At 69.2% G+C, this 56,421-nt stretch carries 54 protein-coding genes (1 of these 54 cut by a window edge); 19 read left to right on the top strand and 35 right to left on the bottom strand.

The genetic code is table 11. The annotated features are described in order from the left end of the window. The 3 genes from AC0662_RS24140 to AC0662_RS24130 all read right to left on the bottom strand — a co-directional run. Positions 1 to 195, bottom strand: the 5' portion of a protein-coding gene (locus AC0662_RS24140) for a hypothetical protein (protein WP_452204165.1). 51 nt of this gene lie to the left of the window's left edge; 195 of the gene's 246 nt are visible here — the first part of the coding sequence; the start codon lies at positions 193 to 195; its stop codon lies off the left edge, out of view. A 117-nt stretch (positions 196 to 312) separates the two neighbouring features. Next, positions 313 to 1,149, bottom strand: a complete 837-nt coding sequence (locus tag AC0662_RS24135) for a DUF4097 family beta strand repeat-containing protein (protein ID WP_452204166.1) — start codon at positions 1,147 to 1,149, stop codon at positions 313 to 315. Then, positions 1,146 to 1,919, bottom strand: coding sequence for a hypothetical protein (locus AC0662_RS24130; protein ID WP_478303342.1), 774 nt, complete (start codon positions 1,917 to 1,919; stop codon positions 1,146 to 1,148). The genes AC0662_RS24135 and AC0662_RS24130 overlap by 4 nt, the downstream gene beginning before the upstream one ends. Before the next feature lie 111 nt (positions 1,920 to 2,030). On the opposite strand from AC0662_RS24130, the gene AC0662_RS24125 reads away from it, so the two are divergent. From AC0662_RS24125 to AC0662_RS24115, 3 genes are all read left to right on the top strand, one after another. Further along, positions 2,031 to 2,825, top strand: coding sequence for an SDR family NAD(P)-dependent oxidoreductase (locus tag AC0662_RS24125; protein ID WP_478303340.1), 795 nt, complete (start codon positions 2,031 to 2,033; stop codon positions 2,823 to 2,825). Between the two features lie 194 nt (positions 2,826 to 3,019). Next, positions 3,020 to 5,452 carry a DUF8094 domain-containing protein gene (locus tag AC0662_RS24120; RefSeq protein WP_478303338.1) on the top strand — a complete coding sequence of 811 codons (2,433 nt, stop codon included), beginning with the start codon at positions 3,020 to 3,022 and terminating at the stop codon, positions 5,450 to 5,452. Between the two features lie 128 nt (positions 5,453 to 5,580). After that, positions 5,581 to 8,067: a polysaccharide lyase family 8 super-sandwich domain-containing protein gene (locus AC0662_RS24115; RefSeq protein ID WP_478303336.1), complete on the top strand. Its 2,487-nt coding sequence runs from the start codon at positions 5,581 to 5,583 to the stop codon at positions 8,065 to 8,067. Here AC0662_RS24115 and AC0662_RS24110 read toward each other — a convergent pair. The 4 genes from AC0662_RS24110 to AC0662_RS24095 are packed head-to-tail and all read right to left on the bottom strand — an operon-like array spanning position 8,045 to position 9,805. Next, positions 8,045 to 8,536: a MarR family winged helix-turn-helix transcriptional regulator gene (locus AC0662_RS24110; protein ID WP_452204171.1), complete on the bottom strand. Its 492-nt coding sequence runs from the start codon at positions 8,534 to 8,536 to the stop codon at positions 8,045 to 8,047. The two genes, AC0662_RS24115 and AC0662_RS24110, sit on opposite strands and share 23 nt — an antisense overlap. Further along, the gene (locus AC0662_RS24105; protein WP_478303333.1) at positions 8,533 to 9,132 is read right to left on the bottom strand and encodes a DJ-1/PfpI family protein; all 600 of its coding nucleotides are present in this window, start codon (positions 9,130 to 9,132) and stop codon (positions 8,533 to 8,535) included. Before AC0662_RS24105 ends, AC0662_RS24110 begins: the two co-directional genes overlap by 4 nt. A gap of 50 nt (positions 9,133 to 9,182) precedes the next feature. Next, entirely contained in the window at positions 9,183 to 9,572 is a 390-nt protein-coding gene (locus AC0662_RS24100; protein ID WP_452204173.1) for a type II toxin-antitoxin system VapC family toxin, read from the bottom strand. Beyond that, a complete protein-coding gene (locus AC0662_RS24095; RefSeq protein ID WP_452204174.1) occupies positions 9,572 to 9,805 on the bottom strand; it encodes a hypothetical protein in 234 nt (77 codons plus the stop codon). The genes AC0662_RS24100 and AC0662_RS24095 overlap by 1 nt, the downstream gene beginning before the upstream one ends. A gap of 89 nt (positions 9,806 to 9,894) precedes the next feature. Between AC0662_RS24095 and AC0662_RS24090 the strand changes: the two genes are divergently transcribed. After that, the gene (locus AC0662_RS24090) at positions 9,895 to 10,215 is read left to right on the top strand and encodes an N-acetyltransferase family protein (RefSeq protein WP_478303331.1); all 321 of its coding nucleotides are present in this window, start codon (positions 9,895 to 9,897) and stop codon (positions 10,213 to 10,215) included. On the opposite strand, the gene AC0662_RS24085 is transcribed toward AC0662_RS24090, so the two are convergent. From AC0662_RS24085 to AC0662_RS24070, 4 genes are read right to left on the bottom strand one after another with little or no spacing between them, the layout of a single operon-like run. After that, complete coding sequence (locus tag AC0662_RS24085; protein ID WP_478303329.1) at positions 10,182 to 11,363, bottom strand: MFS transporter; 1,182 nt, start codon at positions 11,361 to 11,363, stop codon at positions 10,182 to 10,184. The genes AC0662_RS24090 and AC0662_RS24085 overlap by 34 nt on opposite strands. Next, positions 11,360 to 12,391 carry a DNA polymerase III subunit beta family protein gene (locus AC0662_RS24080; protein ID WP_478303327.1) on the bottom strand — a complete coding sequence of 344 codons (1,032 nt, stop codon included), beginning with the start codon at positions 12,389 to 12,391 and terminating at the stop codon, positions 11,360 to 11,362. The genes AC0662_RS24085 and AC0662_RS24080 overlap by 4 nt, the downstream gene beginning before the upstream one ends. Before the next feature lie 34 nt (positions 12,392 to 12,425). Then, entirely contained in the window at positions 12,426 to 12,944 is a 519-nt protein-coding gene (locus AC0662_RS24075; RefSeq protein ID WP_452204178.1) for an AAA family ATPase, read from the bottom strand. Positions 12,945 to 12,959: 15 nt separating this feature from the next. Next, positions 12,960 to 14,111, bottom strand: coding sequence for an anhydro-N-acetylmuramic acid kinase (locus AC0662_RS24070; protein ID WP_452204179.1), 1,152 nt, complete (start codon positions 14,109 to 14,111; stop codon positions 12,960 to 12,962). A gap of 253 nt (positions 14,112 to 14,364) precedes the next feature. On the opposite strand from AC0662_RS24070, the gene AC0662_RS24065 reads away from it, so the two are divergent. Further along, the gene (locus tag AC0662_RS24065; protein ID WP_478303324.1) at positions 14,365 to 15,297 is read left to right on the top strand and encodes an endo-beta-N-acetylglucosaminidase H; all 933 of its coding nucleotides are present in this window, start codon (positions 14,365 to 14,367) and stop codon (positions 15,295 to 15,297) included. Here the strand turns inward: AC0662_RS24065 and AC0662_RS24060 are convergent. Further along, positions 15,294 to 15,812, bottom strand: coding sequence for a histidine phosphatase family protein (locus AC0662_RS24060; RefSeq protein ID WP_478303322.1), 519 nt, complete (start codon positions 15,810 to 15,812; stop codon positions 15,294 to 15,296). The two genes, AC0662_RS24065 and AC0662_RS24060, sit on opposite strands and share 4 nt — an antisense overlap. A gap of 83 nt (positions 15,813 to 15,895) precedes the next feature. Between AC0662_RS24060 and AC0662_RS24055 the strand changes: the two genes are divergently transcribed. The 5 genes from AC0662_RS24055 to AC0662_RS24035 all read left to right on the top strand — a co-directional run bounded on the left by AC0662_RS24055 (position 15,896) and on the right by AC0662_RS24035 (position 22,023). After that, positions 15,896 to 17,764, top strand: a complete 1,869-nt coding sequence (locus AC0662_RS24055) for an acyl-CoA dehydrogenase (RefSeq protein WP_478303320.1) — start codon at positions 15,896 to 15,898, stop codon at positions 17,762 to 17,764. A 261-nt stretch (positions 17,765 to 18,025) separates the two neighbouring features. Further along, on the top strand, positions 18,026 to 19,270 hold the full coding sequence (locus AC0662_RS24050) for a hypothetical protein (protein WP_478303318.1): 1,245 nt from the start codon (positions 18,026 to 18,028) through the stop codon (positions 19,268 to 19,270). Then, positions 19,267 to 19,911, top strand: coding sequence for a hypothetical protein (locus AC0662_RS24045; protein ID WP_478303316.1), 645 nt, complete (start codon positions 19,267 to 19,269; stop codon positions 19,909 to 19,911). The genes AC0662_RS24050 and AC0662_RS24045 overlap by 4 nt, the downstream gene beginning before the upstream one ends. Beyond that, positions 19,908 to 21,131 (top strand): hypothetical protein, encoded by a 1,224-nt coding sequence (locus AC0662_RS24040; RefSeq protein WP_478303314.1) that lies wholly within the window; start codon positions 19,908 to 19,910, stop codon positions 21,129 to 21,131. The genes AC0662_RS24045 and AC0662_RS24040 overlap by 4 nt, the downstream gene beginning before the upstream one ends. 109 nt (positions 21,132 to 21,240) lie before the next feature. Next, a complete protein-coding gene (locus AC0662_RS24035) occupies positions 21,241 to 22,023 on the top strand; it encodes a DUF4097 family beta strand repeat-containing protein (protein ID WP_478303312.1) in 783 nt (260 codons plus the stop codon). Here the strand turns inward: AC0662_RS24035 and AC0662_RS24030 are convergent, their stop codons facing one another. Then, the gene (locus tag AC0662_RS24030; RefSeq protein WP_478303310.1) at positions 22,024 to 22,272 is read right to left on the bottom strand and encodes a DUF6458 family protein; all 249 of its coding nucleotides are present in this window, start codon (positions 22,270 to 22,272) and stop codon (positions 22,024 to 22,026) included. A 64-nt stretch (positions 22,273 to 22,336) separates the two neighbouring features. Next, a complete protein-coding gene (locus tag AC0662_RS24025) occupies positions 22,337 to 24,115 on the bottom strand; it encodes an NHL domain-containing thioredoxin family protein (protein ID WP_478303308.1) in 1,779 nt (592 codons plus the stop codon). 83 nt (positions 24,116 to 24,198) lie between these two features. Here AC0662_RS24025 and AC0662_RS24020 point away from each other — a divergent pair, with 83 nt between their 5' ends. After that, positions 24,199 to 25,017, top strand: a complete 819-nt coding sequence (locus tag AC0662_RS24020; RefSeq protein ID WP_452204189.1) for a hypothetical protein — start codon at positions 24,199 to 24,201, stop codon at positions 25,015 to 25,017. Here AC0662_RS24020 and AC0662_RS24015 read toward each other — a convergent pair whose 3' ends face one another. The 12 genes from AC0662_RS24015 to paaN all read right to left on the bottom strand — a co-directional run bounded on the left by AC0662_RS24015 (position 25,018) and on the right by paaN (position 37,379). Further along, complete coding sequence (locus AC0662_RS24015; protein ID WP_478303305.1) at positions 25,018 to 26,652, bottom strand: hypothetical protein; 1,635 nt, start codon at positions 26,650 to 26,652, stop codon at positions 25,018 to 25,020. It lies immediately after the preceding gene. A gap of 125 nt (positions 26,653 to 26,777) precedes the next feature. Further along, entirely contained in the window at positions 26,778 to 27,671 is an 894-nt protein-coding gene (locus AC0662_RS24010) for a carbohydrate ABC transporter permease (RefSeq protein WP_452204191.1), read from the bottom strand. Next, positions 27,668 to 28,570, bottom strand: a complete 903-nt coding sequence (locus AC0662_RS24005) for a carbohydrate ABC transporter permease (RefSeq protein WP_452204192.1) — start codon at positions 28,568 to 28,570, stop codon at positions 27,668 to 27,670. The genes AC0662_RS24010 and AC0662_RS24005 overlap by 4 nt, the downstream gene beginning before the upstream one ends. Before the next feature lie 43 nt (positions 28,571 to 28,613). Then, on the bottom strand, positions 28,614 to 29,900 hold the full coding sequence (locus tag AC0662_RS24000; protein ID WP_452204193.1) for an ABC transporter substrate-binding protein: 1,287 nt from the start codon (positions 29,898 to 29,900) through the stop codon (positions 28,614 to 28,616). Positions 29,901 to 30,100: 200 nt separating this feature from the next. Next, on the bottom strand, positions 30,101 to 31,132 hold the full coding sequence (locus tag AC0662_RS23995; protein ID WP_478303302.1) for a zinc-dependent alcohol dehydrogenase family protein: 1,032 nt from the start codon (positions 31,130 to 31,132) through the stop codon (positions 30,101 to 30,103). 14 nt (positions 31,133 to 31,146) lie between these two features. Beyond that, the gene (locus tag AC0662_RS23990; protein ID WP_478303300.1) at positions 31,147 to 31,701 is read right to left on the bottom strand and encodes a hypothetical protein; all 555 of its coding nucleotides are present in this window, start codon (positions 31,699 to 31,701) and stop codon (positions 31,147 to 31,149) included. After that, positions 31,698 to 32,261, bottom strand: coding sequence for a TetR/AcrR family transcriptional regulator (locus AC0662_RS23985; protein WP_452204196.1), 564 nt, complete (start codon positions 32,259 to 32,261; stop codon positions 31,698 to 31,700). Before AC0662_RS23985 ends, AC0662_RS23990 begins: the two co-directional genes overlap by 4 nt. Positions 32,262 to 32,303: 42 nt before the next feature. Beyond that, positions 32,304 to 32,822, bottom strand: a complete 519-nt coding sequence (locus AC0662_RS23980; protein ID WP_478303298.1) for a flavin reductase family protein — start codon at positions 32,820 to 32,822, stop codon at positions 32,304 to 32,306. Further along, positions 32,819 to 34,189, bottom strand: coding sequence for a serine hydrolase domain-containing protein (locus AC0662_RS23975; protein WP_478303296.1), 1,371 nt, complete (start codon positions 34,187 to 34,189; stop codon positions 32,819 to 32,821). Before AC0662_RS23975 ends, AC0662_RS23980 begins: the two co-directional genes overlap by 4 nt. A 97-nt stretch (positions 34,190 to 34,286) precedes the next feature. Beyond that, positions 34,287 to 34,433 carry an LPXTG cell wall anchor domain-containing protein gene (locus tag AC0662_RS23970; protein WP_452204199.1) on the bottom strand — a complete coding sequence of 49 codons (147 nt, stop codon included), beginning with the start codon at positions 34,431 to 34,433 and terminating at the stop codon, positions 34,287 to 34,289. A gap of 40 nt (positions 34,434 to 34,473) precedes the next feature. Next, entirely contained in the window at positions 34,474 to 35,565 is a 1,092-nt protein-coding gene (locus tag AC0662_RS23965; protein WP_452204200.1) for a glycosyltransferase family 2 protein, read from the bottom strand. A 140-nt stretch (positions 35,566 to 35,705) separates the two neighbouring features. Then, positions 35,706 to 37,379, bottom strand: a complete 1,674-nt coding sequence (paaN, locus tag AC0662_RS23960) for a phenylacetic acid degradation protein PaaN (protein WP_452204201.1) — start codon at positions 37,377 to 37,379, stop codon at positions 35,706 to 35,708. A 74-nt stretch (positions 37,380 to 37,453) separates the two neighbouring features. Between paaN and paaI the strand changes: the two genes are divergently transcribed. The 5 genes from paaI (at position 37,454) to AC0662_RS23935 (ending at position 41,889) form a co-directional block, all read left to right on the top strand. Beyond that, complete coding sequence (gene paaI / locus AC0662_RS23955; protein WP_387769211.1) at positions 37,454 to 37,879, top strand: hydroxyphenylacetyl-CoA thioesterase PaaI; 426 nt, start codon at positions 37,454 to 37,456, stop codon at positions 37,877 to 37,879. Continuing rightward, the gene (pcaF, locus tag AC0662_RS23950) at positions 37,876 to 39,078 is read left to right on the top strand and encodes a 3-oxoadipyl-CoA thiolase (RefSeq protein WP_452204202.1); all 1,203 of its coding nucleotides are present in this window, start codon (positions 37,876 to 37,878) and stop codon (positions 39,076 to 39,078) included. The genes paaI and pcaF overlap by 4 nt, the downstream gene beginning before the upstream one ends. A gap of 9 nt (positions 39,079 to 39,087) precedes the next feature. Beyond that, the gene (paaK, locus tag AC0662_RS23945) at positions 39,088 to 40,386 is read left to right on the top strand and encodes a phenylacetate--CoA ligase PaaK (protein ID WP_478303291.1); all 1,299 of its coding nucleotides are present in this window, start codon (positions 39,088 to 39,090) and stop codon (positions 40,384 to 40,386) included. Positions 40,387 to 40,590: 204 nt separating this feature from the next. After that, complete coding sequence (locus tag AC0662_RS23940) at positions 40,591 to 41,112, top strand: DinB family protein (RefSeq protein WP_452204204.1); 522 nt, start codon at positions 40,591 to 40,593, stop codon at positions 41,110 to 41,112. 150 nt (positions 41,113 to 41,262) lie between these two features. Beyond that, positions 41,263 to 41,889 (top strand): TetR/AcrR family transcriptional regulator, encoded by a 627-nt coding sequence (locus AC0662_RS23935; protein ID WP_452204205.1) that lies wholly within the window; start codon positions 41,263 to 41,265, stop codon positions 41,887 to 41,889. Between the two features lie 44 nt (positions 41,890 to 41,933). On the opposite strand, the gene AC0662_RS23930 is transcribed toward AC0662_RS23935, so the two are convergent. Next, positions 41,934 to 45,197: an AfsR/SARP family transcriptional regulator gene (locus AC0662_RS23930; RefSeq protein WP_478303289.1), complete on the bottom strand. Its 3,264-nt coding sequence runs from the start codon at positions 45,195 to 45,197 to the stop codon at positions 41,934 to 41,936. 72 nt (positions 45,198 to 45,269) lie between these two features. Here AC0662_RS23930 and AC0662_RS23925 point away from each other — a divergent pair, with 72 nt between their 5' ends. Beyond that, positions 45,270 to 46,622: a serine hydrolase domain-containing protein gene (locus tag AC0662_RS23925; protein ID WP_478303287.1), complete on the top strand. Its 1,353-nt coding sequence runs from the start codon at positions 45,270 to 45,272 to the stop codon at positions 46,620 to 46,622. Between the two features lie 4 nt (positions 46,623 to 46,626). On the opposite strand, the gene AC0662_RS23920 is transcribed toward AC0662_RS23925, so the two are convergent. The 5 genes from AC0662_RS23920 to AC0662_RS23900 all read right to left on the bottom strand — a co-directional run bounded on the left by AC0662_RS23920 (position 46,627) and on the right by AC0662_RS23900 (position 51,104). Continuing rightward, entirely contained in the window at positions 46,627 to 47,070 is a 444-nt protein-coding gene (locus AC0662_RS23920) for a VOC family protein (protein WP_452204208.1), read from the bottom strand. Positions 47,071 to 47,108: 38 nt separating this feature from the next. Next, complete coding sequence (locus AC0662_RS23915) at positions 47,109 to 47,927, bottom strand: ABC transporter permease (RefSeq protein WP_452204209.1); 819 nt, start codon at positions 47,925 to 47,927, stop codon at positions 47,109 to 47,111. Continuing rightward, the gene (locus AC0662_RS23910) at positions 47,924 to 48,913 is read right to left on the bottom strand and encodes an ATP-binding cassette domain-containing protein (protein ID WP_478303284.1); all 990 of its coding nucleotides are present in this window, start codon (positions 48,911 to 48,913) and stop codon (positions 47,924 to 47,926) included. Before AC0662_RS23910 ends, AC0662_RS23915 begins: the two co-directional genes overlap by 4 nt. A gap of 113 nt (positions 48,914 to 49,026) precedes the next feature. Beyond that, entirely contained in the window at positions 49,027 to 50,355 is a 1,329-nt protein-coding gene (locus tag AC0662_RS23905) for an MFS transporter (protein ID WP_478303282.1), read from the bottom strand. Continuing rightward, entirely contained in the window at positions 50,352 to 51,104 is a 753-nt protein-coding gene (locus AC0662_RS23900) for a GntR family transcriptional regulator (protein WP_452204212.1), read from the bottom strand. The genes AC0662_RS23905 and AC0662_RS23900 overlap by 4 nt, the downstream gene beginning before the upstream one ends. Before the next feature lie 278 nt (positions 51,105 to 51,382). On the opposite strand from AC0662_RS23900, the gene AC0662_RS23895 reads away from it, so the two are divergent. Then, positions 51,383 to 52,786, top strand: coding sequence for a S8 family peptidase (locus AC0662_RS23895; RefSeq protein WP_478303280.1), 1,404 nt, complete (start codon positions 51,383 to 51,385; stop codon positions 52,784 to 52,786). Positions 52,787 to 53,191: 405 nt separating this feature from the next. Next, positions 53,192 to 54,025 (top strand): carbon-nitrogen hydrolase family protein, encoded by an 834-nt coding sequence (locus AC0662_RS23890; RefSeq protein WP_478303278.1) that lies wholly within the window; start codon positions 53,192 to 53,194, stop codon positions 54,023 to 54,025. 2 nt (positions 54,026 to 54,027) lie between these two features. Here AC0662_RS23890 and AC0662_RS23885 read toward each other — a convergent pair whose 3' ends face one another. From AC0662_RS23885 to AC0662_RS23875, 3 genes are all read right to left on the bottom strand, one after another. Then, the gene (locus AC0662_RS23885; protein ID WP_452204215.1) at positions 54,028 to 54,858 is read right to left on the bottom strand and encodes an EamA family transporter; all 831 of its coding nucleotides are present in this window, start codon (positions 54,856 to 54,858) and stop codon (positions 54,028 to 54,030) included. A 103-nt stretch (positions 54,859 to 54,961) separates the two neighbouring features. Continuing rightward, the gene (locus tag AC0662_RS23880; protein ID WP_478303276.1) at positions 54,962 to 55,912 is read right to left on the bottom strand and encodes an NAD-dependent epimerase/dehydratase family protein; all 951 of its coding nucleotides are present in this window, start codon (positions 55,910 to 55,912) and stop codon (positions 54,962 to 54,964) included. Then, complete coding sequence (locus tag AC0662_RS23875; RefSeq protein WP_452204217.1) at positions 55,909 to 56,346, bottom strand: MerR family transcriptional regulator; 438 nt, start codon at positions 56,344 to 56,346, stop codon at positions 55,909 to 55,911. The genes AC0662_RS23880 and AC0662_RS23875 overlap by 4 nt, the downstream gene beginning before the upstream one ends. Positions 56,347 to 56,421 lie beyond the last annotated feature (75 nt).

Below are 56,421 nucleotides of genomic sequence, written 5' to 3'. Positions count from 1 at the left end.
CAAGGCCCGGGTGGCGGGCTCGGCCAGCCGGCGGGAGGCCGGCTCCAGCCGGTCGGCCAGCCGGCGCAGCGCGCTCGCCAGCCCCTCGCGCGGACTGTTCCGGGTAGAGCGGTCGTGCCGCTGGGCCCTGGCCTCGGCGGCGCGCAGCTGCTCGGCGACGCGGTAGCGGGCGATTTCCTGGTGTTCGGTGATCATGGTCGTTTCCCCTCGCGTAATCCCCGTGGTGTGGTGGTTTTCGGCAATGCTTCGCCCAGGTCCCGCCCGCCAGTGGCGGGACCTTGGTGCAGGTCGTGCGTGGTGTGGGTTGTTGCGTCAGACCTTGACGACGGTGATGTCGCCGGACACGGTCCGGGCCCGCAGCATCAGGGCGCGCTCACCCTCGTCCGGCTTCTGCCCGGGCTCGAGGTCGCACCGGATCCGCCCGGTGACCGTCTTCAGGTCGAGGTACGTCGGCAGTCCGTCGGGCACCCCGACCTGGACGTCACCGCGGGCCGTCTCGGCCTGGACGCTCGGTCCGTCGGCGATCTCGACCTTGACGTCGCCGGAACCGGAGGTGGCGACCGAGTGGTCGCGGATCCGCTCGATGGTGATGTCCCCCGAGCCGACTTTGACCGAGGTGGGACCGGCGGCGTCGCCGATCGTGACGTCACCCGAGCCGGTGCTCAGGCCGAGCGCGTCGCCGGCCTCCTCGATGTCGATCGAGCCGGAGCCGGTGCTGGCCCGGACCGCGCCCTCGGCCGCCTCCACCTTGACGTCCCCGCTGCCGGTGTTGACGCCGAGCTCGCGCTCGACCCGGGACAGCCGGACGTCGCCGGAACCGGTGGACAGCCGGGCCGCCCCCAGCGGTACGTCGGAGGTGATGTCGCCGGACCCGGTCTTGATCCGGGCGTCGAGCACCGCGGAGGTCGCGATCCGCACCTGGATCTCCGGGCCGCGGCGGACGTTCCGCGGGCTCTCGATGACGAGCTCGCCGTCGACGACCTCGAAGATCACGCCCTCGTCGTCGCCCTCGACCTCCATGGCGACCGCCGTGCCCTCGTGATCGGGGCTCGGCCCGATCACGACCAGGCCCGACCCGATCTCGATCCGGACCCGGTCGATCCGCTCGTTCTCGTCGTCGTTGAACTGGGTCGCGCTGCGCTCGCTCATTCCGCCCATCCCGTCACTCGCTGGCCCGGCCCGTGGCCGCCCCGTCGCCGGTCCTTGTCTTCGCGCTTGCGGTCCTTGTCCTCGCGGCGGCGGTCCTTGTCCTCACGGCGCCGGTCGCGCTCCCAGCGGCCGCGGTCCGGCCCGAAGACGCCCTCCTCGCCGAACGGGCCGTTCGGACCGAACACGCCGTTCGGGCCGAAGACGCCGTCGGGGCCGAGCGGGCCGTTCGGACCCAGCGGGCCCTCCGGACCGAACACCGGTCCGCGCGGTGGGCGCGGCGGCCGCGGCGGGCGCGGGCCACCCCGGCGGCCGCGCTCGCTGAGCTCGGTCATCACGGTGCGCATCAGCCATGCGTTCGACGAGATGCCCTCGGCGTTCGCGGCCTCGTCCACCTTGTTCTTGATCGACATCGGCAGCCGGAGCGTGATCCGGGCGGTCGGCTCGTCGGCGTCCAGCACGAACTCCGCGGCCACCTCCGCCTCGTCCTCGTCGTCGACGTCGTCGTCGTCCGGACCGGTCAGCTGGCTGGGGGCCGGCGTGACCACGAACTCCGGGCGGCCGCCGGCCATCCGGAGCTCGACCGAGCCCGGGGACAGCTCGCGGCTGATCTCCCCGGCGGCGTCGGACAGGGCTGAGATGAGGGCCAGGCGGCCCGCGTCATCCAGCGTGGCCCCGAGGCGCTGGGCCACGGAGCGAGTTTGCTCGTCGGCCAGGGCGGTGGCGTTCTCGACGCTCCGCCGCACCGACTCGAGGTAGTGGTCAAGTTCCATGACAGCAAGGATGACGTCATGGAGACGTCACTGTCAACCCCTGCTGATGTCATGGTGGCGGCAAGGGCACAATGAGGTGCAGTCACGCCAGGCAGATCGACAGGAGGAACGATGTCCCGAGGAGTACTTGTCACCGGCGCGTCCCGTGGAGTCGGGGCGGCCGCGGCGCGGGCGTTCGCGCGGGCCGGCGACCGGGTCGTACTGCACTGCCGCGGAGCCGTCGACCGCGCCGAACAGATCCGCGCCGAGCTACCCGGTGACGGTCACGCAGTGGTCACGGCGGACCTCGGCGATCCGGCCGCGATCCCTGCCCTGGTTGACGAATCGGCCGCCGTTCTCGGTCGCATCGACGTCCTGGTGAACAACGCCGCGATGTTCGTCGACGAGCCCGTCGCGGGTTCCCGCCGCGTCGGTCACCCGCTGGCGGAGACGTCGTACGACGAGTGGGTCGCGACGTGGCGCCGTACGCTGGCCGTCAATCTCGAAGGGGCCGCACACGTCACCTGGTGTGTGGCGCGGCAGATGCTCGACCGGGAGCCCGCGGACGGCGTACGGCGGGGCGCGATCGTCAACGTGGGGTCGCGGGGAGCGTTCCGTGGTGAGCCCGACGTCCCGGCGTACGGCGCCTCGAAGGCGGGGCTGCACTCGCTCGGGCAGTCGCTGGCGGCATCGCTGGCGCCTCATGACATCACGGTGACGTCAATCGCTCCCGGGTTCATCGCCACCGACATGACCGAAGCGTTCCTCGACGGCCCCGACGGCGACGCGATCCGCGCCCAGAGCCCGTTCGACCGGGTCGCCACCGCCGAGGAGGTCGGAAACGCGATCTACTGGCTGGCCTCACCCGAGGCGAACTGGGCGAGCGGCGCCGTCCTCGACTTCAACGGCGCGTCGTACCTCCACTGAGCCGCACCGCAGTCGCTCCTGGGTGAGGTAAGGGGCGACGGGGCCGTAACAGATCCTTGTTGGGTCAGTTATTCAGTGACAACGGGTAAGCATCCGGACACCGTTTCGGCACTGAAGAGGGGTCCGGACTGCAGCGCCCGCCTGTCCGGTGCACCCGTCCGTCGCCGGGCTCGTCGTACAACGGGAGCCTCTTCATGCGTTTCGCCCGCATCACCCTGGGCCTGCTGCTCGCCCTGGCCGGCCTGGTGGCCACCGTGGCCGGAGCAGTCGCCGCCTTCTGGATCGTCGGCCCGGACAACACCGTCACGACCCCCAGCCGTGAGCTCGCGAGCGACGGTCTCGCGGTCGTCACCGCCCCGACGCTGCTCGACCGGCACGGCCCGACGCTGCACGTCACCGCGTCCGGCGACAAGCCGCTGTTCATCGGCGTCGGGCAGGACCTGGACGTCCGCGACTACCTCTCGGGAGCCGCGCACACCCGCGTGATCCGTTTCGATCCGCCGGACGCGTTCGGCACCCAGGACATGCGCGGCGGCAACCGCAAGCTGACGCCGCCCGGCCAGCTCGACTGGTGGGTCGCGCAGTCCGCGCCTGGCTCGCAGTCGATCAGCTGGCCGCTGCAGGACGGGCCGTACTCCGTCGTCGTGATGAACGCCGACGGTACGCCGGCCGTCGGCGCGCAGGTCAGTTTCGGGATCCAGGTCCACCGCCTGTTCGGCATCTGCCTGCTGGTGCTGGGCGCCGGCGTGCTGATCCTCGCCCTCGGCCTCGCGCTGATGTTCCGCCGCCGCACTCGAGCGACCGCCACCGCCGACGAGCCCGACACCCTCGAGATCCCGGTCGCCGCGACCTCCCGCATCCCGGTCCTGGTCGCCGCCGAGGACCGCGCACCGGCGTACGACGCCTCCGCCTTCGCCCCGGACCGCGTGAGCCCGTTCGCCCCCGACCGCGTCAGCCCCTTCGCCCCGGACCGGGTCGGCGCGTTCGCCCCGGAGCGCGCCGAGCCGACGCCGGCTGAGACCGCGCCCGAGTCCACGCCGGCTGCAGCAATCGCAACCGAGCCTGCGCAGGCGGCAGCCGCGACCGAGTCCACGTCGGCTGCGGCAGCCGCGCCCGAGCTCACGCCGGCTACGGCGGCCGCGACCGAGCCGACGCCTGCCGAATCGACGCCTGCCGAATCGACGCCTGCCCAAGCTGCTCAGGTCGAGCCCGCCCGGCCCGCCACCGCCCAGCCCACAACAGCCCGTCCCGGCACCGCCCGCCCGGCGACGGCCCGGCCCACGCCTCTCGTCCGGCCGACGCCGACGGCTCTCCCCGCGGCGCCGATGTTCATGTCGGCCGCCGCCGTCGCCCGGGCCAAGTCCAAGTCCCGGGTCCTCATCGGCGCCGGCGCCGCCCACCACCACGACGAACCCACCCGCCCGGCCCTGCTGCACGACCGCGCCGCCACCCCCCGGCCGACCCGCAACGAACCGACCACCCAGAAGCCCACGCGGACGCCGACCCCCCAGAACCCCACGCCGACCGCCCAGAACCCCACGCCCGCCGCCGAGAACCCCGCGCCGGCCGTCAACAAGCCCGCCGACGAGGCGACTGTCCCGCTCGCGGCCTCGCCGGAGTTCGAGAAGAGCGACGAGGCCGTACGCCGGACCGCCGCCCTGCTCGCCAGTGGCGCACTGTTGCTGACGGCCACGAGCTGCGGACTGGTCCCGCCGAAGAACACCCTGACCGCAGCGGACAGCCGCCCGGCGGTGACCTTGGCAGACGCCCAGTCCGTCGTCCAGCGGTACAACCAGGTCAACAACCAGGCGAACAAAACCCGCGACGGCAACCTCGCGCAGACGGTCGAGGGCAACCCGACCCTCGCGCAGACCCAGGCCGGTTTCGCGATCGGGCGGAAGCTCGACGCCGCCGGCAAGGACGTCTCGAAGCCGTTCACCTACACCGACCCGGAGATCGGTGCGCCGCAGTTCGCGTCGTACCCGATGCGGTTCGTGGTCAGCTCGGGCATCTCGAACGCGCCGGGCAGCCGTCAGCTCGGCGTCTGGCAGCGCGAGAACGCGGGCAGCCCGTGGCTGCTGACGCACTCGGTCTACCCGTCGAAGTCGGTCCAGCTCCCGTCCGTGGACGGCCTGCGTACGCCCGACGCCGCCGACCTGGACAACCTCCAGCTGCGGCCCGAGGCGGTCGCGAAGGACCTGGCGACGTACCTGAGCGGAGGTGCGCAGGCGGCGCAGGCGAAGCTGTTCACGCCGTCCCCCAGCGTGTCGAAGCTGCTCCAGGTGCGCGCCGCGTCGAAGGCGAACGACACCGCGGAGCCGTACATCGCGAGCGTGACCGACACCTTCACCACGAGCGGCGCCCCGCTGATCTTCATCACGTCGAACGGCGACGCGCTGGTCTTCCTGTCGCTCACCGAGCAGTACCTGCAGCGCGTCGAGCCGGGCTCGAACGCATTCTGGACGAGCGGCGAGGCGACCGCGTTCAGCAACATGGTCAAGTACACCCAGACCCTGCACCAGGACTACCTCCACCAGGCCGCCGTGGTCATCCCGGCGAAGTCGAGCAGCGGCCCGGTCCGCGTCCTCTCGATCGACCCCCAGCTCGTGGGCGCCGGCGGCGCCTGAACGGCCCGCGGGACCGGAGCCGCCCGGCCACCGGGCGGCTCAGAAGTCGGCGGTAAGCGCTTGTCGAAGGATAGTTCCGGCTGATTGACTTCCACAGTTAGGTTTTCCCATCCGCCCGGGAGCCCGCTGTGGAACTGTCACGTCGCCGTCTGCTGTCCTTCGTCCCCGCCACCGCCCTGCTGACCGCGGTCAACCCGGCCCCCGCTGCACGCGCCGCCTCAGGTGCCGCCTCAGTCGCCACGGCCGCAGGCCCCGGTCAGCTACTCGCCAACACGATCGCGATCTACGCCGGTACGGCGGAGTCGAACGCGCGCCCCGAAGTCGCCGCGAAGGTCACCGCGATCGACAACACGGCCCGCACCTGGCTGGCCGCACTCGACCGCGCGGGCACCGGCGAACTCTTCGCCGGCCTGCCGCTCGGAACCAGCGATCCGAATCTGAGCTCGTCGTACCAGCACCTCTACGAGATCGCCCTGGCCTACCGCCGGCCGGGGCCCGCGTCCGACTTGCAGGGCAACGAGCAGGTGCGAACGCGGATCGCCGAGAAGCTCGTCTGGTTGCACGACAACTACTACGGCGACCAGTCCAAGGGGTACTACGGCAACTGGTTCACCTGGGAGATCGGCATCTCGACGTACGTGTCGAAGACGCTCGCCCTGATCACCCCTGACACTCACACTGACACCGACCTGATCACGCGGTACGTCGCCTCGATGGACGCGTACCTGCGCAACGGGAAGGACGGTGACGTCGACCTCGACTCGCGCTTCCACACCGGCGCGAACCTGGTCGACATCACCGCGAACCGGGTCCTGCAGGGCGCACTGCTGAACGACGACGCGCGGATCCGCAAGGCGCTGCAGGACCAGTTCACCGTCTTCGCGACCGTCGACCCGTACAACCTGCAACACGGCGTCACCGACGGGTACTACGCCGACGGCTCGTTCATCCAGCACGCGTCGGTCGCGTACACCGGCTCCTACGGCAAAGGCCTGCTCAGTCGGGTCGTCCAGACCATCAAGGTGCTCGACGGGACGGAGTACGCGCAGAGCGACGATCTGGTCGGCGTGGTGCGGGGCTGGGTCGAGCACGGGTTCGCGCCGCTGATCTTCGAGGGCTGGATGATGGAGATCGTCAAGGGCCGCGCGGTCTCCCGGACGGCCACCGGGTACGACGATGTCGCGGTGATCGTGGAGGCGGTCGTCGACCTCGCCGACTACGCGACCGGCGCGGACGCGACGCGGTTGAAGGCGTTCGCGAAGTTCACCGCCCGGCCGACGATCAACGTGAACAGCTTCGCGTCGCCGGTCAGCATCGGTAGGTTCGCGGACCTGAAGGCCGACGCCTCGATCGTCCCGGCCGACCTGAACCCGGCCGCTGCCAGTACGGCGTTCAACGCGATGGACCGCACCGTGCACCGACGGCCCGGCTACGCGTTCGCACTCGCGCGGAACTCGTCGCGGATCAGCAAATACGAGTACATGAGCGGCGAGAACCTGATGCCGTGGTTCCAGGGCGACGGCGCGCACTACCTCTACCTCGCCGGCCAGGACCAGACGCAGTCGTTCGGCGTCGACTACTTCACCACGGTCTCGCCGTACGCGCTGGCCGGGGTGACGGCGCCGGTCGAGACGCGCAAGTCGATCCCGGAGCTGTACGGGACGCAGTACTACGACAACGCGGCGCTGGGCTTCACGGCCTCGTCGGAGTCGCAGAACACGTACGTCTACTTCCCGACCGGGACGAATGCGTACTCCGGTGGCGCGACGCTGGACGCGTACGGCGCGGTCGGGTGGGTGCAGTCGGACGACTTCGCCTACGCGTCGCGCGCCGAACTGCCGGACAACTTCGTGGTCTACAAGAACGCGTCGTCCACCAAGTCCTGGTTCCTGCTCGACGACGAGATCGTGGTCATGGCGGCCGGTGTCGGCGATGCGACGCGGGCCGTGACGACGACGCTCGATACGCGGATCGCCGCGGCTTCGGATGCGGTCGACGTACAGCAGGACAAGCGGTGGGTTCGGTACACCAACGGCGCACTGTCGATGGGGTACTACCTCCTGCAGCCGACACAGGTCTCGGCCGATCTGCAGACGGTCACCCGGAGCCGACGGGTGATCCGCGCGTCCAACCCGGACACCGCGGTGACCAAGCAGGTCTTCGGCCTGACCGTCACCCAACCAGCGGGTACGACGGGGTCACTGGCCTACACCTTGGTGCCCAACGCAACGGAATCTGCGCTGCGCTCCTACGCGCACGGACGGATCAAACTGCTCTCGAACACCGTGAAAATGCAGGCGATCCAGCATCTCGGCCTGCGTCTGACGGCGGCGAACACGTTCACCGCAGGCACGCACCACCTGCCCAGTCTCGCGATCGACGGACCGGCTTCGGTGCTCGTCCGGCGCGAGAAGTCGAGTGTGCAGGTCGCGGTCTCCGATCCCACCACGAGTCGGGACACGGTCACGGTCAACCTGTGGGCGCAGTACCTGAAGCCGGCGACGCCGACACCTGGCGTGCAGGTGACGCGGACGGCGACCGGTACGCGGCTGGAGTTCAGCACGCGGCACACCTACGGGAGGAGTCTGGCGATCACGCTTCTTCCAGCGTGGTGATCAGGGTCTGCATCGTCGCGAGCGTCGTCTGAAGGTCGTCGAGGTCGACCGACGTGGCGAGCTCGGAGGTCCACGGGTGCTGGGCGACCGCGATCTTGCGGATCGCCCAGTAACCGGCCTCGGTACAGGCGAGCAGCTTCGCGCGCCGGTGCGCCGGGTTCGGCCGGTACTCCGCGAGGCCGCGCTCCACCAGCAGGTCCGCGATCCGCTGCACCCCCTGCCGGCTGACGCCCATGATCCGGCCGACGTCGGCGACCGACCGCGGTTCGTCCAGTACGCCGCCGAGCACCTGCCACCACGCCGCGGTGATTCCACCGTTCGCCGCCAAACCCTGCGCGGCCTCCATCAGCCGCGCGTTCAGCCGGAAGGTGGCGAGCACGACGTCCGTCAGCAGCGCGCCCCCCTCCGACTGCTTGCCAGGCTTCGGCCAGTCCTCCCGCGGCGGTACGGGCTCAGCGGGATCAGTCATCCGACCAGCGTGGCGTAAGCGGCCGGGTCAGCGCGATGGAACACGCCCTCGTACGCCTCCAGCTTCGCCTCGTCCGCGAGCTCGAGCCGCTGCAGCACCGCCCGCGCGAACTGCACCGGCGAGTCCGGACCGGCCGTGATCAGATCGCCGCCGACGACCGCGCGCTCCTCGACGTACCGGCCGGAGCCCTGGTACCCGGTCGCCTGCAGGTACTCCTTGGCCGCACTCGTGTGGTCCCGATCGTCCAGCAGTCCGGCCTGCGCCAGCCCCGCCGTTGCGCCACAGATCGCCGCGACCGGCACGCCCGCGTCCAGGAACTGCCCCGCCAGCTTCGCGAACACCTCGCTGCCACCGTTGTCCCATTGCCCCGACCCCGCGAGCACCAGCAGATCCCCCGCATCCGGCGCGACATCCGCGACCGTGACGTCCGGCACGATCCGCATCCCACCCATGCTCACCACCGACTCGAGCGACTCCCCCACCGTCACCACAGTCCACGGCACCCCGGTGAACCGCCCGGTCCGCAACTCCACCAGAAGATGCCCGATCTCCCAGTCCGCCCACGTCTCGTACACCGCCACATACGCTGTCCTCATAGACAACATACTGTCATCCCGACAACATACTGTCAATAACCCAGGGGGGGTCAGGCGGGCGCGTCGACAGCCAGTCCGGCCGTTCGGGCGGCATCCGCGAGGCGCTTGTCGTAGGTGACGAACGAGGTCAGCGGCTGGATCCGCAGAGCGGTCGCCAGGTGGATGGCGTCGAGGCTTCGCACGGTCGCCGGCCGCACAGTCTGCGCGAGAATCCGAGTCCCCGAGTCCAGCTCCAGCAGGTCAGTCAGGTCCAGGACTCTCGCCAGCCGCGTCACCGCTTGCGGAGCATGCCGTGCGAGCGCCCGCGTGGACTCGATCTCCGCAAGAACCGAACTCACCCAATCGATCTCCGCCCGCTCATCGAGCCAGTGGCGCAAGGCGTCCGACTCGGCCTCGGCGTGCACCAGCTTCACGATCGCCGCCGAGTCGAGGTAGATCATCAGCGCTCGCCGTCGCGATCCCGGGAGAGCTCGGCCGCGACGTCGACGCCGTCCGGCTCCCCGAGCGGCATCCGAAGGACCGCGCGCCGCAACTCGGCGGCACGCTCGCGGCGCATGGCGGCCTCGAGCACCGCCCGCCTGATGACCGCCGACCGCGAGCCACCGCCATGGGTCAGCACCGCCAGCGCATGCTCTGTCTCCGCATCCGAGCGGATCGTGATCGTGTCTGCCATGGAACCATCGTAAGACACTTTGTCTTACACCCCAAGGCTCCACCGAAAATCACCTGCGCGCGTGGGCGGTCCGCTGGGAAGGTGGCGAGATGGGTGTGCGTGAGCTGACGTTGGGTGACTGGGGGCGGTTGTGGCCGTTGTTGGAGGGGTTTGGGACTGAGTTCGGAGAGGGCGAGTCGCGGGGGTACTTCGAGGAGTTGGTGGGTGATCCGCGGTGGGTGGCCCTCGGGTACGACGACGGTGGCGAGCTGATCGGGTACGCCGCTGTGCAGGACTACGGGACGCACCTGCGCGCGGGTCGACGGCATCAAGGTCGGTTGCACGATTTGTACGTGCTGCCCGAGCGACGGCGTACCGGGGTGGGGCGGGCACCCGACTACCCCACCTTCGACATCGAGTTCCCCAGGTAGTTCCTGTCCAGACGGAGCAGGGAGACGCCGGCGAGGGCGGTCGCGCCGGCGGCGAGGGTCAGGGCGTGGTGGATGTCGAGGGTCGCGAGCAGGTTGGTGGAGGCGATCAGGGGGACGGTTTGCGCGAGGGACAGGAGGGACTGCAGGCGGGTGAGGTGTGATCGCGGCGTACCGCGGACGAACACCGGCGCGAGGTGTGAGGTGAAGAGGCCGACGCCGAGGCCTTGGACGACAGTTGCGGTGACTGCGAACGGGATCGATGGGGCGAGCGTGAGGGCGCCGATGCCTGCCGCGGCGAGGACGCAGCCGAGACCGCCCGCGACACCAGGACGGTCGAACGTCCCGAAGCGAGCGACGAGAACCGTCACGAGCAACCCGCCGCACACGTTGCCGGCGACAACGAACCCCGCCTGACCGGCCGTCCAGTCGTGCGACCGAGCCAGCAGCGGGACGCACAACGACGTGACCGGGAGGACGAAGGCGGCGACGAGTGCGACGACCGCGAGGATCACTCGGAGCACAGGATCGCCAACGGCGAGGCGCAGTCCGTCCAGGGCGGAACGCAGTACCGGGGCGGCAGGTTGCGGAGTCAGGTCGTACGGCGGTTTGAGCATGAGCAGCACGACGAACTGGACGGCGAAGGTCAGGCCGTCGAGTGTGAGCGCGCCGACCAGCCCCACCGTCGCGACGAGCAGCCCGCTGAGCGGTCCGCCGGCGAGCGTGATGACCTGAGTGGCCGACGTACGGATAGCCATTGCCCGGGGCAACTGATCGTCCGTGACGAACAGGCGCGGCAGGACCCCGGCGGCGGGCAGGGCGAACGCGTCGACGGTCCCGACCACGACCGACGTCGTCAGCAACAGACCGGCCGAGACGCCGCGGACACCGACGGCCGCGGCGAGCATGAAGCAGCAGGTGCCGACGATCGCGGTACAGGCAAGGAGTAGACGGCGCGGCCCGATGCGGTCGCCCAGGACGCCGCCGAGCACCAGGAGTACGGCGCGCGGCAGGGTGAACCCGGTCAGTACCAGCGCGGCGACGTGCGGGCCGATGCCCGTCGCCGCCCAACCGAGCGCGAAGAACAGCGCGGTGTCGCCGAGTACCGAGAGTGTGGAGCCTGCGAGCCAGCCGTAGTACGACCGGTTCACCCGTCCAGCCGGACAGGCATGACGAGCGTGGTGAACGTACCTTGGTCGGCCGACCGCACCACGACCGGACGGTCCTGCGCGCAGATCTCGAGCAGCACGTCCGGACCGACACTCGCCTCCAGCGCGGCGGCGAGCAGACTCGCGGTGAACCCGATCCGCACCGGCGCCGACCCGACCGCGTCGAGCTTCACCTCGTCACCGATCCGCAGCGCGTCGGTGTCGATGTCGAAGGCAACGACGTCCCGCCCGGCCAGCGCGTCCAGCAACCCCGCGCGATCCACTGCGACCCGGCACGCCGGCGGCGTCAACCCGTCGAGGATCTGCTGGTACGCCGGAAACTCCGCCTCGACCACCGCCAACTCGCGCGCGTCGTCACCCCGCACGAGCCTGAGCGGAGCACCAGGCTCCACCTCGACCCGCACGACGTCCCCCGCCGCGGCCCACCGGCTCACGCCCGCCAACTCCTCCGCGCGAACCAGCACGCGCCCCGGCGCCCCGCCGAACTCCTGCGGCCGCACCGTTCGCACCGCCAGCCGGTACCGGTCCGTGGCGACGAACGTGATCTCCTCGGGCGCGACCTCGAGCAACACGCACCCCAGCACGACCTGGAGCTCGTCCTCAGTACTGGCCGAGGAGGCGGCCGGCGCCACCTGCCGGATCGCGCTGGCGAACTCGGGACCGCCGAGAACCGTCGTGGTTCGGTGGGCTACGAGCTGAGTGAGCAGACGGGTCGCGGCGGCGCGGGTGGCGGTGGACTTGGCTTCGAGGGTGCGCAGATGCGCTCGGACCAGCTCGGCGACGTCGGCGGGATCGGCGTCGAGGGCCAGGCGGACGTCGGGGAGGGGCAGGTCGATCTCGCGGAGGTCCCGGAGCAGGCGGGCGCGGGGTTGCTGCGACTTGTCGTAGTACCGGTAGCCGTTCGTCGCGTCGACTTCCGCCGGCGGCAGCAGACCGCAGTCGTCGTAGAACCGCAGGGCACTCGGCGCGAGCCCAACCAGGCGCGCGAACTCACTGATCGTCAACCTCATGGGCCAGACCCTCACCCCTGTACCAACTCGAAGGTCAACTCCGGAGCCGGCCCCACAGGTTGAGGGTCTTGCCGAAGCGTTCGCCGCGGATCCAGTCCAGGATGCTCTTCGCGGACCGCTCGGGCGCCACGTCGCCGCGCACCGACCGCGGTACGTGCTTGCGGATCTCCGCCGCGTCGGCGAGCGCCTCCTCGATCTGCGCCTCGGGCCAACCACGCCCGGCCAGGCGCTTGCGGCGTACCGCGTCCGGGCAGTCCAGGTGCAGCCACCGGCCCTCCGGCAGCTCGGTCGGCAGCAGCGGCGACAGCAGCAGCACCGGGATCCCGGACCGCCTGATCAGCTCGGTGATCCGCAACCACAGCGCGTTGTACGCCGGCCAGATCGGCGCCGCCGTCGGACTCGCGATGGAGATCCCGAGCAGCCGGCCGTTGTCGTCCAGCAGCTCGTCCATGTCCATCACCACCAGGTTTCCCGGACTGAGCCGCACCAGCTCCGGCACAACCGTGGACTTCCCCGCCCCGGGCGCCCCCGTCACCACGAACAACCTCGTCACAGCTCTAGTGTGCGGTCATTGGACTGAGAGACGTCTGGGAGGCCGGGCTTCGCCGGAAATTGTCGGGAGGCCGCTGGGGCCGGGGGTGACTGAACCGAGGACGCTGGAGTGCCGCGCGCCGGTACAGCTCGGGACCGTTCCGCCGAGGCCGTGCACGGTGAGGAACCCGAGAACGGCGAACGCGTACGCCTCCTTCGCAGCCGACGGCACCCCGAGCTCGTCCGTAGTCCGGACCGGAATCTCCAGTTCGTCCGCGAGCAGATGCATCAGCACCGGGTTCTGGATCCCGCCGCCCGACGCGACCACCTCGGTCCCGCCGTACCGGCGGACCGCGTCCGCGACCGTCCGGGCCGTCAGCGTGGTCACCGTCGCGACCAGGTCCTCGGCCGGGATCTCCGGTAGCCCCTCCATCGCCCGCGCCACGTACGCGAGGTTGAAGAGCTCCTTCCCCGTCGACTTCGGCGCCGGCCGCCCGTAGTACGGCTCGGCCAGCAGCCGGGCGAGCAGCTCCTCGTGGACCTGACCGCGGGCCGCCATCACCCCGTCCGCGTCGAACGGCTGCCCGGTCAGCTCCGTCACCACCGCGTCGATCAGCGCGTTCGCCGGACCGGTGTCGAAGGCAACCGGCTCACCCTGGACGACGGTGATGTTCGCGATCCCACCCAGGTTCAGCGCCACCGGTACGCCGGGCAGCCCGCGCAACCACAGCACGTCGATGATGCTCACCAGCGGCGCCCCCTGACCACCCGCCGCCACGTCCCGCGACCGCAGGTCCGACACCACCGGTACGCCGGTCGCCTCCGCGATCCAGGCGGGCTGCCCGAGCTGCAGTGTCCCGCGGACCGAGTCACCGTCGACCCAGTGGAACATCGTCTGACCGTGCGACACGATCAGGTCGGCGTACCCACCGCAGAGCTGCTCGACCGCCTGCCGGGCGACCGCGGCGAACGCCTGCCCGATCCCGGTGTCCAGCCGGCAGACCTGCTCCATCGTCGTCGGTGCCGGCGGCAACGCACCCGCGACGGCCGTCCGCAGCTCGTCCGGGTACGGCTGGCTGAGCATCCCGAGCGGCGTCAGGACCAACTCGTCCCCGTCCAGCCGCAGGTCCGCGGCAGCGGCGTCGATCGCGTCGTACGACGTCCCGGACATCAGCCCGATCACTCGCATGTCACTCCCGCAGTTCCCGTCTCGGCCCGTCGGAGCGTCCATCTTCTTCCATCCACCGCTCCCGCGTGCAACCTTCCGCGCGGCGCCGGAGTCTGTACCGCTGGGGCGAACCCTTGACACCCGATTTCCGCCGGTCGATGATCGATCTCGCTATACCGGTTTATCTCTCCTCGTCTCCGAGTTGATCGGTCAGGCGGGGGAGAGCTACTTAACCGATATAGACACCGCCCATCTTTGACGAGGAGTCGATCGGATGAGTTCAGAGCTCATGAAGCGAAGGACCCTGCTGTCAGCCCTGGCCGCCGGCACCGCCGCGGCCGCCACCGTTGCCGGTACCGCCGGGACCGTACTTCCGGCCACGGCCGCGAGCAAGCGCAAGCCGCGCGCCGGGAAGACCGGACCGGTCACCGTCGCGTACGTCGAGGTCAACGACCACAGCATGCTGAGCGCCGGCAAGTACACGCTGGCGAACGGCGGCGCGCAGGTGATCGACGTCGCGGTGATCTTCGCGGCGAACATCAACTACGACGGCACGAACGCGTACCTGTCCTGCAACCCGCAGGTGCAGAACGTGCTCGACAACGTCGCGACCCAGGTCCGCCCGCTGCAGCAGAAGGGCATCAAGGTCCTGCTGTCGATCCTCGGCAACCACCAGGGCGCCGGCTTCGCGAACTTCCCGACCCAGGCGGCGGCCGACGCGTTCGCGCAGCAGCTCGCCGACACGGTCAACCAGTACGGCCTGGACGGCATCGATTTCGATGACGAGTACGCGGAGTACGGCAACAACGGCACCGGCCAGCCGAACGACTTCTCGTTCGTCTACCTCGTCCAGGCGCTGCGCGCGAAGCTGCCGAACAAACTGATCACGCTCTACGACATCGGCCCGGCCGCGGACCGCCTGACCTACAACGGCCAGAGCATCGCCAACACCTTCGACTACGCCTGGAACCCGTACTACGGAACCTGGGGCGTCCCGAGCGGCCCGACCTCCAAGTCGAAGCTCTCCCCCGCCGCGATCTCGTACACCGCCACCAGCTCCAGCACCGCCGCGACCCTCGCCCAACGCACGGTCAGCGAAGGCTACGGCGTCTTCCTCACCTACAACCTCACCGAGTCCGACACGTCGTCCTACATGACCGTCTTCACCCAGAAGCTCTACGGCAGCGCGACGGTCTACAGCGGTTAGAACTCGTACTCCCAGCCTGGTTGCCAGTTGAAGGGGGCAACGATCAGGTCTTCCATCGGTTGCCCGCTCCCCAGCAGGTGTTCCAGGGCCCACCTGTTGGCGGAGTGGGCGACCACGAGGACCGTCGCGTCGGCGTACCAGGTCTTGACGTCGGCGAGGAACGAACGGGTCAGCTCGACGACGTCGTCGTACGACTGGCCGCCTGGGAACGGTGTGCTGACGCGCTCGACCCGAGGGTTGAGCGCGTCCGCCGGCGCCCCGTTCAGCTCGCCGTAGTTGCATTCGCGCAATCGCCAGTCCTGGAGATGCGGTGCCGTCAGCCCGGCCAGTTCGACCGTCTCGACCGCCCGCAGCAGGTCCGAGCTGAACACGACGTCGACATCGCGCCGTCGCTCACCCAGCTCCCGCGCCAACTGCTGGCCGGTCACCGACAGCTCCCCGGGTAACCACCCAGTGGCGATCTCCCGCTCGTTGTCCACCGTGATCGAGTGCGTCTCGTATATCAGCCTGGTCACAGGTCACAGATAACCCCCTTTGTGCTCGTTACCGGCGGGTATATACTTAAGTTACTCGTGAGTACGATACTTAGGGGAGCCGTGTGAGCCACTACAAGTCGAATCTGCGCGACATCGAGTTCAACCTGCTCGAGGTGCTGGGCCGGGGCGAGGTGCTCGGACAGGGCCCGTACGCCGAGATGGACGTCGATACCGCCCGTGAGGTGCTCGCGGAGGTCGACCGGCTGGCCAAGCACGAGCTGGCCGCGTCCTTCGCCGACGCCGACCGCAACCCGCCGGTGTTCGACGCCGAGGCCCACGAGGTCCGGATGCCCGAGGCGTTCAAGAAGAGCTACCACGCCTACATGGACGCCGAGTGGTTCAAGCTCGAGCTGCCGGCCGAGCTGGGCGGCCAGCCGACCCCGCCGTCGCTGCGCTGGGCCGCCGCCGAGCTGGTGCTGGGCTCCAACCCGCCGGTGCACATGTACGCCGCCGGCCCGAACTTCGCGCACGTGCTCTGGCGCAACGGCACCGAGCGGGACAAGTTGATCGCGCACCACATCATCGAGCGCGGCTGGGGCGCCACCATGGTGCTGACCGAGCCGGACGCCGGCTCCGACGTCGGCGCCGGCCGCACGAAGGCCACGCTGCAGGAGGACGGCAGCTGGCACATCGAGGGCGTCAAGCGGTTCATCACCTCGGGCGAGCACGACATGACCGAGAACATCGTGCACCTGGTGCTGGCCCGCCCGCAGGGCATCGAGGGTGTCGGCGGTCCGGGGACGAAGGGCCTCAGCCTGTTCGTGGTCCCGAAGTACGACTTCGACCTCGAGACCGGTGAGCTGACCGGTGAGCGCAACGGCGCCTTCGTCACGAACGTCGAGAAGAAGATGGGTATCAAGGTCTCGACCACCTGCGAGATCACCTTCGGCGACAGCAACATCGGCGGCCCGGCGAAGGGCTGGCTGCTCGGCGAGGTGCACGACGGCATCGCGCAGATGTTCCAGGTCATCGAGTACGCCCGGATGATGGTCGGCACCAAGGCCATCGCCACACTGTCCACCGGCTACCTGAACGCGCTCGAGTACGCGAAGGAGCGGGTCCAGGGCGCCGACCTGACCCAGCCGGCCAAGGACGCGCCGCGGGTCACGATCACCCATCACCCCGACGTCCGCCGGTCGCTGCTGACCCAGAAGGCGTACGCCGAGGCGCTGCGCGCACTGGTGCTCTTCACCGCGACGTACCAGGACCGGGCCGAGCAGGCGCGGTACGCCGGTGAGCACGACGATCTCGCCGAGCGGGTCAACGACCTGCTGCTGCCGCTGGTCAAGGGCTACGGCTCGGAGAAGTCCTGGACGCTGCTCGGCACCGAGTCACTGCAGACGTTCGGCGGGTCCGGCTTCCTGCAGGACTACCCGATCGAGCAGTACGTGCGGGACGCGAAGATCGACACCCTCTACGAGGGCACGACCGCGATCCAGGGCCAGGACCTGTTCTTCCGGAAGATCATCAAGGACCAGGGCAAGGCCCTCGGCCATCTCGCCGAGCAGGTGCAGGCGTTCGTCGCCTCCGAGGCGGGCAACGGCCGGCTGAAGGAGGAGCGCGCGCTGCTCGCGAAGGGCCTCGAGGACACCCAGAAGATCCTGGGCATCATGGGGCAGGCCCTGATGGCCAGCAACCCTCAGGCGGAGAACGGCGACCCGCGAAACGTCTACAAGGTCGGACTGAACACCTCGCGGCTGCTGTTCGTGCTCGGTGACGTGGTCTGCTCGTGGCTGATGCTCCGCCAGGCCGACGTCGCGCTGGAGCGGCTCGGCGGCGAGCTTTCGGCCGCTGACCAGGACTTCTACACCGGCAAGGTGGCCGCGGCGCAGTGGTTCGTGCGCTCCACGATGCCGTCGGTGCGGGCCGAGCGGGTCAAGGCCGAGCTCACCGATCTCGACGTGATGGACCTGCCCGAGTCCGCGTTCTGAGCTCCTCCGGCTCGGGCGCTTGCGCGGCTCGAGCCGGAGGTTCACCCCCGCGGGGCAGATTGATCTGCCCCGGGTTGCCCCGCGATCTGCCCTGTTGCGGACCGGGGATGTACGGCAACGTTTCTGCCCTGCAACACCGTGACCCTGGCTTGGTTTCCCCTGTCCGAGCCAGGGTCGCGTCTATTCCGGTGCCGGAACCAGCCGAGAGGATGCCGCGTCCATGTGAACGTGCCCGAACCCGGTCGTCGTACGCTGTGCGCGATGCGCGCCCGTCTCTGCACCGCCCTGCTCGCCGCCCTGGCGTTCCTTCCGGCGTCCCTTCTGGCGCTTCCTGCCCAGGCCGCGCCGGCCGAGACCCCCGAGCTGCCCGACCGGATCGCCGCGGCCTGGCGCACCGACCACCTGTCCGTCGACGAGCGGCTGCGCGCGTCGATGCCGAAGACCGAGACCGACCGGATCCGCGCCGCGATCAAGACCGCCGGCCTCCCGGTGTACGTCGCGCTCATCCCGCAGTCGCCGTACCTGAAGAAGAACGGGTACGACCTGCCGACGTTGCTGCACGCACGGATCGGGCAGCCGGGGGTGTACATCGTCGCGGTGGTGTCCGACAACTACTGGTCGGACCGCGCGGAGCTGTTCCGGCCGGCCGGGCTGCGCGGACGCGACCTGTACAGCGTCCGGTCCGACGACCCGCAGGACCGCGACATCGTCAGCGAGCGTCCGGCGCCGTCGATCGTGCGGACGATCCAGCAGGCGTCGACGGCGTACGACGGCCGGGCGCTGCCGCCGATCCCGAAGTCCGACCTCGACCCGCCGCGCGAGGAGCGGGGGATGTCCGTGACCGACAAGTCGGACCGGGCCGCGTTCATCGGGATGGGCGTCGGCGGGCTGCTCGGGTTCCTCCTGGTGCTGCTGATCGGGCTGCGCCGGCGCCGGCCGGCCAAGCGCACCAAGAAGCAGTCCGGTGACGAGCCGCCGATCGAGGCGTGGGACGTACAGCTCAAGGCCGACGGCAAGATCGAGCAGGCCGAGCGCGCGCTCGCACGACTCGACAAGCGCCGGAAGAAGTCGACCGAGCAACTAGACCAGCGCGACGACGCGTACCGCCGGCTGGACGCGGCGCGCACCCTGCGCGCGGACCAGCCGGACGACGTACTCGCGTCGGCCGGGGCGCTCGTGCTCGCCCGCCAGGCGGAGCGGGTCGCGTCCGGCGCGGCCCTGCAGCCGCCGTGCTTCTTCGACCCGACCCACAACCCCGGCACGGCCGAGGTCGAGTGGTCGGACGACGTCGAGGTCCCCGCGTGTCAGCAGTGTGCGGGCGTCGTACGCCGGAAGGGGACGCCGCGCGGTCTACGGGTGTGGTCCAAGTCCGGGTTGCGCGGCCGTAAGCAGGTGCCGTACTGGACGCTCGACCCGGAGGAGAACCCGATGGTCGCGAGCGGCTTCGGCGCGCTGTCGGACGACCTGCCCGAGCGGATCGCGGCCCGGAAGGAGGACGCCCGATGAAACGGCTCCTGCTCTTGCTGACGGCAACCGCCTTCCTGCTGACCGGGACGGCGTCGGCCGCCACGCCGGCGGATCCCCGGCTCACCGCCGCGGTGGCGGCCTGGAAGACCGGCCACGTGTACGTCGACCCGGACTTCGCCTCGATTGCCGACAGCAACGAGATGGAACGGGTCGCCGCGGACGCGAAGCTGCCGGTGTACGTCGCCGTCGTACCGACCGGCGACTGGTTCCCGGAGAAGGACGACGCCGAGCTGCTCGCCGGCCGACTGGCCGCCGCGAACGGCAAGCCCGGCGTGTACGTCGTGATGGACGAGTACACGTCGCACGGTGAGGCGAACAACATCGCGGCGTACGCACCGAACAGCACCTGGGCGGACAAGGACGAGACGCTCAGCAAGCAGCTCGCGGCGTACCTCGACGAGGTGGAGCTCAATGACCGCTACACGGCGAAACCGGCCCGGACGGAGCCGATCCCGGAAGAGCCGGAACGGTCGTACCCCGAGGAGAAGTTCACCCCGGGCAAGGCGATCCGGAACGGGCTCGGTGGGGTCGTGTTCGGGATGTTCGGCGGCGCGATCCTCGGTGGACTCGTGCTGGTGGTGGCGGCAGTGACCGCCCGACGACGGGGAGGACAGGCGTGAAGGCCCGGTTTCTTGTGATCAGCCTGGTGGCGGCCCTGACGATGCTGGTCGTCGCCCCGGCCGAGGCGGCGACCCCGGCGGACCGGGCGCGGGCGATCGCGACCGCGTTGAAGAAGGACCCGCTGTACATCGACCCGGCGTATGCGACCGCCCTGCCGCAGAAGCTGCGCGCCGACGTGTCCGCGAAGGCGAAGGCGCTCGGGTACCCGGTGTACACGATCATCCTGCCGCTGACGCCGAGCGACGAGTTCCAGGGCGAGGAGAGCACCGTGCTCACCCTCGTCATGGACGCGCTCCGGCAGCCCGGCCTGTACGTCGTGGTGGACGGCGGCAGCCGCTTCCCCTGGTACGAGACGCGGGACCTGCCGCAGGTCAGCGAGGACAAGCTGTCCGCGTCGCGGTCGCGCGCACTCGACGACGAGGGGTACGACGCAGGGCCGACCGAGGTACTCGCCCGGATGTACGAGTTGCTCGCGCAGCCCGGGATCCCGAAGACGTCGAAACGTCCGGGCACGGGGTCGTCCGGCCGTTCGGACCGCTCCGACTCGGGCGAGGGCGGGCACGGGACGGTCGTCGCGGTCTCGATCGTCGGCGGGCTGGTCGTACTGATCCTGCTCGGGCTCGTCATCGGGCGCCGTCGGGGTTCGTCGTCGTCGAAGACGTTCCGCATCCCGCCGCACGTGGCCGCGACCGTGGTCGCCGAGCGGCGCCGCCGGCTCACTCGCGACACCACCGCGGAGCTCACGACACTCGGCTCCGAGCTCGCCGCACTGCCGTCGACCGACGGGCCCGGGCTGCGACACCAGCAGGCCGCGCTCGACGACCACGCCGCCGCGTCCAAGGTCCTCGACTCGTCGACCGAGCTCGTCGATCTGGTCGGCGCGATGGTCCTGCTCGACAAGGCCCGGCGCGAGTACGACGCGGCTGTCGCGACGGCGGCCGGGCGCAACGCGAACGCCGTACCGGATTTGTGTGCTTTCAACCCGTTGCACGGTCGGGCATTGGCGAAGGCCACGCAGGTGGAGGCGGATGGCACGACCGTCACCCTGCCGCTGTGCGCCGAGTGCCGGCGAGCACTGAAGCGCGGCGCTGCGCCGGCGTCGCTACCCGGCAAGGACGGGCCCTACTGGTACGACGACTCTGTCTGGGCGCGGACCTTCTTCGGCACCACCGGCGACGACCTCGCCGAGGCGGTCTCCCGGGGTGAGCTGAGCAGGTGATGTCCCTGGTGTCCCTGAGCGCCGGTCAGGGGCACCTCGGGGGATCTGCCTGATCCTGGCGACACACCTCGCGGCCTACTGTCGTTGCGACAACGTGGGTGGGCTCGAGATGAGGCGGACGATGGCGGAGAACAAGCAGCTCGGCGTGATCCTGCTGGTAGCGGCGGCCGGGCTGGCGTTCTGGCAGTTCGGGGACAAGAAGGCCGACGACACGCACAAGGTCGACGACAAGATCACCACAGTCCAACTCGCCGCCGACCACGCCGACATCACGATCAAGGTGTCCGACGACGACACGACGTCGGTGCGCGAGGAGCGCAAGTACTGGTTCTGGAAGCGCGGCGACGCGTACTCCGTGCAGGACGGCGTACTCAAGCTCGACGGCGACTGCGGGTGGCAGTGCTCCGCCGACCTCGAGGTCACCGTGCCGCGCGGTACCAAGGTCACCGGCGAGAACGGCAGCGGTGACATCGCCATCGCCGGAGTCGCGGGTGTCGACGCCAAGTCCCGCTCCGGCAAGGTCGAGCTCAGCGACGTCGCCGGCGACGTGAACCTCGACGTCACCTCCGGCGACGTCTCCGTCAGCGACCTCGACGGGAAGCTCGACCTGAAGGCCAACTCGGGCGACATCGAGGCCCGTGGGCTGAAGGGCGGCGCGGTTTCCGTCGAGACCACGTCCGGCGACATCGAACTGCAGCTCGCCGAGGCCAACGACGTCCGCGCGAAGGGCACCAGCGGCGACATCGAGATCTCGGCGCCGGGCGGTGACTACAAGGTCACGACCGACACCGGCCACGGCGACGTCGAGAACAACCTCGGCAACAACACCAACGGCTCGCACTCGATCAACGCCACCACGACGTCCGGGGACATCGAGCTCCGCGGCGAGTGACTACTCCTTGATGTCGCGGTGGCTTTCCTCGACGACCCGGTACTCCTCCTCGATCGCCGGGTCGATGGCGTCGGTGTCCACCCGGCGGCGCCGGTTGGTGATGTAGAAGGAGAGCAGGATGCCGGCCAGGCCGGCGAGGAGCAGGATGCAGCCGACGACCTGCAGGTTGACGGCATCCCAGCTGTCTCGCACGGCGAACGCCAGCACGGCGCCGACCACCATCAGAAAGATCCCCACACCGATGCTCATCCGAGCCTCCCAGCGAGTAGCGTCCTACGACTTCGAAGCTACTTCTCTGTACCCGCCCGCCAAACTATTTGCCGCCGGACAGGACCAGTTCGACGCGCGTAGGGCCTTCGGGACTGATGTGGATCGGGACGCCCCAGTCCTGGCGGTGCATGTGGCAGGCGGGGAACTCGACCTCGGCGGAGTCGTCGCAGGACGCGGCCTGGACGGCGACGTGCAGGACGCCCGAGCCGGCGTGCGGATCGATGACGAGGCGGCGCACCAGGTCGGTCGAGTCGCCGGCGCCATCGCGGAGCAGGGAATCCGGGGTGGACGAGACCAGGAGACGCGTGGACGGGCCGTACCGGTCGTCGAGTTTCTGGCCCGGCGGCGGCGTGAACACGACCTCCAGGGTGACCTCGCCGGCGGCGAGATCCATCGGCGGGCGTTGCGTGCGGGTGCTGAACTCGTCGGCCGTCGCGGACGCGCCCAGCGGCACCCGGGTCAGGCGATGGGCGGCCGACTCCACCACCAACAGTTCGTTGCCGACGACAACAGCACCGCTCGGCTCGGCGAGACCGGTCGCCATCGTCTCGACAATCTCGGTACGCGGGTCGTACCGGCGTACGGCGCCGTTGTAGGTGTCGGCGATCGCGATCGAGCCGTCCGGGAGGACGGTCACCCCGAGCGGATGCTGCAGCAGCGCCTCGCTTGCCTTCCCGTCGCGGAGACCGAAGTCGAACAGCCCGGTACCGACCGCGGTGTGGACGGCGGTGTCGAGCCATCGCAGCGCCGAGATCTCGGAGTCGGCGAGCCACAACCGATCGCCGTCGGCGGCCAGCCCGCTGGTCTGCGCGAACCAGGCCTCGGCCGGCGGACCGTCCTTCAGCCCTTCGTTGGTCGTACCTGCCGCAACAGCCGTCACGCCGCTGACCGGATCGAAGGTCCACAGCTGGTGAAGGCCGGCCATCGCGATCCACACCTTGTCGCCCCACCAGGCAACGTCCCAGGGTGAGCTGAGCGCGTCGGTGCCGTCGCCGTCCATCCACTGCTGACCCGTCCCGGCCAGCGTCCGCACCGCACCGGTCGCCAGTGAGATCCCGCGCAGCGCGTGGTTGACGGTGTCCGCGACCACCACGTCGTACCCGACCTGGCCGGCGATCTCGGACGGCAGCACCACCAACCCGTTTGGCTCCGAGAACCGCGCCTCGTCGGGCGCACCGTCGGCGAACCCGCGCTCCCCGGTCCCGATCCGGCGTACGACGGTCGTCGCGTCCGGTGCGAGCTCGACGATGCTGTGGTTGCCGGCGTCCGCCACGAGGAAACCGTTGTCCAGCGCAACGACCTTCGCGGGGAAGCGGAGATCCGTCGGTTCGGCGGGCGGAGCGACGTACGGCGAGTGGCCGCGCGTGAGCGTGCCTGCGGCCTCGTGCTCAGCGACCAGGTCGGTCAGCAGGGCATCCAGGGCGTGCAGGTGCCCCTCACCGGAGTACTGCGCGACGATGTACCCGTTCGGATCCACCAGCACCAGCGTCGGCCAGGCCCGGGCGGTGTAGTTCTGCCAGGTGACCAGCTCGGGGTCGTCCAGCACCGGGTGCGCGACCTCGTACCGCTCGACGGCGCTCCGGACCGCGGCCTCCTCGCCCTCGTGCGCGAACTTCGGCGAGTGCACCCCGACGATCACCAACGCGTCGCCGTACTTCTCCTCGAGCGGCCGCAGCTCGTCGAGGACGTGCAGGCAGTTGATGCAGCAGAAGGTCCAGAAGTCCAGCAACAGGAACCGCCCGCGGAAGTCCGCCAGCGACAGCTCCCGTCCACCGGTGTTCAACCACCCACGACCCCGCAACTCAGGCGCACGCACATGCATGCCCCCATTGTCCGACTCGGCTCAACACCGCCGGACGTCAGCCCGGCATGCGAGCGCTCCCGAACGCTGGCACAATCCCCCCGGTGGCCAAGCGCACCGTCAAAGCACCCGAGCGTTCGCGGTGGTATCGCGACGGCACCATCCTCACCTGGATCGGGATCGCGCTGGCGATCCTGGTCGCGCTGTTCGGTGACAACCTGTGGTCGCGGCTGACCGGGCTGTTCGATCGTGAGCCGAGCCTCCAGCACCGGGTCGAGCAGGCGATCGCCGAGTGCCGGCAGGACGGCTACGAGTGCCGTACGACGAAGTCGATCGTGATCGCCAACGGCGCCGGCGCGCTGACGGCCGTCGGTGTCGACCTGATCGACAAGAACCTGTCCGGGAGCGCAGCAGGGTCCGCAGTGCTGGTGTTCGACGCCTCCGGCGGCCTGCGGTGGACCTCACCGATCCAGTCGTTCCAGCCCGGGTACGGGCTGACCGGTCTGGACACCGACGTGACCAACCACCTGTTCGTCAGTTTCGCGGTGACGAACCACAGCGGCATCGCGTGGGTGATCGATCCGTCCACGACCCCGGTCCAGACGTTCGGCAGCGTCGGCGGGTCCGGTCTGGTGATCGACGGCTACGAGGAGCCGACGTTCGCCGGCGTACGGCGACTCCACACGTACCGCGAAGGCTGGCCGGCGAACACCCGGAACCCGAGCACCAGCCGCGACGTGTTCGAGTGGAACGGCAGCAGGTACGTCCACCGGGGCTGCGAGCTCGTCGGCCCGATCGAGGCCGATGGCAACCGTCAGGTGCAGGCGATGCGCCCGGCCGGGTCGGCGCGCTGCCGGCAACCGGTCGGCAAGTACTCCGTCGACCTCGACGGCGATCGCGCCGCCGGCGCACAGGTGCCGTGATCAGCGAGGCAGGATCAGGGTGTCGGTCAGCATCTTCGCGGTCTTGCGCAGCGTGGCCGGGGACGACGAGAGGTCGGTGGCCAGCGCGTACGGCGTGAGCGTCTCGCCAGGGCCCACCAGACGATGGCGGTGGGCCAGGAGCCAGACGATCGCCCGCGGCCAGGTGGAGAGGCGGGCCTTGGCCAGCAGGTCGGGGGCGTCGCGGACCAGGCGTTCGGCGATGTCGAACGCGTCGGGGGCGTACGCCGTCCCGAGGGTCTCGCCGGCCATCAGCCAGGCGTGCGGGGCCAGGACCGAGAGAGTGGCCGCCTGGGAGTTGTCCAGGCCGCGGAGATCGGGCTGCGGCGGCGAGCCGAGGCCCGCGAGCGCTCGGTAAGCGTCTTCCAGATCGTTGGTCGTGTCATCGAGGAAGACCCGCTCCCCCGGCTTGGAGCCGACCGGGTCGATCATCGCCGCGGCTTCCAGGGCGGGCTGCCAGACGTCCACCGCGTCGACCGCCTCGTCGACGGCGTCGAGCGGCAGGTGCGTCCGGTCGCCGCAGAACTCCAGCCAGGCCTTCACCACGCCCGGCACCGCGTCGAAGTAGGTGCTGTCGGCAAGCACCTTGCGCGGCAGCCAGTGCGCGAGGAAAAGCTCCACCAGTACGGCGCTGACGCGCAGCGGACCGCCGACGGTGTGGTCGACCGCGTGGTCGATCCACAACCGGACGATGTCCGCGGCGTCGTCGGGCAGATTCACGGCGTACCGCGACTCGAGGAACTCGTCGACCAGTTGGTCCCGCTGGCGCGGGGTCAGCAGCGGCCGGATCGGTGGCCGGATCGGGCGCTCGGGCAACTGGGTCAGCCTGTTCACCAGCAGGCCGGTGAAGAACTCGAAGTCCTCGCTGACCGGCGGATCGTCGTAGTCGCGGGTCTCCCCCAGCGCCTGCAGGATGATCCCGGCCGCGGTCGGTGGGCGCACCGTCCGGATCGTCACCCGGCCGCCGCGCTGGTACGCCTCGAGGACCCGGTCGACCGGCGGGCCGACGAAGACGTCCTTCACGATCGCGCCGAGGTTGTTGTCGATGAACACCACCACGGTGTGCGGGTGCTGGTCGTCGTCGTAATCCAGCACGACGCTCAGGCCGTCGCCGGTGATGTCCTCGGACACGATCGCGCTCGTCAGCCGGAAGCCGGCGATCCGGGTCACCCACTCGGGCACCTCGTCCTGCGTGCGCAGGCGGGAGACATGAGCCCGCTGCAACGGCAGCCGACCGGCCGGACCGACCGTCCGCGCCAGGCTGGTCAGCAGGACGAAGGACTCCGGATCACGGCGCTCGCCGAGCACCCGCGCGGCATCGGCCCAGAAGAACCGCTCCACCTCGCCGATCTCGTCCGGACGCCCGGCCGGCCACAACTGGTCGGCGAGCATCGCCGCGGAGCGGGCCACCGACGCCTCGGCGATCACCGGGTGCAGCGCGGCCGGCACCGCGGCCAGGTCGAGGGAAAGCGTTTCCAGCAAGGTCTCCAGGACAGCGACACTCGGCGTGGTGTCGACGTCGACACCCGCCGCCGGCCCGACTGGCTCGCCGGGCTCGGAGCCGACCAGCCGCAAATGGCTGCGCCGTCCGTCCCGTCCGTGGGGAGACTTGGTCACCTCCGTGAGATTACCGTCCGGAACGAGTCCCCCGCAGTCAGCACCGCGAGTCCTGTGGATAACTACGGCCCGGACTCGATCACGAGCCCGGGCCGGAGAACGGCGTACCACAGTCCGTCGTTGAGTCAGCCCTTGAGGGCACCAGCCATCAGGCCACCGATGAACCAGCGGCCCAGGACGATGTACACGATCAGCGTCGGGAACGACGTGATCAGCGCACCCGCCATGCTGGCCGCGTAGTCGACCTTCTGCCCACCGGCCAGCGCGGCCAGGCCCAGTGTCACCGGGCCGTTCTGCTGGGTGGTGAGGAACAGCGCGAACAGGAAGTCGTTCCAGACCGAGGTGAACTGCCAGATCAGCGTCACCACGAAACCGGAGATCGAGATCGGCAGGATGATCCGGGCGTAGGTCTGGATCAGACCGGCACCGTCCACCCGGGCCGACTCGATGATCTCGTTCGGTACGACGGTGGCGTAGTAGTTCCGGAAGATCAGCGTGCAGATCGGGATGCCGTAGATGCAGTGCGCGATGATCAGCGTCGGGATTCCCCGGGTGATGTCCAGTTCGGTGAACGTCGTCCGCAGCGGCAGCATCACCGCCTGGTACGGGATGAACATCCCGAACAGGATGAACGCGAACACGATGTTCGCGCCCGGGAACCGCCAGCGGGCCAGCACGAACCCGTTCACGGATCCGATCATCGAGGAGATGATCGCGGCCGGGATCGCCAGCGACAGCGACCGCACCATGTACGGCTGCAGGACGTCCCAGGACTTGCGCCACGGGTCCAGCGTCCAGACCTGCGGCAGGTTCCACTGCGCGGCGGCCGTGGTGTCGCTGGACGTCTTGAAGCTGCCGACCACAACGACGTACACCGGGATCAGCACGAACAACAGGAACAGCAGCAGGATCAGGTACTTGATCGACCGGCTGAGCCGGGTGGTCCCGTCGGAACCGGCCCGGGGCTTGTGCCGAATCGCGGTCGCGGAAGTGCCGGTGGCGGCGTCGACGGCGGTCATTCGTTGCTCTCCTGCCGGACGGTGTACGCGACGTACGGGATGACGAGGACGGCGACGACCGCGAGCATCACGATCGCGATCGCGGCCGCCTTGGCCTGGTCGCCGCGCAGCAAGGTGTTCCACATCAGGATCGAGGGCACCTCGGTACGGAACTGGTTCGGCCCGGTGATCGCGTAGATCAGGTCGAACAGCTTCAGCGACATGTGACCGAGGATGATCAGCGCCGACAGCGCGATCGGCGACAGCTGCGGGAACAGCACGTGCCGGTAGAGCTTGAACTCCGAGGCACCGTCGACCCGCGCGGCTTCCCGCAGCTCCGGTGGGATGCCCCGGAAACCGGCCAGGAACAGCGCCATGATGTACCCGGACAGCTGCCAGACCGCCGGGAGCGCGATGGCCGCCATCGTCGTCCATCGGCTGCCGGCGGTCCACCAGGCGTTCTCCAGGAAATGCAGCTGGAGGATCTCGAACAACCGGTTCAGCCCGCGGGCGTCGTCACCCTGGGACGGGTTCAGCAACCAGCCCCAGACGACCCCCGAGGCGATCATCGAGATCGCCATCGGGAACAGGAAGATCGAGCGGAACACGCCCTCGCCGCGGACGCCCTTCTCCAGCAACAGCGCCCAGATCAGACCGAAGATCAGCGTGCCCACGATGAACAGCACCGTGAGCACGCCGAGGTTCTTCAGCGAGTTGAGAAACCGGTCCTCGTGGAACAGGTTCGTGTAGTTCTCGAACCCGACGTAGTCGACCGTGCCCCCTCTACGCGCGGTGTGCCGATCGGTCAACGAGGTGTTGAACGTCCACGCGATCAGCCCGTACACGAAGTACCCGAGCAGCAGCACGGTCGGCAGCAGCACCAGGGCTCCAGGACCCCAGGTGCGAATTCTTCCGTGCATGCTCAGTTCACCGCCCGGGGACCGGTCCGCAACTCGACCCGCATCAGCTCGTCTTCATCGCTTGGCCGAGCGCCTGCTGCAGCTTGGCGACGTCCTGACTACCGCTGAACTGACTCATCGCGGACAGGATGTCGTTGTTCTGACCCAGCGTGCACGCGGCACCGTGGGCGCAGGACGGGACGATCGTGTCCTTCTTCCAGTCCGCCATCGCGGACTGCTGGTACTTCGGGTAGTCGGCCGGGTTGGCGTCCGAACGGGCCGGGATCGAGCCCTTCTTGGTGTTGAACGCCTTCTGGCCCTCGGCCGAACCCACGGTCTTCAGCCAGCACTTCGCACCGTCGGGGTCGACACCGTTGGTCGGCAGCGTGAACGAGTCGGCGAGGAACTGGAAGTCCTCCCCGGTGCCCGGCGCCGGCCAGTAGGTGTACGCCGTGTCCGGCACCTTGTCGGCCAACTGCTGCGCGGCGACCCAGTCGCCCATCAGCGTGTAGCCGGCCTGGCCCTTGTTGACGTAGCCCAGTGCGTCCGGCCAGTCGATCGCCTCGCGGTCGACGTTGGTGAAGCCGAGCAGCGTCTTGTACTTGTTCAGCGCGGACGTCACGTCAGCACCGGACCAGTCGGTCTTGCCGTCCCACAGACCCTTGAACTTGTCCGGGCCGAGCTCGCCCAGCAGCACGGCCTCGACGAGCATCTCCTGCGCGAAGCCCTTGGAGATCGCCAGCGGGGCCTTCACACCGGCCGCCTTCAGCTTGTTCAGGTCGGCGATCCACGCGTCCACGTTGGCCGGGGCCTTGGTGGCGTCGATGTTCGCCTTCTTCAGCACCGTCGGGTTGGCCCAGACCATGTTCGCCCGGTGAATGTTCGCCGGGATCGAGTAGATCTTGCCGTCGACGGTCAGGTTGTCGAGCAGGTTCTGCGGGAAGGCCTTGTCCAGCCCGAAGTCCTTGTACAGCCCGCTGACGTCGTCGACCTGCCCGGCGTTGATGTAGTCCTTCAGCTCCGCACCGGCGTGCGCCTGGAAGGTGGACGGCGGCTTGCCGGCCTGCAGGTCGTTGGCCAGTACCTGCTTGGCGTTCGCGCCCGCGCCGCCGGCGACGGCGGAGTTGACGAACTTGTAGTCCTTGCAGTCCGTGCCGAACACGGACACCAGACCGTCCAGACCGGCCTTCTCACCACCGTCGGCCCACCAGGTGAAGACAGTGACGTCCTTGGTCCCCGACGAGTTCCCACCGCTGCTACTGCTGTTGTTGTCGCTGTTCCCGCAGGCGCTCACTGCGAGTAGACCCGCTGCGCTCAGCACCGCGAGGGTCTTGGTCAGACCACCACGCATGATTCACTCTCCGATCAGTCGATGGAGCCGCCTGTGACAACGATGCCCCCTTGACGGCCCAACTCTGGGACGGTTACCGGCGGGTGTCAACGATCCGCGCAAGCGCGTTGCGCAGCCGTGACCCCGTGCGGCTTGACAGTGTGAGAGCGCGCACATCGCAGGCTCGAACGAGTACTGCGCGCACTCGGACTGCGCGAAACTCAGGGCCTGAGCAGCACCTTGATCGCCCGCCGCTCGTGCATCGCGGCGTACCCGTCGGCGACGTCGGCGAGCGGGATCTCGGAGTCGAACACCTTGCCCGGGTTGATCTCCCCGGCCAGCACGTCCGTCATCAGGTCCGGGAGATACGCCCGGCACGGCGCCGCGCCACCGTTCAGGCCGACGTTGCGGCCGAACATCGTCCCGATCGGTACGTCGACCCCGTGCGGAACCCCCACGAAACCGACGGTCGCACCCGCTCGGGCCACGTCGAACGCGGTCGTCATCGACTGACCGGTGCCGACACACTCCAGCACGGCATCGGCGCCGACGCCCTTGGTCAGCTCGAGTACGGCGTCCCGCGCCGCGTCCCCGCGCTCGGAAATGATGTCAGTGGCACCGAATTCCTTGGCGAGCGCTTGCCGGGGTGCATGCCGCGACAAGGCAACGACCCGCTCCGCCCCCATCCGCGAAGCCGCCAGTACGCCGCACAGGCCGACCGCACCGTCGCCGACCACGACCACCGTGTCGCCGGCCTTCACCCGCGCGGATCGCGCCGCGTGCCACCCGGTCCCCATCACGTCGGAGAGCGTGAGCAGGGACGGGACCAGCGAGTCGTCCGGCACCTCGGGTGTGGCGACGAGCGTGCCGTCGGCGTACGGGAGCTTCACGTACTCGCCCTGGCCGCCGTCCGCCTTCGCAGTGCCGTAGCCGACCAGGTTCTGGCAGGCGGTCTGGTACCCGGCGAGGCAGTGCGGGCAGGTGCCGTCGCTGACCACGAACGGCGCGATCACGAAGTCGCCGGGCTTCACCGTGCGGACCTCGGACCCGATCTCCTCGACGATGCCGACGAACTCGTGGCCGATCGGCCGCGGCTGTTTGACCGGGTTCTCCCCGCGGTACGGCCAGAGGTCGGAGCCACAGATGCACGAGGCAACGACCTTGACCACCGCGTCCCCCGGCCCGTCGATCCTCGGATCCGGCCGCTCTTCCAGTCGTACGTCGAACGCTCCATGAATCACGGTGGCACGCATGGAGTCAGGTTAGATCAGACCGTGACGGGGACTTTCTCGACCCGCTTCGCGTCCCAGGCGAGCCACACACAGGCAACCGCGAGCAGTACGCCGTGACCGATCCGCAGGGCGGGCGGACCGAAGAACTGCGGCAGGAACAGTCCGAAACCAACTGCGAACAGGATCGCCGGTACGGTCCGCACCCGGACCGCGAGGATGATCGCGCCGGCCGCCATGGTCAGCAGCCCGACGCCGAACAGCGTCATCGCGAACGGGTTGTAGCGCACGTCGTCGGCCAGGTCGAGGATGTTCGACTGGTTGGCCATCGCGTGCAGGCCGAAGTCCTCGGCACCGTAGTACGGCAGGGTCAGGCCGGCGCCGATCCAGTACACGATCGCCGCCGTCCGGTTGATCGGCAGCAGCGCGACCGCGACCAGGATGAACCCGATCATCGCGCACAGGTGCGAGAGCACCCAGGTGGTGGCGCCCATCGCGGCGGCGGCGCCGGCGGTGGTCGACTCGTCCTCCCACGGACGGAGGGCGGGGTAGAGCAGGAACAGGACGCCTGCGACGGACAGTGGGATCCTCATGATTCGTTCCTCAGGCTGGCGAGATACATCCGGACAAGTTGGTCGTAGGTCTCGTCGAGGTCCTCGGGCAGGCCGAAGCCGCCTGCCGACTCGACGGACGCGAAGCCGTGCACGATCACCCGCAACCGCCGGGTGGCCTGCACCGCGGCCGGGCCCTCGAGCCCGTAGCCGCGAAGCGTGGCGTACATGACGCCGACGAGCTTCGTGCCCGCCGCCTCCTGGATCGGGTCGTGCAGCGGGTCCATCGGCATCGCGGCGTACCGCTTCGGGTGCGCCGCGACGTACGCGCGGTAGGCGTGCATCAGCGCGGTGACCGCCTCGTCACCGGCCATCCCCAGGACGGTGGCCGTGAACTGCTCGGCCATGTCCTCGAGGACCCGCACGCCGACGAGCGCCTTCAGCTCACCGAGGTTCGCCACGTGCTTGTAGAGCGACGGTGTGGCGACCCCACAGCCCTGGGCGACCGCGGCGAGCGTGAGGCCGTCCGGCCCGTGCTCGTCGACGATGCCCAGCGCCACCTCGACCACGGCAGCAGGCGTCAGCGACCTTTTAACAACCATAGCCAGGAGGCTAATGGCATTAGCCAACCGCTGTCAACAGGTTCAGATCGTCCCGTAGCGTCCCCGTCGATGGACGAGCGCCGGTACGTCGTCCGCGCCGAACTCGACGTGCGCGATCTCGAGCTGGACCTGCAGGCCCCACCCGACTTCCGGCGGATCCGGGTCGACCAGCGTGCAGCCGGCCCACGTGCTGACGCCGACCGGCGCCGGACCCCACTCGGTGTCGGTCCAGTCGATCAACCGGAACGGGCCGCCCGGAGCGGGCGCGACGTACCCGAAGGCGTCCGCGAGCTGCCGGTGCGGCTCGCCGAGCAGCGACACCACCGCGGTCCTTGCCTCGCGCAACGTTTCCCACAGGTCCGAGTCCGGGTCCAGCAGGCCGATCACGTACCCGGGCTCGCCGTCCGCGACCAGCATCGACGACACAGTGAGCCCGGCCCGTTTCCCCTCGTACGCCGTTGTCCACAGGCCGACCGGTGACGGCAGCCGGCCGCGGAACCGGCGTACCGGACTCCGCTCGGACTCGGGCGGCAGGAACGGGTGATCGCCGTGAATCGTCACGGCGCCACGGTAACCCGCTCCGGCAGGCTGAACTTGTCGATCGGGTACGACGTGAGCCCGCTCGAGCCACGCACCGCCTCGACCGCTCCGTCGGAGTCGAAGGTAAAGCGGTACGACTCGCCGTACGAGCCGTAGCCGTTGCCGCCGGTCACGCGCAGGGCGTCGCCGTCCACCTCGAGCGGCTGCGGGTCGTCGGCCGGGTTCCCGCCGGCCGGGTCGGTCGCGTACAGCCGGCCGCCGATCAGGACGAAGTCGGTGACACCCCACAGGTTGGCGAAACGCCCCGTGAACCGCGCGAGTCCGTTCTCGGCGCCACGGTCCTTCGACACAGCGAGATCGAGCAACCGGAACAGGCCCTCCGCGAGCTGGGACGCCGGGCCGTCGATCGCGTTCGTCAGGACCGACACGACGATGCGCTGCTCGGGGTCGACGAGGGTGCGGGTGATGTGGCCCGGGTACCCGCCGCCGTGCCCGAACACCTCCCGGTCGCCGACCTTCGTGACCGCCAGGCCGAGGCCGTACCGGGCCTTCTCGTCGCTGCCGGTCGTCCAGAGCGGGTGCTGCATCTCGCGCTTCGACTTGTCCGACAGCAGCCGGTCGTCGCCGGGCAGGTGCGCGGAGAAGTAGGTCACCAGGTCGCGGGCGTTCCCGAAGAACCCGGTCGCCGAGGCCAGTGCCCGCGTGTCCACGTGCTCGATCGGTACGCGGGTATCGGCGTACGCGAGCGCGCTGTAGCCGGCGGCGTACTCCGACAGCCGGTTCGGATCGAGCTCCGGACCGAGGCCGGACAGCCCGAGCTTGTCGACGATCGTCGTCTGCACGAACTCCTTGTACGGCGTACCGCTCGCCGCCTCGACGACGAGCCCGAGCAGGCCGTAACCGATGTTGGAGTACTTGAAGCGCTCGTTCTCCGCGATCACCGCGGACGCGTCGTTCCGCAGTACGGCGAGAAGCTGGTCGCGGTCCGGGAACGCCGTCGACAGCTGCCACCAGTCGGCGTCGTCGCTGTCCCGGGTGATGCCGCCCGCGTGCGCGAGCAGCTCGCGGACGGTCCGTTCACCGACCGGCGTACCGACGATCTCGGTGACGTGCTGCGCCACCTTGTCGTCCAGCCGCAGCCGGCCCTGCTCGACCAGCTGGAAGATCGCCGTCCCGGTGAACGTCTTCGAGTGCGACGCGATCCGGAACAGGTGCTGGTCGGTGAGTGATACCTCGTTCTCCACGTCCGCGAGACCGTAGGCCGCCGAGAACGCGATCGCGTCCTCGGCGTACACCGCGACCTGGACGCCCGGGACCCGCTGGTAGCGCTGATTGAACGCCAGCCAGCTGTCGTAATAGGCGAGGACCTCGGTCAGATTCTGGGTCACGGCTGTCTCCTGGGCGGGTCGGCGGATGGAGGTGCGTCACGGTGTCACCCGGGTTTCCCGCGGGTGTCACAGTCATACCTTCCGCCTCAGGGTGTTCTCAACGACGCTTGGGCAGCAACTTCAGTACCGCGAGTCCTGCGAAGAGCAGCGCGAATCCGGCCACCATCAGGGCGAGGGTGTTGGTCGCGGCGCCGGTGGCGGCCAGGGTGGTTCCGGGCAGGGTGAGGCTGGTGTGTCCGTACATGACTGTTCCTTGAAGGTGTGTGAAGTGATGAGTGAACCGGTCAGGCGACCGGGGCTGTGACGTGGTGCCAGCTGGCCTCGGCCCGCCGGAGCGAATCCCACGCGGAGCGGAGCAGTACGCCCTGCAGGAACAGGTCGTAGGTCCACTCGACCACCATGACGGCGGCCAGAATCATGGCTCGAGAACCGCGGCGGCGCACCGTGACGATGCGCTCCGCGACGAAGACCAGGCCGACTGCGAGCCACAGCGGCTGGACGTGGTAGTTGTGACCGGCGGTCAGCACGGTGAGCAGCACGAACGACCACATCGCGATCACGCCGACGCCCATCCCGAGCTGCTGGACGGCGTACGGGAGGGTCGTGCGGCTGATGCCGTACGCGCGCAGGTTCTCGATCGCGCCGCGCTGCCAGCGCAGCCGCTGCCGCCACAGGTCGCGCCAGGTCGGCATCACCTCGGTGACCACCCAGCAGTCCTGCGGGGACACGCAGCGGTACCCGAGCGACTTGATCGCCAGGGTGATCTCGTTGTCCTCGGTCAGCGCCGTGGTGTCGTAGACCAGGCCGTGCGGACCGGGTAGCTCGGTACCGCGGGCGGCCGCGATCCGCGTCAGTACGTCGACCCGGTGCAGAGTCGCCGTACCGGTGAGGACCATCGCGCGACCGTGCTTGCGGTCGATGTCGCGGGCGTACCGGGCGTACTCGTTGCGCTGCAGCTCGCCGACCAGGCCGTGGCCCGGCTCGCCCCAGAAGACGCCGCCGACCGCGCCGACGGTCTCGTCCTCGAGCTCGTGCAGCGCGACCTCGACGAAGGTCGGCGACAGCGCGCCGTCCGCGTCCATCACCAGGACGTGGTCGGTCGGGTCCAGCAGGTCCAGCAGGATCGCCAGCGCCTGGTTCAGGCCGCCGGCCTTCTTGTCGACATTGGCGACGGTCTCGAAGACCTCGGCGCCGTTGGCCCGCGCGACCGCGGCCGTTCCGTCGGTGCAGTTGTCCGCGACGACGATGACGCGGTCAGGCCGCCGCGTCTGCTGCCACAGCGAGTCCAGCGCGGCCGGCAGGCCCGCCTCCTCGTTGTGGGCAGGGACAAGTACCACCACTCGACCGGCCGCGTGGCCGATCCCCCGTTCCAGCACCCCAACCCCCAGTTAGGAAAGTACTTCTACGCTCAACTAACTGAGAGTATGGGGAGGCGGATCGGGAAGCGCAAGAGGTTGCTCTAAGTTATCTTTTAACGTCCAAATCACCGTGTGTGCATGATTGCTCCGGAAGGCAATCACCCAACGTGGCGGCGGCTCTGGATCACCCGGAAGCGGCTCGCAACGTAGGCGCCATCGGTGTACGTCGCGTTCGCGGCCGGGTTCGCGCCGGTGCCGTGGAAGTCGCTGAACGCGGCCGACTGGTTCACGAACACCTGGCCGGTGAGGTTCTCCGACAGCGCGACTCCGGCGTCCAGCGCCGCCTCGCGGGCTTCCTCGATGACCTTCTCGTCGGTCGAGTAGATACCGGCGGTCATCGCGCCGTCCTCGGTGACGGTCGTGCGGAACAGCTCGATCGACTGCGCGGTGTCCGCGGTCTTCACCAGGAACGACACCGGGCCGAAGCACTCCCGCCCGTAGACCTCGTCGTCGTCGGCATCGATCGCGACGAGCAACGGCGTACGGACGACCGCGTCCGGGAACGCCGGGTGCTGGATCCCGCGGGACTCCAGCACCACCTCGCCGTACTCCGGGGCGAGTTCGAGGCGGCTGATCACGGCCTGGTTCACGATGCCGCCGAGGATCTCGACCGCGCGGGCGTCGTCCCCGAGCAGCTTGCCGATCGACGTGGCGAGACCCTGGCCGACTTCCTCGAAGGACTTGTGACCTTCGTCGGTCTCGATACCGCCGGCCGGGACGAAGAGGTTCTGCGTGGTCGTGCACATCTGGCCCGAGTACAGGCTCAGGGTGAAGGCGAGGTTGTTGCAGAGCGCCTTGAAGGAGTCCGTGGAGTCGATGATCACCGCGTTGACGCCGGCCTTCTCGGTGAAGACGGTCGCCTGCGTCGCGTTCTGCTCCAGCCATTCGCCGAACTCGCTGCCGCCGGTGAAGTCGATCAGCTTCACCTCGGGCCGCGTCGCCAGCGGCTTCGCCAGTCCGTCGCCGGCACGCTCGGTCGCCAGGGTGACCAGGTTCGGGTCGAAGCCCGCCTCGGCGAGTACTTCGCGGCACACGTCGACCGTGATCGCCAACGGAAGAACGGCGAGCGGATGCGGCTTCACGACGACCGCGTTGCCAGTGACCAGCGAGGCGAACAGCCCCGGCCAGGAGTTCCAGGTCGGGAAGGTGTTGCAGCCGATCACCAGCGCGACGCCGCGACCGGTGACGGTGAAGGTCTTCTCCATCCGGATCGGGTCGCCCTTGGCCGGCTTCTCCCAGCTCGCGGTCGCCGGGTAACGACTCATCTCCTCATACGCGTACGCGACCGCCTCGAGCGCCCGGTCCAGCGCGTGCGCGCCGCCGGCCTGGAACGCCATCACGAACGCCTGCCCGCTGGTGTGCTGGACCGCGTTGGCGAGCTCGAACACCCGCTTGTGCAGCCGGTCGAGGATCTCCAGCACCACCCCGGTCCGCCGATCGATCCCGGCGCGACGCCAGTCCGCCAACCCGTGCTGCGCGGCGGCCAGCAAGTCGTCGAGCCCGTCCTCGACCACCCGCGGGTACGAGACGTCCATCGAGATCCCGTACGGCGACTGCTCGGTGACGACCGTCCCGCGCGACCCGGGGATCTCCAGCGGGTACGTCGTACCGAGGTGGGCCTCGAAGGCCGCTTTGCCGTCGGCCGCCGCGTTCTCGCCGTACACCCGGGGGCTGGGCGACTCGGGGAACGCGGAGTGGTAGCCGCGGTCGCGGATCGCTGTCAGTGCGCCGTCCAGGCGCTCACGGTGGGCAGAGAGCAGGTCGGTCGTCATGTCTGCGATGTTACAGTCATTGGCGCAACTGGGACTAGAGTGTCACACGGCCATCTTCTCGATTGGGCACCGGTATGGACGACTTGGCGACCAGAGTGGCAGCGGCGATGTGGGCGGAGGACACCGCCAGCGCCGGCCTGGGGATGCGGCTGGTGGACGTCGCCGAGGGGACCGCGCGGGTCGAGATGACGGTGCGCGCGGACATGGTCAACGGGCACGGGATCGCGCATGGTGGATTCGTGTTCACTCTGGCCGACTCGGCGTTCGCGTTCGCCTGCAACTCGCGGAACCAGGTGACCGTCGCCCAGGCCTGCGACGTCGTGTTCGTCGCGCCGGCCCGGCGCGGTGACGTCCTGGTCGCCGACGCCCGGGAGCGCACCACGTTCGGCCGGAACGCGATCTACGACGTCACAGTCACCCGCGGCGACGAGGTGATCGCCGAGTTCCGCGGCCGCAGTCGTCAACTGTCCGGAACCATCGTGTCGTCGGAGGATTCATGACTCGTGAGGCATTTCTCGTCGATGGCGTCCGGACGCCGATCGGACGGTACGGCGGTGCACTGTCGGCCGTCCGTCCCGACGACCTGGCCGCCCACGCGATCTCCTCGCTGCTGAACCGGACCGCGCTTGATCCAGTGCGGATCGATGACGTGATCCTTGGGTGCGCCAACCAAGCCGGTGAGGACAACCGGAACGTCGCCCGGATGGCAGTTCTCCTGTCCGGCCTGCCGGAGTCGGTCCCGGGGACGACGATCAATCGTCTGTGCGGTTCCGGACTGGACGCGGTCGCGTATGCCGCCCGCTCGATCATTGCCGGGGACAACGACATCGTGGTCGCCGGTGGGGTGGAGTCGATGTCGCGTGCGCCGTTCGTGATGCCCAAGGCAACGACCGCGTTCGCGCGGCAGGCGGAGATCTACGACACCACGATCGGCTGGCGGTTCGTGAACCCGGCGCTCAAGGCGCAGTACGGGATCGACTCGATGCCTGAGACGGCCGAGAACGTCGCGGCGGACTTCGGGATCTCGCGCGCGGACCAGGACCTCTTCGCGCTGCGGTCGCAGCAACGCGCCGCGAAGGCGCAGGCGAACGGGCGGCTGGCGGAAGAAATCGTGGCGGTCGACGTACCGGGCAAGCGTGGTGCGGTGACCGTGGTCGACACCGACGAGCATCCGCGAGAGACGTCGCTCGAGGCACTCGCCGGATTGAAGACACCGTTCCGTACGCCGGGGTCTGTGACGGCGGGGAACGCGTCCGGGGTGAACGACGGCGCGGCGGCGTTGCTGGTGATGAGCGGCGAGGCCGTCGAGCGGTACGGGGTGACGCCGCTGGCTCGGGTGGTGGGTACGGCGGCTGCCGGCGTACCGCCGCGGATCATGGGTATCGGGCCCGCGCCCGCGACCCGCAAGCTGCTCGATCGCACCGGCGTCGCGCTGTCCGACATCGAGGTGATCGAGCTCAACGAGGCGTTCGCGTCGCAGTCGCTCGCCGTACTGCGGCAACTCGGCCTTCCCGACGACGCCGAGCACGTCAATCCGAACGGCGGCGCCATCGCTCTCGGTCACCCACTGGGGATGTCCGGCGCCCGCCTCGCCCTCACCGCGGCCCTGGAGCTTCGCCACCGCGACGCCCGGTACGCGCTCGCCACCATGTGCATTGGTGTCGGGCAGGGCATCGCGACCCTGCTCGCCCGTCCTTAGGAGAACGCCATGCTCGGTGAGGCCTTGCCCGAGGAGTTGCGTGACGCCGGCGAACGGCTGTCCGTCGACGAGCTCCGGTCCCGTCAGCTGTCATTGCTCCAAGCAACGGTACGGCGGGCGTACGAGAACGTCCCGCACTACCGGTCCGCGCTGGACGCGGTCGGGTTCAAGCCGGCGGACCTGCGCGAACTCGGCGATCTGAGCCGGTTGCCGTTCACCGCGAAGAAGGATCTGCGCGACAACTACCCGTTCGGGATGTTCGCCGTACCGCGGACCGAGGTGGCACGGGTGCACGCGTCGTCCGGGACGACCGGGCGGCCGACGGTCGTCGGGTACACCAAGCGCGACCTGGACAGCTGGGCCGACCTGATGGCGCGGTCGATCCGGGCGGCCGGTGGACGCGCCGGGGACGTCTGCCATGTTGCCTACGGCTACGGTCTGTTCACCGGTGGGCTCGGCGCGCACTACGGAGCCGAGCGGCTCGGGTGCACCGTCGTACCGATCTCGGGTGGGATGACCGAGCGGCAGGTGGACCTGATCCGCGACTTCGGGGCGCGGATCATCATGGTCACGCCGTCGTACTTCCTGTCGATCGTCGACGAGATGGAGCGCCGCGGTCTCGATCCGCGCGACACCGCACTGCGGATCGGGATCTTCGGCGCCGAGCCGTGGACCGAGCAGATGCGGACCGAGGTCGAGGAACGGACCGGGATCCACGCCGTCGACATCTACGGGCTGTCCGAGGTGATGGGGCCCGGGGTCGCGCAGGAGTGCGTCGAGACCAAGGACGGGCTGCACATCTGGGAGGACCATTTCTACCCGGAGATCATCGACCCGGTCACCGGTGAGGTGCTCCCGGACGGCGAGGAGGGCGAACTGGTCTTCACCACGCTCACCAAGGAAGCCTTCCCGGTACTGCGCTACCGCACCCGCGACCTGACCCGCCTGCTCCCCGGCACCGCCCGCCCCGGGCTACGCCGGATGGAGAAGATCACCGGCCGCACCGACGACATGATGATCGTCCGCGGCGTCAACGTCTTCCCCACCCAGATCGAGGAACAGATCCTCCTGGTCGAGGGCCTCACCCCGCACTACCTCTGCGTCCTCACCCGCCCCGGCCGGCTCGACGAACTCACCGTCCAGGTAGAAGCAGCCCCCGACCTCACCGACCACGCAGCTGCGGCCACCACCCTCGCCCACCGCATCAAGGAGCGAGTAGGCGTCACCGCCACGGTCGACGTGGTAGCCCCGCACGCCCTCGAACGCTCCCTCGGCAAAGCAAAACGCATCCGCGACGACCGCAAATAGTCTTTGGGCTCCTATCAACCAATTCTTGGGGTGAAAAGTGGTTGTTGGGGGCTCAAGGACGGATGTACGGTGCTTCCGCCGGGGGCTTCGACACCCTGGCAGCGGAGAGGAGGTGAGCGCGATGTCGAGTCCGACTGTCGTGCTGCCCGTCCGCCGCATCCGCGGCTGACCGGGTGGCGTCGTACCACCAAGGAGTAGTCGCAGATGACCGAAGTACAACGTCCGTCCTTGACCGCCGGTGAGCGGGACCAGTTGACCGGATGGCTCGACCTGCAGCGTTCGTTCGTCCGGATGAAGTGCACGGGGCTGAGCGAAGAAGATGCCCACCGCAAGGTGCTGTCCACCTCCCCGCTGATGACACCGGCGGGGATCGTCGCGCACCTGCGCTGGGTGGAGTACTCGTGGTTCGAGCTGGGTATCGCCGGCGTCCCCGACACCGGGCAGACGCCGTGGAAGGAAGGCGCGCACGTCGACGCCGAGATGTTCGTCGACGACGTACCGCTCGACCAGTTGCTCGACGAGTACGACGCCGAGTGCGCGCGCTCGAACGCGACCATCGCGGACCTCCCGCTCGAGGTCGTCGAGCAGGGGCAGCCGCCGGAGAAGGCTGCCTCGCTGCGCTACGTGCTGTGCCACATGATCGAGGAGACCGCCCGGCACGTCGGGCACCTGGACATCATCCGGGAACTCCTCGACGGCGCCACCGGGTACACCAAGCAGAACTGAGCACTTACCCCGGTCTGGTCTGCGCAGAGACAACCTCTGCGCAGACCTCCCGCGAGCGCTGACACGTTTGATCAGATAACCCGGTTACGCCCGCGCCGAGGGGTGGATAGGATGACCGGCATCTGACACGGGGTAGCGACAAGAGGTGTGATGAGGGAACCCTCCGTACGCCGTTATTCCGGACGGTCAGTCGAGGAGTGGAAGGCCGCGCGCCGGGAACGGCTACTGGCCGCCGCGCTCGAACTCTTCGGGACCGAAGGATATCCGGCCACATCCGTGGAACGCCTGTGCACACAGGCGAAAGTGTCCACCCGGCACTTCTACCACGAGTTCCAGAACAAGGAGGCCGTGCTCCTCGCGGTGCATGCGCAAGTGATCGAGTTGGCGGTCCGCAGTACCGGCGACGCGCTGCGGCGGACCGCCGACCGGCCGGTCCGGGAGCGGATCACCGCGGCCGTCGACTCTTACCTGCGGACGATCATGGCCGACCTCCGCCGGGCCCGGATCTCGTTCGTCGAGGTGGTCGGTACCAGCCCGGCGGTCGAGGAGCAGCGGATCGCGTTCCGGGAGTTGCTGATCGGCAACGTCCGCGACCTGGGCGACACCGCGGTCGAGCGGGGCGAGATCAAGCGCAAGGACTTCCGGTTCCTCGCGCTGGCGTTCTTCGGTGCCGTGCACACGGTGGTCTACGACTGGATGCTGGCCGAGCCCCGGCCGCCGGAGCAGAAGGTGCAGAAGGCGCTGCGCGAGCTCGCGGTCCAGTTGATCACGGCTTAGGGCGTGCGTCCCGATCCCGCGCAGCAGGAGCGGGAGCGGGCGCCTTACAGCGGATCCGGGATCGAGTACCGCTTGCGGAGTTCGGTGACCGCCTCGGCACGGGTGAGGGCGGCGCCGGCGCCGTACGCGGTGTCGAAGCGTTCGTTGCCCAAGGCATCACGGAGCTGGTCGACGAGGCGCTGGACGTCGGCGTCCGGGATCGCGCGGGTGCCCTTCATCGTGGCTGCCAGTCCGAGCGTCCGGGCCGCGAGCTCGTGCTCCTCGGTCAGTACCAGTACGTCGACGGACGTCTCGATCACGGCCGCCGCGACCGGCATGTCCTCGGTACCGAGCGCCAGCTCGACCGCCTCCTGGCTGCACCGCCGCGCGTCCTCGACCTGACCGGTGGAGGCGTAGACCCGGCCGAGCTGCGACAGCAGTGCGGCCTGACCGTGCGGCGCCATCCGCTCCGCCTCGAGGTCGAGCAGCGAGTACGCGTGCTCGGCGAGGTCCCGCGCCTCGTCGTACCGGCCGGTCCGGTGTGCGAGTTTGGCCATGCCCATGTACGACATCGCCTGGCCGCCGCGGGACCCGTTCTCCTCGGACAGCCGCAGCGCCCGCTCCAGGTCCGCACGGGCGCCGTCGTAGTCGGCGAGCTCGATCCGGCTGACCGCGCAGCCGCCGAGCAGCTGGGCGACTCCTTCGGTCGTGCCGAGCTCTTCGATCAGGCGTAGCGCTTCGATCAACGACTCCAGGGCCTCGGCGTGCTCACCGTTGTTCGCCTGGTACCCGGCGAGTCCGCGCAGCGCCATCGACATACCGAACCGGTCGCCGATCTCACGGAAGCCGTTGAGCGCGATGGTCAGGTTGGCCGCCATCTCCGCGATCTCGCCGTCGTTCTCACGGAACATCGCACTCGTCATCACGCCCATGTTCCGGATCCACGGGTCGGGATGCCGGCCAGCTGCCTCGAGCTGCTCGAAACAGGTCGCCCTGTCCCGCCGGATCGCGGCCCACACCGCGTTGGTGAACAGCCCGATCCCGGAGTCCACCAGCATCTGATGCCGCCGGGTCATCCAGCGGACCGTGGCGAGGCCGCGGATCATCTGCTGGAACGACCGGACCGGATCCTGTTCACTCGACATCCGGCCCATCGCCAGCAGGTACATCGCTTCGGCCTTGTCGGTCGGCACGCTCTTGCCCGGTACCGCGAGCGCGGCCTGCATCCAGTTCACCGCCTCGGCAGGGCGGCCGCTCATCGTCCAGTACTCCCCCAACACCGCGACCATCTGTACGGCGACCCGCGCCGACCCGGTGTCGATCGCGTTCCGGAGCCCGTCGATCAGGTTCTCCTGGTCGGCGGTCAGCCGCGCGATCCACTGGATCTGCTCACCGGTCCGCAGCTTCGGCCGGGCCTTGCGGAGCATCCGGCTGAAGTACGCCATGTGCGCGCGCCGGAAGCGCTCGTACTCACCAGCGGCCTTCAGCTGCTCGGCACCGTACGCACGGACCGTCTCCAGCATGCGGTAGCGCACCGAGCGCTCGTCCGCCGCGGCTTCGACGAGCGACTTGTCGACAAGCGATGCCAGGACGCCGAGGACGGACTCGGCCGGGATGCTCTCCTCACTGCAGATCTGCTCGGCCGCGTCCAGCGTCGCGCCACCGGAGAACAACGAGAGTCGCCGGGCGACCGCCTGCTCGTCCGGGTCGAGCAGATCCCAGCTCCACTCCACCACCGCTCGCAGCGTCTGGTGCCTCGGCAGGGCGGTCCGCGATCCGCTGGTCAGCAGGCGGAACCGGTCGGTCAGCCGGTCCACGATCTGAGGCGGGGTCAGCGCCCGCAGCCTCGCCGCTGCGAGCTCGATCGCGAGCGGCATACCGTCAAGGCGTCGGCAGATCTCAGCGACCGACTCCCGGTTCGCGTCGATCAGTGCGAAGTCAGGCCGTACGGCGCGGGCTCGGTCGACGAACAGTTGCATCGCCGGGTAGTCGTCCACGCCGGCGCCGTCGTGCTCCGGTGGCAGGCCGAGCGGACCGACCGGGTGCAGGTGTTCACCCGGAATGCTCAGCGGCTCGCGACTCGTCGTCAGCACGCGCAACCGCGGGCAGGAGGCGAGCAGCGAGTCGACCAGGCCGGCGACTTCCTGGACCAGGTGCTCGCAGTTGTCGAGGACGAGCAGGATCCGCCGGTCCCCGATGACTTCGACGAGTCGCTGGGTCGCGGCGCGGCTGGTTGGCAGGTGCTTCGCGGTGAACGGAGTCGACGGGAGGTCGACGTACTCACTCGCGCCGAGGGCGGACAGGACGGCGGGGGCTACGTCGGCAGCGTCACCGAGCGGCGCGAGCTCGACGAACCAGATGCCGTCGCCGCTCTGGTCGACGAGCGTCCGGCCGGTCTCGTTGGCCAGTCGGGTTTTGCCCGCGCCACCGGGGCCGACCATGGTGACCAGGCGGGTCCCGTTGCTCAGCAGTCGGGTCAGCTCGGCCACGTCCTCCTGGCGGCCGACGAAGCTGGTCAGCGGCGCACGCAGGTTGCTGCGCGGCACCGACGGCGCGGGAGCCGGGACGGTGGAGCTCTTCGCGGCCGGGTCCACGGTGTCGCCGCGCAGCACCGAGACATGCAGGTCTCGCAGACGCGCGCCGGGGTCGGCCCCCAGCTCGTCGGCGAGCGTGGTGCGGATCCGTTCGTACGCCGCCAACGCCTCGGCCTGCCGACCGTCGGCGTACAGCGCGCGAATCAGGAGCTCGTGCAGCCGCTCGCGGAGCGGGTGGGTCGCGGCGAGGTGCTCGAGGTCGGAGATCAGGTCGCGAGCGTGACCGCAGCGCACGGCGGCCTCGGCGAGATCCTCCGCGGCGGCCAGCCGCAGCTCGGACAGGCGGTCTGCCTCGACCGCGGCGAACGGGAGGTCGCGCAGGTCGGTCAGGGCCTCACCACGCCACAGCTTGTCCGCCTGGGTGAGGAGGGTGTGGGCCTGTTCCGGGTCGGACGTGAGGTACCCGCGGCCGCGCCGTACCAACTCTTCGAACTGGAGGGCGTCGACGCAGTCCGGACCGATGGTGAGGGTGTAACCGGCCGGGCCGGACTGGACCGAGATGCTCGACTCGGTCGCCGGCAGACCGGCCCGCAGCCGGGAGACGAGGGACTGCAGCGCGTTCGCACTCGGGGCCTCGCTGCCCCAGAGCCCGTCGACCAGGGTCTCGACGCTGACCGGACGGCCGGCGCTCAGCGCCAGTCGCGCGAGCAGCCCGCGCAGGCGGACGCCGCGGATGTCGAGCGGGGTCCCGTCGGCCGCCCACATCGCGAGAGGACCGAGCACCGCTATGCGCACCCCACCAGCCTCGCACATCCTCCCGACCAAACCCCCTGCCTTTTGTCACTTGGCTGCTTTAAGGTCGGCCGAGTGACAGAACTCGCCGCGCAGACCCAGCACGCGCTCTCTCGCATCGTCGCCGAACGCCAGTCCAAGGGCCGGGTCCCCGGAGTAGTGGGCGCCGTCGCCCGCGCCGGGTCGCTGGCCTGGTCGACCGGTGCCGGCTCCGCCGACCTGGGCAGTCCGGGCGTCCCGCCGACCGCGGACTCGCAGTTCCTGATCGCCTCGCAGAGCAAGACGCTGACCGCGGTCGCGATCATGGCGCTGCGTGACGAGGGCAAGCTCAGCCTCGACGACACGATCGAGACACTGATCCCGCAGAGCAAACACGAAGGCATCACCGTGCGGCAGATGCTCAGCCACGCCAGCGGCATGCAGCGCGAACCGGTCGGCGACGTGTGGGACCTGATGAAGTTCCCGTCCCGCGAGGAGCTGGTACCGGGCTGGAACGACGCGTCCCGGATCGGCAAGCCGCACCACCGCTTCCACTACTCGAACCTGGTGTTCTCCCTGCTCGGTGAGATCGTCGCCCGGCTCGACGGCCGGTCCTGGTACGACGCCGTCAAGGCCCGGATCCTCGACCCGCTGGAGATGCGCCGGACGACGGTCGGCATGGACGGCGGACCGGCCCAGACCGGGTACTACGTGCCGCCGTGGACCGACGTACCGGTGCGGGAGCCGCTGCTCGACATCGGCGCGATGGACGCCTGCGGTGGGCTCGCGTCGACGGCCGAGGACCTGGCGAAGTGGGCGATGTTCATCGCGAACCCGGTCGACGAGGTGCTGTCGAAGGACACCCTCGACGAGATGTGCCAGGTGCAGATCATGGCCGACGTGGACCGCTGGCAGCTCGCCTTCGGGCTCGGGTTCATGCTGCTGCGCCGCGGCGACCGGCTGTTCGTCGGGCACGACGGTGGCATGCCCGGTCACATCACCTCGACGTTCGTGCACCGCGAGTCCGGTACAGCGGGGATCGCGCTCTTCGGGTCGACCTCGTCACCCGCGCCGAGCGCACTGGCGACCGACCTGATCATCAAGGTGCTCGAGGACGATCCGCTGCCGCCGGAGGCCTGGGTCCCGGGCACCGAGGTGCCGGCCGAGTTCGCCGGGGTCCTCGGCACCTGGTTCTCCGAGGGCAGCCCGTTCGACTTCACGGTCAAGGGCGGCGTACTGCACGCCAAGGGCCGGGGCGCGCCCGAGCACCAGGCCCCCGCGGTCTTCGAGCGGATCGCCGAGGACACCTACCGAACTATCTCCGGCCGCGAGACCGGCGAAGAACTCCGCATCACCCGCGACCCCACCGGCACCCCCACAAAGTTGCACTGGGCAACCTACCTGTGCACCCGAGAACCGCTCTCCTTCGGAGAGATCAACCCGGGCTGAGTGGTCAGACCACGCAGAAGTCGTTGCCTTCTGGGTCTTGCATCCAGAAGTGGTCGAGGGTGGTGGAGTTTTCCATCGGGACCTCTCGGACGACGGTGGCGCCGGCGGTGACCAGGGTTGCGGCGAAGGCACGGATGCGTTGCTCGCGGAGGTCCTGCGGTACGGCGCGGCCGCCCGCGACCTGGAGATCCAGGTGCAGGCGGTTCTTGGTCGTGCGCGGTTCGGGAACCTTGAGGAACGAGATCCGCGGGAGTACGCCGTTCGGGTCGGACAGCGAGGCGCCGTCGTTCCACTCGTGCTCGGGAACGTTCATCGCTGTCAGCCAGGCCTCCCACGTGTCCCATCCTTCGGGCGGATCGGCCTCCGTGTAGCCCAGCGCCGTACACCAGAACCGCGCGACCAGGGCCGGGTCCGCGCAGTCGACGGTGAGCGTCCAAGTGGTCGTCATACCGACCACTCTGACGCTCACCACCGACAAATCCGGTCTCAGGTACGGCGGCGGTACGCGCGGATCGCGAGCGGCGCGAAGACCGCGACCAGACCGACCATCCAGGCCAGCGTGATCAGCAGCGGCTTCTGCAGGTCACCGCCACCCATCAACGCCCGTTCGGTGTCGACCAGGTACGTGATCGGGCTGATGTGCACGAAGGACTGCAGGAATCCCGGCAGCGTGTCGGTCGGTACGAAGATGTTGCTACCGAACGTCAGCGGGAACATCACCAGGAACGCGATGCCCTGCACACCCTGGGCGGTCTTCAGCGTGAGCCCCAGCCAGACCCAGATCCAGCACATCGACAGCGCGAACAGCAGCACGATCAGCATCCCCAGCAGACCGTTGGCGACACCGTTCTCGAACCGGAATCCGAGAACAAAACCGCTGGTCATCAGGATCACGATCGACAGTGCGTAGCGGACAGCGTCACCGAGCACCGCACCGATCAGTGGTGCGATCCGGGCGATCGGCAGCGACCGGAACCGGTCGAACACGCCCTTGGCGAAGTCGTCGTTCAGCGCGACCCCGGTGCCCATCGTGGAGAACACGACCGTCTGCACCAGCAGTCCGGGCAGCAGGTACGGCAGGTACTGGTGCCAGTCGCCGCCCTGCGAGATCGCGCCGCCGAAGACGAACACGAACAACACCAGGAAGATGATCGGCTGGAACGTCACATCCGCCAGCGCTTCCGGGTTCTGGCGGATCCGGACGATGTTCCGCCAGGCCAGCGTCAGGCTCTGCTGCACCCAGGCGAACGGCCGGGTACGACGGCTCGCGTGGGCCGGAGGTACTTCAAGAGTTGCGGCGCTCATCGGCCCACTCCTTCCAGAACGTTGTCGGTCTGCTTCTCTTCAGCGGTGTGCCCGGTCAGCGCCAGGAACACCTCGTCAAGACTTGGCAGCCGCAGCGACAGTTCGGTCACCGCGATGCCTTCCTCGTCCAGCCGCCGTACGACGACCGGCATCGACGAACCGTCCGTCACCGGCACGCTGACCAGCGCGTTCACCACGTCCACCGAGGGACGGGCGCCGACGGATTCGGCGACGATCGCGGCCACCCGCTCGAGGTGCGCGGGCTCGGCCGGACGGACGTCCAGCGACTGCTTGCCCGCCTGCGCCTTGAGCTCGGACGGCCGCCCGTTCGCGACCACGTTGCCCTTGTCGAACACCACGATCGAGTCCGCGAGCGCGTCGGCCTCTTCCAGGTACTGCGTGGTGAGCAGCACCGTGGTTCCGTCGAGCACCAGGTTGCGGACCGTCTCCCAGACACCGTTGCGGGCGTGCGGGTCGAGGCCGGTGGTGGGCTCGTCGAGGTAGAGGATGCTCGGGTTGCCGACCAGACTCGCGGCCAGGTCGAGGCGGCGGCGCATACCGCCTGAGTACGTCTTGGCGATCCGGTCGCTCGCGTCGGTCAACTCGAACCGCTCCAGCAGCTCGTCGGCCTTCGCCCGGGCCTGGCCGCGCGAGTAACCGAGCAGCCGGCCGATCATGATCAGGTTCCGGCGGCCGGACATGTCCTCGTCGACCGAGGCGTACTGTCCGGTCAGCCCGATGATGCTGCGCACCTTGCCGGCTTCGCGAACGACGTCGTACCCGCCGACCGTGGCGTGGCCGGCGTCCGGGCGGAGCAGCGTGCCGAGAATGCGGACCGCGGTCGTCTTGCCGGCGCCGTTCGGGCCGAGGACCCCGAGAACGGTGCCGGTGGGCACGCTCAGGTCGACGCCGGCAAGTGCGGTCGTGTTGCCATATTTCTTGACCAGACCGACCGCCTCGATGGCGACCTGGTTCGTTGTGGTCATCGGTACCTCCCAGTGGACTTCTTACTGGGACTACCGTGCCGCGCCGCCCTGGCACCGCTCTGGCACTCTGCTGACAGCGCATCTCAGCCGGTATCAGTGCCTGTCAGCGCCTCTCAGCGGACTGCTTCAGCCTCCAGCGGGACGATCCGGTTGGCGAGCAGCGCCTGGTACGCCTCGGGGTTGTACCGGGCCAGGTTGCCGCGGGCGCGGCGCCGGTACTTGATGATCTGCCGGGTGCCGATCGCCCAGAGCACGTACTGGAACGCCAGCGCGACCTTGAAGTCGCCGATCGCCTGCGGTGCGCCGCCGGACGACGCGTCCAGCAGTACGCCGACCATGCCGATGCAGATCAGCGTCGCGATGAAGCCGCCGGTGTTCACCATCCCGTTCGCCGCACCGAAGCGCGTCGTCGGGTTGAACGTCCGCGCGTAGTCCAGCCCGAGCATCGACCCGGGCCCACCCGCTGCCTGTACGACGATCAGCAGCAGGAGCACCGGCATCGGCGCACGACCCGGCCAGAGCAGGACGACAGTCCACATCAGCACCGAACCCGCGACCACCGCCAGCACGATCCAGGACCGGTAGAACGGGAACTTGGCCGCGTACCGCCCGACCAACGGGCCGTAACAGAGCCCGGCGAGCACCGGAACGATCAGCATCGCCGCAGCGGTCGTCGGAGCCACACCCTGGCCCTGCACGAGGAACGGGTAGCCCCAGAGCAGACCGAAGGTACTGCCGGAGAAGCTGGTCGTGAAGTGCGTCCACAGGCCGAGCCGCGTGCCCGGCTCCTTCCAGGCCTGGCGCAGGTTCTTCCGGACTTCGCTGAGCGCCATCTTGGGCCGCTTGAGCGGTTCGTCGTACGGCGTGTCCTTGATCAGGAACAGCACCAGCACACCGGCGGCGAGACTCATGACACTCGCGCCGGCGAACGTCGGCGTCCAGCCGAAGGCATGGAACGCGGCAGCCATCGGGACGGTCGACATGATCGCGCCGAGCCCACCGAGCATTCCGGTGGCCTGTGACATCACCGGCTGGCGCAGCGCGGGGAACCAGGACATGACCACGCGCAGCACACTGATGAAGACCAGTGCGTCACCGACACCGAGGATCGCCCGCGCCGCGAGCGCAGCGGGGTACGAGTCGACCAGGCTGAACGCGGACTGCGCCACGAAGAGCAGACCGGACGCGGCCAGCAGCAAACGCTTGGATCCGTAGCGGTCGAGCAGAACGCCGACGGGCACCTGCATCGCGGCGTACACGGTCAGCTGTACGACGGTGAAGCTCGCCAGCGCGGACGCGGAGATGTGGAAACGTTCGGCGGCCTGCAGTCCGGCCACGCTCATCGAGCCGCGGTGCAGCACGGTCACGAGGTACGTCAGGACAGCAGTGGCCCACACCGCCCAGGCTCGCCGACCGCCCAGGGGGAAGAGGAGTTCGGTCACCGCGTGCCCCGCAGATCGTTCGAGGCTTCGGCGATGTGTGCGACGACGAGCTCCCGGAAGCGCTTGACGCTGTTGCCACCGAGGGCGTCGATCATCTCCTGGTGGGCGGTGATCGACTTGTCCATCCGGGCCGGCTGGACCTCGATGCCCGGCACGCCCATCCGGACCTGACGGTCCCGCAGGCTGTTGTAGAGCTTGGCCAGGATTTGGTTGCCGGCGGCATCGACGATCGCCTCGTGGAAGGCGCGGTCGGCCTCCAGGAAGCTCTTCGCGTCACCCGCCTTGCGGTTCGCGCGCATCTCGTCGACGCGCTCGGACAGGGTCTCGATCAGCTGCTTGCGGCGCGGCCACACCTTGGCGGCCGCGTGGGTCTCGATCAGCTCGCGGGCCTCGAGGACGTCGTCGACCTCCTGCGGCAGCACCGGCAGGACGAGCGCGCCCCGCTTCGGGTACAGCCGGACCAGGCCGGATTCCTCCAGGCGGAGCAGGGCCTCGCGGACCGGCGTACGGGAGACACCGACCGCGGTCGCAAGCTCGCCCTCGGTGAGCAGCTCACCGCCCGGGTACTCCCGGTCGAGGATGGCTGCCTTCACGTAGGCATACACCCGCTCGGCCGCGGGGATCTTCTCCACCCCCGGCGCCGCCTCGACGACCACGCGAGCGATCTCCGCGGTCTCGTCCCCCAGTATCAACGCATCATTCGCCGGCACCTGATCCGGCTTCCCGCCTGCCACCGCACTCCAACCCATACGACTCGTATACCTGATGTATCTATGGTGGCATAAGCCCACCACCCACAGCTAATCCACCGCGCGCGCCGGTTATTCCCCAGGATGTCCACGAGTTATCCACAGGCAGATCCACAGGATGTGGGCAACTGAGCGTGAACGACCGGACGCTCGGTAGTGACGAGCGCAGGGTTTCCCCTGCGTTGTGGACGAACGACTCCGGACGCCGGGATTCCGCTCTAGAGTCCGGGATACCGGCCCGGGCCCGTCCGCCTGGGCCTCGCTCCCGAGGAGGCAGCGTGTCCCGAACTTCCCGCCGGCTGGTGGCCGGTCTCTCCGCCGCCGCACTGACCTGCGCGTCACTCGCCGCCGCGACCACGGCGAACGCCGCTGTGGTTGACGACGCGGCAGCCGGTCCGCTGATGAACTACGTGGTCAACACCAAGGCGACTCCCGGTCACGTCCGCAAGACCGAGGACGCCGTAAAGGCCGCCGGCGGGACCGTGCTGATCTCGTACCGGCAGCTCGGCGTGGTGATCGCCCAGTCGACCAACCCAGACTTCCGGACAGCTGTCCGCTCCGGCCAGAACGGCCGTGAGGTGGAGTCCGTCGGCGCCACCCGTACGGCCGCGGTCAGCGAAGGCGCCGGCGGGTCGACCGCGCTCGACGAGTCCGCGGCGACGCCGGTCCCCGACCCGCAAGAGGGCGACCAGTGGGACATGGCCCAGATCAAGGCCGACCAGGCGCACGCGGTGACCGACGGTTCGAAGAGCGTGCTGGTCGGCATCAACGACAGCGGCGTCGACGACACGCACCCGGACCTCGCGCCGAACTTCGACGCGCGTGACTCGGTGAACTGCGTGAAGAACGGCGTACCGGATCAGACACCCGGCGGCTGGCGCCCGACGACGAGTTCGCACGGCACCCACGTCGCCGGCACGGTCGCGGCGGCGCGCAACGGTATCGGGATCGTCGGCGTCGCGCCGGGTGTGCGGATCGCGTCGGTCAAGGTGGTCAACGACGCCGGCTTCATCTATCCGGAGTACTCGATCTGCGGGATCGTGTGGGCCGCCGAGCACCACATGGCCGTGACGAACCACAGCTACTTCATCGACCCGTTCGAGTTCTGGTGCAAGGACAACGGTGACCAGGGCGCGGTGCAGGAAGCGGTCCGGCGCGCGTACGCGTGGGCGACCGACCAGGGCACGCTCTCGGTCGCGGCCGCCGGCAACTCGAACTACGACCTCGCCCACAAGACCACCGACAACGGCAGCCCGAACGACTCGACCGCCGTACCGCGGACCATCAACAACGACTGCCTCGACATGCCGACCGAACTCCCCGGCGTGATCACCGTCGCCAGCACCACCCAGACCCGCGCCCGCAGCAGCTTCTCCAACTTCGGCCTGAACAAGATCGACGTCGCCGCTCCCGGCAGCTCGATCCTGTCCACCCTGCCCGGCGGCGGCTACGGACGGATGAGCGGTACGTCGATGGCGTCGCCGCACGTCACCGGCGTCGCGGCCCTGATGAAGTCCGTGCACCCCTGGTGGAGCCCGCGCGACATCGAACGCGCCCTCCAGGCCGAGGCCGACGACACCGCCTGCCCCACCACCCCCGACGCCCGCTGCACCGGCACCACCGCCAACAACTCCTTCTACGGCGAAGGCATCGCCGACGCCCTCGACGCAGTACACCGCTGAGCCGAGTGGGGGTCCACCGCCCGGGACCCCCACTCACTTTCTTCAACCAGGTAATCCAGCCCGCCGCATGGTGTTGGTGGGAGGTCCAGCCCGCGCGGCGGGTCAAGGCGTCGGACCTGCGGCGTGCCGGCCGTGGAAGTCGGTGTTGAGGTCCGCCAGTTCGGTCGCCTTCAGTATTCGGCCTCTGCCAGCGTTGACCGGCCACACCGGTCAGGAGATCGACGCGATGACCTGCGCTGCCCAGTACGATCTGTGGCTGGCGTGGCCTGCGCCTAACCTTCGGTGGCCGTTCTCAGCGCGGTCTGGTGTGGAGGCAAAGGGACCTTGGTCTCAGGTCGTTCTCCTGGTCCGACTGTCTCGGGCGTGGTTGCTGAGGAACCGTGTGCCGGGGCGTGGAGGACGACCATGACGAGTACGGCATCTCTTCGTGTCGCGGTGGCGCAGACGATCGCTACCGCCGACGTACGGCACAACGGCAGCACCGTGCGGCGGCTGATGCGCGCGGCCGCCGAGGCGCGGGCTCGGTTGGTGCAGTTCCCGGAAGGGTTTCTGTCGGGGTACGCGAAAGAGCAGATCCAGGACTGGGACGACGTCGACTGGACCGCGGTCCGCGACGAGCTGCGGCAGATCACCGCCTTGGCCGCCGAGCTGGGGATCTGGGTCGTCCTGGGTTCCGCGCATCCGCTGACCCCGCCGCATCGGCCGCACAACAGCCTCTACGTGATCTCCGACGCGGGCGAGATCGTCGATCGGTACGACAAGCGGTACTGCTCGCACACCGAGATCACCACGTTCTACAGTCCGGGGTTCGAGCCTGTCGTGTTCGACGTCGACGGGTTCCGGTTCGGGTGCGCGATCTGTATCGAGATCAACTTCCCGGATCTGTTCTCGCAGTACGGCGAACTCGGCGTGGACTGTCTCTTGCTGTCGGCCTACCCGGTCGACGAGGTGTTCGAGGCCAAGGCGCGCTCACACGCGTCGATCAACACCTACTGGGTCGCGATGGCGTTGCCGGAGCAGACCGCGCACCTGATGAGCTCCGGCGTGATCGGCCCGGACGGGCGCTACCTCGCGCAGCTCGACGGCGGCGAAGGGCTGGTGTACGCCGACCTGACGCGAGCCGACTTCGAGGTCTGGTTCGAGAGGGCACGGCCGTGGCGAAAGTCGGCGTTGGACGGTGAGATCTACCGCAGCCGACGAGTCGACGATCCTCGGAGTGCCGACCGTACCTGTCTGTGAACTCAGCCCGTGGTGATCAGGATGATGCCGGCTACTACTACGGCTGCGGCGGCGGCTCGTTTGGGGCCGAAGCGTTCGTGGAAGAAGAGGGCGCCGATGATGGCGCCGAAGATGATGCTGGTTTCGCGGAGGGCGGCGATGGTGGCGAGGGTGCCTCGGGTTTGGGCCCAGAGGACCAAGCCGTACGCGACCATCGAGACGACGCCGCCGGCCAGACCGGAGAGGATGGCGGGTCTCGGGAGGTTGAACGTCTGCGGCCCGCGCCAGAGCAGGATCGCGATCGGCATCGCGAACCCCTGAAGCATGAAGACCCAGCCCATGTACGTCGCGACCGGCATCTTGTGAACCGCCACGCCGTCCACCACCGTGTACGACGCGATCATCAGCCCCGTGCCGAACGCAGCGAACAGCGCCGGCGCCTGCCCGCGACCAGGCCGGCCGATGAACACGAGCCCGATCAACCCAGCCGACACCAGCAGCACACCGGCCAGCTCGAGTACGGCCAAGTGCTGATGCAGTACGACGATCGACACCACGGCCACGACCCACGGCGACGTACCGCGGGCCAACGGATACATCTGACTGAACTGACCCAGCTGATACGACGCCAACAGCCCACCCAGATACGCGAGATGCAGCAGCGCCGACGCGATGATGTATCCCCACGTGCCACTCGGCGGCAGCCCCATCACCAGTACGGCGACCAGCCCGATGACCCCCGCCGCCAGCTCGAACAACGCGAGCCCTGCAAACCGATCCGGTGCCCCATGCGCCATCGCGTTCCACGTCGCGTGCAACACCGCCGCCCCGAGCACCACCACAATCACCAGCACGGCCCCACCCTCTCACCGCCCGACTGGAGCGGTCAGGTGAATTTCGACCAGCGGATTGTTCGAGCGCTGGCGGGTTTCAACCTGCCAGCCGACACACAACCCGTCAGCGCGACAGCAGTCCCAGGGACAGCAGGCTGTCCGCGGTGTCGGTGATGGTGGTTTCTACTGCGCGGGGGCGCCAGCCGAGGTCTGTGCGGGCGCGGGCGTTGTGGATGACGGGGCGCGGGAGGTCGGGGCCGTCGGCCTCCTCGGTGGGGGTCGGGATGCCGAGGTGGCGGTGCAGGATCTGGGCTATCTCGAGGAAACTGACGGTCGGGCCGTCGGCGACCGCCAGGTACCGCTTGCCTGCGGCAACTTTCGACGCCATCGCCCGGACGTGCAGGTCCGCGACGTCGCGGACGTCGACCACCCCGAAGCGGGCTCGCGGTGCCACGGTCATCGATCCGTCCAGCATCATCGTGATCAGCTGGGTCGAGGACCGCAGGTCGGCGGTGAGGGTCGGGCCGAAGATCCCGGTCGGGTTGACGACCACGAGCTCGGTGCCGGCGCTGTCCATCAGGTCCCAGGCGGCCCGTTCGGCGATCGCCTTCGAGCGCGGGTACGGCGCGAGGCCCGGCGTCTCCGGATCGGTCCAGTCGTCCTCGGTGAACTCGGCCCCGGGCTTCGGCGTGTACCCGACAGCAGCAAAAGACGACGTCAGTACGACGCGACGCGCGCCGGCGTCCCGCGCGGCCCGCAGTACCCGGAGAGTGCCCTCGCGCGCCGGGACGATCAGCTCGTCGGGATCCTCCGGCTGGGTGACCGGGATCGGCGAGGCGACATGATGGATCTCGGCGCAGCCGGCGACCGCGGCAGGCCAACCGTCGTCGGACAGGAGGTCCGCGGTGACGATCTCCAGACCGGAGTCGTCCGCGCCACCACGGCGTACGGCGGCGCGTACGTCGTCGGCGCGTGACAGCGAGCGCACCGTCGTACGGACCTCGGAACCGTTGCGCAGTAGCTGTGCGATCAGATGGGTCGCGAGGTACCCGGAGCCTCCGGTGACCAGGATCATTGCAGTGCTCCCAAGGTGGTGACGACGCCGATCAGGCGTTCGGTGACTTCGGCCTCCGCGGCGTCGTCGCGGCGGTCGCGGGCATCCCACAGCGCGGCCTTCTCGCGCAGGTACTCGAGGCGCACCTGCTGCGCGGCGATCTCGGCCTTGATGCGCTCCGCGTGCCGCAGCAGCAGGTCGCGCTGCTCGGCCGCCGCCGCCCGGCCGCGGGCGCGGTTCGCGAGGTAGGTCCGCATGTCGTCGATCCCGACCCCGGCGGCCCGCAGACAGGCCAGCGCCTCGAGGGTGTCGACGTCCGTGGCGCGGTACCGGCGGTGGCCGCTGCTCGCGTCGCGGTCGATCGGGCCGACCAGGCCGACGTCCTCGTAGTACCGCAGGGTCGGCTCGCTGAGGCCGCTGCGCCGGGCGACCTGCTGGATGGTGAAGCTCGTCATGTCACCCACGGTCACATACCTCAAGCGGTTGAGGTCAAACGCTCGCCTTTGTGGAACATAGGTGCCACCTGGCGC

The sequence above is a fragment of the Kribbella sp. NPDC043289 genome (assembly GCF_056436705.1).
This window is presented reverse-complemented; position numbering and strand designations above follow the sequence as displayed.

Excerpts from the sequence above, each read along its gene's own strand:
- AC0662_RS24135 (WP_452204166.1), bottom strand. The coding sequence starts at position 1,149 with ATGAGCGAGCGCAGCGCGACCCAGTTCAACGACGACGAGAACGAGCGG.
- AC0662_RS24130 (WP_478303342.1), bottom strand. The coding sequence starts at position 1,919 with ATGGAACTTGACCACTACCTCGAGTCGGTGCGGCGGAGCGTCGAGAAC.
- AC0662_RS24125 (WP_478303340.1), top strand. The coding sequence starts at position 2,031 with ATGTCCCGAGGAGTACTTGTCACCGGCGCGTCCCGTGGAGTCGGGGCG.
- AC0662_RS24120 (WP_478303338.1), top strand. The coding sequence starts at position 3,020 with ATGCGTTTCGCCCGCATCACCCTGGGCCTGCTGCTCGCCCTGGCCGGC.
- AC0662_RS24110 (WP_452204171.1), bottom strand. The coding sequence starts at position 8,536 with ATGACTGATCCCGCTGAGCCCGTACCGCCGCGGGAGGACTGGCCGAAG.
- AC0662_RS24105 (WP_478303333.1), bottom strand. The coding sequence starts at position 9,132 with ATGAGGACAGCGTATGTGGCGGTGTACGAGACGTGGGCGGACTGGGAG.
- AC0662_RS24100 (WP_452204173.1), bottom strand. The coding sequence starts at position 9,572 with ATGATCTACCTCGACTCGGCGGCGATCGTGAAGCTGGTGCACGCCGAG.
- AC0662_RS24095 (WP_452204174.1), bottom strand. The coding sequence starts at position 9,805 with ATGGCAGACACGATCACGATCCGCTCGGATGCGGAGACAGAGCATGCG.
- AC0662_RS24090 (WP_478303331.1), top strand. The coding sequence starts at position 9,895 with ATGGGTGTGCGTGAGCTGACGTTGGGTGACTGGGGGCGGTTGTGGCCG.
- AC0662_RS24080 (WP_478303327.1), bottom strand. The coding sequence starts at position 12,391 with ATGAGGTTGACGATCAGTGAGTTCGCGCGCCTGGTTGGGCTCGCGCCG.
- AC0662_RS24070 (WP_452204179.1), bottom strand. The coding sequence starts at position 14,111 with ATGCGAGTGATCGGGCTGATGTCCGGGACGTCGTACGACGCGATCGAC.
- AC0662_RS24065 (WP_478303324.1), top strand. The coding sequence starts at position 14,365 with ATGAGTTCAGAGCTCATGAAGCGAAGGACCCTGCTGTCAGCCCTGGCC.
- AC0662_RS24050 (WP_478303318.1), top strand. The coding sequence starts at position 18,026 with ATGCGCGCCCGTCTCTGCACCGCCCTGCTCGCCGCCCTGGCGTTCCTT.
- AC0662_RS24045 (WP_478303316.1), top strand. The coding sequence starts at position 19,267 with ATGAAACGGCTCCTGCTCTTGCTGACGGCAACCGCCTTCCTGCTGACC.
- AC0662_RS24035 (WP_478303312.1), top strand. The coding sequence starts at position 21,241 with ATGAGGCGGACGATGGCGGAGAACAAGCAGCTCGGCGTGATCCTGCTG.
- AC0662_RS24030 (WP_478303310.1), bottom strand. The coding sequence starts at position 22,272 with ATGAGCATCGGTGTGGGGATCTTTCTGATGGTGGTCGGCGCCGTGCTG.
- AC0662_RS24025 (WP_478303308.1), bottom strand. The coding sequence starts at position 24,115 with ATGCATGTGCGTGCGCCTGAGTTGCGGGGTCGTGGGTGGTTGAACACC.
- AC0662_RS24010 (WP_452204191.1), bottom strand. The coding sequence starts at position 27,671 with ATGACCGCCGTCGACGCCGCCACCGGCACTTCCGCGACCGCGATTCGG.
- AC0662_RS24005 (WP_452204192.1), bottom strand. The coding sequence starts at position 28,570 with ATGCACGGAAGAATTCGCACCTGGGGTCCTGGAGCCCTGGTGCTGCTG.
- AC0662_RS24000 (WP_452204193.1), bottom strand. The coding sequence starts at position 29,900 with ATGCGTGGTGGTCTGACCAAGACCCTCGCGGTGCTGAGCGCAGCGGGT.
- AC0662_RS23995 (WP_478303302.1), bottom strand. The coding sequence starts at position 31,132 with ATGCGTGCCACCGTGATTCATGGAGCGTTCGACGTACGACTGGAAGAG.
- AC0662_RS23990 (WP_478303300.1), bottom strand. The coding sequence starts at position 31,701 with ATGAGGATCCCACTGTCCGTCGCAGGCGTCCTGTTCCTGCTCTACCCC.
- AC0662_RS23985 (WP_452204196.1), bottom strand. The coding sequence starts at position 32,261 with ATGGTTGTTAAAAGGTCGCTGACGCCTGCTGCCGTGGTCGAGGTGGCG.
- AC0662_RS23970 (WP_452204199.1), bottom strand. The coding sequence starts at position 34,433 with ATGTACGGACACACCAGCCTCACCCTGCCCGGAACCACCCTGGCCGCC.
- paaN (WP_452204201.1), bottom strand. The coding sequence starts at position 37,379 with ATGACGACCGACCTGCTCTCTGCCCACCGTGAGCGCCTGGACGGCGCA.
- paaI (WP_387769211.1), top strand. The coding sequence starts at position 37,454 with ATGGACGACTTGGCGACCAGAGTGGCAGCGGCGATGTGGGCGGAGGAC.
- pcaF (WP_452204202.1), top strand. The coding sequence starts at position 37,876 with ATGACTCGTGAGGCATTTCTCGTCGATGGCGTCCGGACGCCGATCGGA.
- paaK (WP_478303291.1), top strand. The coding sequence starts at position 39,088 with ATGCTCGGTGAGGCCTTGCCCGAGGAGTTGCGTGACGCCGGCGAACGG.
- AC0662_RS23940 (WP_452204204.1), top strand. The coding sequence starts at position 40,591 with ATGACCGAAGTACAACGTCCGTCCTTGACCGCCGGTGAGCGGGACCAG.
- AC0662_RS23935 (WP_452204205.1), top strand. The coding sequence starts at position 41,263 with ATGAGGGAACCCTCCGTACGCCGTTATTCCGGACGGTCAGTCGAGGAG.
- AC0662_RS23920 (WP_452204208.1), bottom strand. The coding sequence starts at position 47,070 with ATGACGACCACTTGGACGCTCACCGTCGACTGCGCGGACCCGGCCCTG.
- AC0662_RS23915 (WP_452204209.1), bottom strand. The coding sequence starts at position 47,927 with ATGAGCGCCGCAACTCTTGAAGTACCTCCGGCCCACGCGAGCCGTCGT.
- AC0662_RS23910 (WP_478303284.1), bottom strand. The coding sequence starts at position 48,913 with ATGACCACAACGAACCAGGTCGCCATCGAGGCGGTCGGTCTGGTCAAG.
- AC0662_RS23900 (WP_452204212.1), bottom strand. The coding sequence starts at position 51,104 with ATGGGTTGGAGTGCGGTGGCAGGCGGGAAGCCGGATCAGGTGCCGGCG.
- AC0662_RS23890 (WP_478303278.1), top strand. The coding sequence starts at position 53,192 with ATGACGAGTACGGCATCTCTTCGTGTCGCGGTGGCGCAGACGATCGCT.
- AC0662_RS23880 (WP_478303276.1), bottom strand. The coding sequence starts at position 55,912 with ATGATCCTGGTCACCGGAGGCTCCGGGTACCTCGCGACCCATCTGATC.
- AC0662_RS23875 (WP_452204217.1), bottom strand. The coding sequence starts at position 56,346 with ATGACGAGCTTCACCATCCAGCAGGTCGCCCGGCGCAGCGGCCTCAGC.